This window comes from Undibacterium sp. GW821-FHT11B02, from assembly GCF_058808955.1.
The window spans coordinates 57,672-115,342 of sequence record NZ_JBXASD010000007.1 but is presented as its reverse complement, the minus strand read 5'-3'; the positions used below and the strand labels follow the sequence as shown (position 1 = coordinate 115,342).

Annotated in this window: 55 protein-coding genes and 3 tRNA genes (2 of these 58 cut by a window edge); 31 read left to right on the top strand and 27 right to left on the bottom strand. The window is 49.8% G+C overall.

Features of this window, described 5'->3' with window-relative positions:
* On the top strand, positions 1-924 hold the 3' portion of the coding sequence (locus AC1RVX_RS16300) for a GNAT family N-acetyltransferase (RefSeq protein WP_493217654.1). It extends 258 nt beyond the left edge of the window; 924 of the gene's 1,182 nt are visible here — the last part of the coding sequence; its start codon lies beyond the left edge, outside the window; the stop codon is at positions 922-924.
* A gap of 31 nt (positions 925-955) precedes the next feature.
* On the top strand, positions 956-2,011 hold the full coding sequence (locus tag AC1RVX_RS16295) for a serine/threonine protein kinase (RefSeq protein ID WP_493217653.1): 1,056 nt from the start codon (positions 956-958) through the stop codon (positions 2,009-2,011).
* A 232-nt stretch (positions 2,012-2,243) separates the two neighbouring features.
* On the opposite strand, the gene ppa is transcribed toward AC1RVX_RS16295, so the two are convergent.
* From ppa to hemC, 5 genes are all read right to left on the bottom strand, one after another.
* On the bottom strand, positions 2,244-2,780 hold the full coding sequence (gene ppa, locus AC1RVX_RS16290; protein WP_493217652.1) for an inorganic diphosphatase: 537 nt from the start codon (positions 2,778-2,780) through the stop codon (positions 2,244-2,246).
* A gap of 96 nt (positions 2,781-2,876) precedes the next feature.
* Positions 2,877-4,073: a heme biosynthesis HemY N-terminal domain-containing protein gene (locus AC1RVX_RS16285; protein WP_493217651.1), complete on the bottom strand. Its 1,197-nt coding sequence runs from the start codon at positions 4,071-4,073 to the stop codon at positions 2,877-2,879.
* A gap of 4 nt (positions 4,074-4,077) precedes the next feature.
* Positions 4,078-5,145, bottom strand: coding sequence for a uroporphyrinogen-III C-methyltransferase (locus tag AC1RVX_RS16280; RefSeq protein WP_493217944.1), 1,068 nt, complete (start codon positions 5,143-5,145; stop codon positions 4,078-4,080).
* Positions 5,146-5,246: 101 nt separating this feature from the next.
* Positions 5,247-6,050 (bottom strand): uroporphyrinogen-III synthase, encoded by an 804-nt coding sequence (locus tag AC1RVX_RS16275; protein ID WP_493217650.1) that lies wholly within the window; start codon positions 6,048-6,050, stop codon positions 5,247-5,249.
* A gap of 9 nt (positions 6,051-6,059) precedes the next feature.
* Positions 6,060-7,007, bottom strand: coding sequence for a hydroxymethylbilane synthase (gene hemC / locus AC1RVX_RS16270; RefSeq protein WP_493217649.1), 948 nt, complete (start codon positions 7,005-7,007; stop codon positions 6,060-6,062).
* A 299-nt stretch (positions 7,008-7,306) separates the two neighbouring features.
* Here hemC and trpS point away from each other — a divergent pair, with 299 nt between their 5' ends.
* The 9 genes from trpS to AC1RVX_RS16225 all read left to right on the top strand — a co-directional run bounded on the left by trpS (position 7,307) and on the right by AC1RVX_RS16225 (position 16,194).
* Positions 7,307-8,326, top strand: a complete 1,020-nt coding sequence (gene trpS / locus AC1RVX_RS16265; protein ID WP_493217648.1) for a tryptophan--tRNA ligase — start codon at positions 7,307-7,309, stop codon at positions 8,324-8,326.
* Positions 8,327-8,390: 64 nt separating this feature from the next.
* Positions 8,391-9,617, top strand: coding sequence for a winged helix-turn-helix domain-containing protein (locus AC1RVX_RS16260; protein WP_493217647.1), 1,227 nt, complete (start codon positions 8,391-8,393; stop codon positions 9,615-9,617).
* A 200-nt stretch (positions 9,618-9,817) separates the two neighbouring features.
* Positions 9,818-10,273, top strand: a complete 456-nt coding sequence (locus AC1RVX_RS16255) for a universal stress protein (protein ID WP_493217646.1) — start codon at positions 9,818-9,820, stop codon at positions 10,271-10,273.
* Between the two features lie 96 nt (positions 10,274-10,369).
* Positions 10,370-11,011, top strand: a complete 642-nt coding sequence (locus AC1RVX_RS16250) for a response regulator (protein WP_493217645.1) — start codon at positions 10,370-10,372, stop codon at positions 11,009-11,011.
* A 244-nt stretch (positions 11,012-11,255) separates the two neighbouring features.
* Positions 11,256-11,639: a response regulator gene (locus AC1RVX_RS16245; RefSeq protein ID WP_493217644.1), complete on the top strand. Its 384-nt coding sequence runs from the start codon at positions 11,256-11,258 to the stop codon at positions 11,637-11,639.
* 25 nt (positions 11,640-11,664) lie between these two features.
* Positions 11,665-12,564, top strand: a complete 900-nt coding sequence (locus AC1RVX_RS16240; RefSeq protein ID WP_493217643.1) for a helix-turn-helix domain-containing protein — start codon at positions 11,665-11,667, stop codon at positions 12,562-12,564.
* A gap of 257 nt (positions 12,565-12,821) precedes the next feature.
* Positions 12,822-13,661 (top strand): universal stress protein, encoded by an 840-nt coding sequence (locus AC1RVX_RS16235; protein ID WP_493217642.1) that lies wholly within the window; start codon positions 12,822-12,824, stop codon positions 13,659-13,661.
* A gap of 187 nt (positions 13,662-13,848) precedes the next feature.
* Entirely contained in the window at positions 13,849-15,795 is a 1,947-nt protein-coding gene (locus AC1RVX_RS16230) for an MASE3 domain-containing protein (protein ID WP_493217641.1), read from the top strand.
* A gap of 75 nt (positions 15,796-15,870) precedes the next feature.
* The gene (locus AC1RVX_RS16225) at positions 15,871-16,194 is read left to right on the top strand and encodes a flagellar basal body rod C-terminal domain-containing protein (RefSeq protein WP_493217640.1); all 324 of its coding nucleotides are present in this window, start codon (positions 15,871-15,873) and stop codon (positions 16,192-16,194) included.
* Positions 16,195-16,227: 33 nt separating this feature from the next.
* Here AC1RVX_RS16225 and AC1RVX_RS16220 read toward each other — a convergent pair whose 3' ends face one another.
* The 13 genes from AC1RVX_RS16220 to AC1RVX_RS16160 form a co-directional block, all read right to left on the bottom strand.
* Positions 16,228-17,013, bottom strand: coding sequence for a sulfite exporter TauE/SafE family protein (locus AC1RVX_RS16220; protein ID WP_493217639.1), 786 nt, complete (start codon positions 17,011-17,013; stop codon positions 16,228-16,230).
* 1 nt (position 17,014) lies between these two features.
* The gene (gene hemN, locus AC1RVX_RS16215; protein ID WP_493217638.1) at positions 17,015-18,418 is read right to left on the bottom strand and encodes an oxygen-independent coproporphyrinogen III oxidase; all 1,404 of its coding nucleotides are present in this window, start codon (positions 18,416-18,418) and stop codon (positions 17,015-17,017) included.
* An 11-nt stretch (positions 18,419-18,429) separates the two neighbouring features.
* Positions 18,430-18,687, bottom strand: a complete 258-nt coding sequence (locus AC1RVX_RS16210) for a hypothetical protein (RefSeq protein WP_493217637.1) — start codon at positions 18,685-18,687, stop codon at positions 18,430-18,432.
* A 59-nt stretch (positions 18,688-18,746) separates the two neighbouring features.
* Entirely contained in the window at positions 18,747-19,292 is a 546-nt protein-coding gene (locus tag AC1RVX_RS16205; protein ID WP_493217636.1) for a FixH family protein, read from the bottom strand.
* Between the two features lie 9 nt (positions 19,293-19,301).
* Positions 19,302-20,714 carry a cytochrome c oxidase accessory protein CcoG gene (gene ccoG, locus AC1RVX_RS16200; RefSeq protein ID WP_493217635.1) on the bottom strand — a complete coding sequence of 471 codons (1,413 nt, stop codon included), beginning with the start codon at positions 20,712-20,714 and terminating at the stop codon, positions 19,302-19,304.
* Between the two features lie 33 nt (positions 20,715-20,747).
* Positions 20,748-21,776, bottom strand: coding sequence for a cytochrome-c oxidase, cbb3-type subunit III (ccoP, locus tag AC1RVX_RS16195; protein ID WP_493217634.1), 1,029 nt, complete (start codon positions 21,774-21,776; stop codon positions 20,748-20,750).
* Between the two features lie 2 nt (positions 21,777-21,778).
* Positions 21,779-21,925 (bottom strand): cbb3-type cytochrome oxidase subunit 3, encoded by a 147-nt coding sequence (locus AC1RVX_RS16190; protein ID WP_493217633.1) that lies wholly within the window; start codon positions 21,923-21,925, stop codon positions 21,779-21,781.
* 49 nt (positions 21,926-21,974) lie between these two features.
* Positions 21,975-22,592 carry a cytochrome-c oxidase, cbb3-type subunit II gene (ccoO, locus tag AC1RVX_RS16185; protein ID WP_493217632.1) on the bottom strand — a complete coding sequence of 206 codons (618 nt, stop codon included), beginning with the start codon at positions 22,590-22,592 and terminating at the stop codon, positions 21,975-21,977.
* 26 nt (positions 22,593-22,618) lie between these two features.
* A complete protein-coding gene (ccoN, locus tag AC1RVX_RS16180; protein WP_493217631.1) occupies positions 22,619-24,058 on the bottom strand; it encodes a cytochrome-c oxidase, cbb3-type subunit I in 1,440 nt (479 codons plus the stop codon).
* A 219-nt stretch (positions 24,059-24,277) separates the two neighbouring features.
* The gene (locus tag AC1RVX_RS16175; RefSeq protein ID WP_493217630.1) at positions 24,278-26,197 is read right to left on the bottom strand and encodes a SurA N-terminal domain-containing protein; all 1,920 of its coding nucleotides are present in this window, start codon (positions 26,195-26,197) and stop codon (positions 24,278-24,280) included.
* An 83-nt stretch (positions 26,198-26,280) separates the two neighbouring features.
* Positions 26,281-26,357 (bottom strand) — tRNA-Asp (locus tag AC1RVX_RS16170).
* A 27-nt stretch (positions 26,358-26,384) separates the two neighbouring features.
* A tRNA-Val gene (locus AC1RVX_RS16165) sits at positions 26,385-26,460 on the bottom strand.
* Positions 26,461-26,511: 51 nt separating this feature from the next.
* Complete coding sequence (locus AC1RVX_RS16160; protein WP_186946728.1) at positions 26,512-26,784, bottom strand: HU family DNA-binding protein; 273 nt, start codon at positions 26,782-26,784, stop codon at positions 26,512-26,514.
* Between the two features lie 505 nt (positions 26,785-27,289).
* On the opposite strand from AC1RVX_RS16160, the gene nadB reads away from it, so the two are divergent.
* From nadB to AC1RVX_RS16130, 6 genes are all read left to right on the top strand, one after another.
* Positions 27,290-28,897: an L-aspartate oxidase gene (gene nadB / locus AC1RVX_RS16155; RefSeq protein WP_493217629.1), complete on the top strand. Its 1,608-nt coding sequence runs from the start codon at positions 27,290-27,292 to the stop codon at positions 28,895-28,897.
* A 229-nt stretch (positions 28,898-29,126) separates the two neighbouring features.
* Positions 29,127-29,798 carry an ABC transporter ATP-binding protein gene (locus AC1RVX_RS16150; RefSeq protein WP_493217628.1) on the top strand — a complete coding sequence of 224 codons (672 nt, stop codon included), beginning with the start codon at positions 29,127-29,129 and terminating at the stop codon, positions 29,796-29,798.
* On the top strand, positions 29,795-31,855 hold the full coding sequence (locus AC1RVX_RS16145; protein WP_493217627.1) for an HlyD family secretion protein: 2,061 nt from the start codon (positions 29,795-29,797) through the stop codon (positions 31,853-31,855). The genes AC1RVX_RS16150 and AC1RVX_RS16145 overlap by 4 nt, the downstream gene beginning before the upstream one ends.
* On the top strand, positions 31,852-33,081 hold the full coding sequence (locus AC1RVX_RS16140) for an efflux RND transporter periplasmic adaptor subunit (protein WP_493217626.1): 1,230 nt from the start codon (positions 31,852-31,854) through the stop codon (positions 33,079-33,081). Before AC1RVX_RS16145 ends, AC1RVX_RS16140 begins: the two co-directional genes overlap by 4 nt.
* Positions 33,078-34,313: an ABC transporter permease gene (locus AC1RVX_RS16135; RefSeq protein ID WP_493217625.1), complete on the top strand. Its 1,236-nt coding sequence runs from the start codon at positions 33,078-33,080 to the stop codon at positions 34,311-34,313. The genes AC1RVX_RS16140 and AC1RVX_RS16135 overlap by 4 nt, the downstream gene beginning before the upstream one ends.
* 91 nt (positions 34,314-34,404) lie before the next feature.
* Entirely contained in the window at positions 34,405-34,764 is a 360-nt protein-coding gene (locus tag AC1RVX_RS16130) for a hypothetical protein (protein WP_493217624.1), read from the top strand.
* A gap of 92 nt (positions 34,765-34,856) precedes the next feature.
* Here the strand turns inward: AC1RVX_RS16130 and nadC are convergent, their stop codons facing one another.
* The 4 genes from nadC to AC1RVX_RS16110 form a co-directional block, all read right to left on the bottom strand.
* On the bottom strand, positions 34,857-35,723 hold the full coding sequence (gene nadC, locus AC1RVX_RS16125; protein ID WP_493217623.1) for a carboxylating nicotinate-nucleotide diphosphorylase: 867 nt from the start codon (positions 35,721-35,723) through the stop codon (positions 34,857-34,859).
* A 42-nt stretch (positions 35,724-35,765) separates the two neighbouring features.
* The gene (gene nadA / locus AC1RVX_RS16120; RefSeq protein ID WP_493217622.1) at positions 35,766-36,896 is read right to left on the bottom strand and encodes a quinolinate synthase NadA; all 1,131 of its coding nucleotides are present in this window, start codon (positions 36,894-36,896) and stop codon (positions 35,766-35,768) included.
* Positions 36,897-37,036: 140 nt separating this feature from the next.
* The gene (locus AC1RVX_RS16115; protein WP_493217621.1) at positions 37,037-39,088 is read right to left on the bottom strand and encodes a M13 family metallopeptidase; all 2,052 of its coding nucleotides are present in this window, start codon (positions 39,086-39,088) and stop codon (positions 37,037-37,039) included.
* 37 nt (positions 39,089-39,125) lie between these two features.
* Positions 39,126-41,075 (bottom strand): CocE/NonD family hydrolase, encoded by a 1,950-nt coding sequence (locus AC1RVX_RS16110; protein ID WP_493217620.1) that lies wholly within the window; start codon positions 41,073-41,075, stop codon positions 39,126-39,128.
* A 200-nt stretch (positions 41,076-41,275) separates the two neighbouring features.
* On the opposite strand from AC1RVX_RS16110, the gene AC1RVX_RS16105 reads away from it, so the two are divergent.
* Positions 41,276-41,701 carry a hypothetical protein gene (locus AC1RVX_RS16105; RefSeq protein ID WP_493217619.1) on the top strand — a complete coding sequence of 142 codons (426 nt, stop codon included), beginning with the start codon at positions 41,276-41,278 and terminating at the stop codon, positions 41,699-41,701.
* Positions 41,702-41,810: 109 nt separating this feature from the next.
* Here the strand turns inward: AC1RVX_RS16105 and AC1RVX_RS16100 are convergent, their stop codons facing one another.
* Both AC1RVX_RS16100 and ppnN read right to left on the bottom strand, forming a co-directional pair.
* A complete protein-coding gene (locus tag AC1RVX_RS16100) occupies positions 41,811-42,767 on the bottom strand; it encodes a chemotaxis protein (protein WP_493217618.1) in 957 nt (318 codons plus the stop codon).
* Positions 42,768-42,829: 62 nt separating this feature from the next.
* Positions 42,830-44,200: a nucleotide 5'-monophosphate nucleosidase PpnN gene (gene ppnN, locus AC1RVX_RS16095; RefSeq protein ID WP_493217617.1), complete on the bottom strand. Its 1,371-nt coding sequence runs from the start codon at positions 44,198-44,200 to the stop codon at positions 42,830-42,832.
* Positions 44,201-44,440: 240 nt separating this feature from the next.
* On the opposite strand from ppnN, the gene AC1RVX_RS16090 reads away from it, so the two are divergent.
* Together AC1RVX_RS16090 and AC1RVX_RS16085 are read left to right on the top strand one after the other, a co-directional pair.
* Positions 44,441-44,517: transfer RNA gene (locus AC1RVX_RS16090), tRNA-Met, on the top strand.
* A 130-nt stretch (positions 44,518-44,647) separates the two neighbouring features.
* On the top strand, positions 44,648-44,875 hold the full coding sequence (locus AC1RVX_RS16085) for a hypothetical protein (RefSeq protein WP_493217616.1): 228 nt from the start codon (positions 44,648-44,650) through the stop codon (positions 44,873-44,875).
* 54 nt (positions 44,876-44,929) lie between these two features.
* Here the strand turns inward: AC1RVX_RS16085 and AC1RVX_RS16080 are convergent, their stop codons facing one another.
* Positions 44,930-45,730, bottom strand: a complete 801-nt coding sequence (locus tag AC1RVX_RS16080; protein ID WP_493217615.1) for a LytR/AlgR family response regulator transcription factor — start codon at positions 45,728-45,730, stop codon at positions 44,930-44,932.
* The gene (locus tag AC1RVX_RS16075; protein WP_493217614.1) at positions 45,727-46,764 is read right to left on the bottom strand and encodes a sensor histidine kinase; all 1,038 of its coding nucleotides are present in this window, start codon (positions 46,762-46,764) and stop codon (positions 45,727-45,729) included. The genes AC1RVX_RS16080 and AC1RVX_RS16075 overlap by 4 nt, the downstream gene beginning before the upstream one ends.
* 212 nt (positions 46,765-46,976) lie before the next feature.
* Here AC1RVX_RS16075 and argH point away from each other — a divergent pair, with 212 nt between their 5' ends.
* The 6 genes from argH to AC1RVX_RS16045 all read left to right on the top strand — a co-directional run bounded on the left by argH (position 46,977) and on the right by AC1RVX_RS16045 (position 53,259).
* A complete protein-coding gene (gene argH, locus AC1RVX_RS16070) occupies positions 46,977-48,371 on the top strand; it encodes an argininosuccinate lyase (RefSeq protein ID WP_493217613.1) in 1,395 nt (464 codons plus the stop codon).
* A 356-nt stretch (positions 48,372-48,727) separates the two neighbouring features.
* On the top strand, positions 48,728-49,876 hold the full coding sequence (locus tag AC1RVX_RS16065; protein WP_493217612.1) for an ABC transporter substrate-binding protein: 1,149 nt from the start codon (positions 48,728-48,730) through the stop codon (positions 49,874-49,876).
* A 146-nt stretch (positions 49,877-50,022) separates the two neighbouring features.
* Positions 50,023-50,904: a branched-chain amino acid ABC transporter permease gene (locus AC1RVX_RS16060; RefSeq protein WP_493217611.1), complete on the top strand. Its 882-nt coding sequence runs from the start codon at positions 50,023-50,025 to the stop codon at positions 50,902-50,904.
* Between the two features lie 4 nt (positions 50,905-50,908).
* The gene (locus AC1RVX_RS16055) at positions 50,909-51,787 is read left to right on the top strand and encodes a branched-chain amino acid ABC transporter permease (protein ID WP_493217610.1); all 879 of its coding nucleotides are present in this window, start codon (positions 50,909-50,911) and stop codon (positions 51,785-51,787) included.
* Positions 51,788-52,549 (top strand): ABC transporter ATP-binding protein, encoded by a 762-nt coding sequence (locus AC1RVX_RS16050; protein WP_493217609.1) that lies wholly within the window; start codon positions 51,788-51,790, stop codon positions 52,547-52,549.
* Complete coding sequence (locus tag AC1RVX_RS16045; RefSeq protein ID WP_493217608.1) at positions 52,546-53,259, top strand: ABC transporter ATP-binding protein; 714 nt, start codon at positions 52,546-52,548, stop codon at positions 53,257-53,259. Before AC1RVX_RS16050 ends, AC1RVX_RS16045 begins: the two co-directional genes overlap by 4 nt.
* A 74-nt stretch (positions 53,260-53,333) precedes the next feature.
* On the opposite strand, the gene pmbA is transcribed toward AC1RVX_RS16045, so the two are convergent.
* On the bottom strand, positions 53,334-54,686 hold the full coding sequence (gene pmbA / locus AC1RVX_RS16040) for a metalloprotease PmbA (protein ID WP_493217607.1): 1,353 nt from the start codon (positions 54,684-54,686) through the stop codon (positions 53,334-53,336).
* Positions 54,687-54,857: 171 nt separating this feature from the next.
* Between pmbA and yjgA the strand changes: the two genes are divergently transcribed.
* The 5 genes in view from yjgA to AC1RVX_RS16015 are tightly spaced (at most 29 nt apart) and all read left to right on the top strand, a layout consistent with a single transcriptional unit that may run on beyond the window.
* Entirely contained in the window at positions 54,858-55,469 is a 612-nt protein-coding gene (gene yjgA / locus AC1RVX_RS16035; RefSeq protein ID WP_493217606.1) for a ribosome biogenesis factor YjgA, read from the top strand.
* The gene (gene mog / locus AC1RVX_RS16030) at positions 55,459-56,091 is read left to right on the top strand and encodes a molybdopterin adenylyltransferase (protein WP_493217605.1); all 633 of its coding nucleotides are present in this window, start codon (positions 55,459-55,461) and stop codon (positions 56,089-56,091) included. The genes yjgA and mog overlap by 11 nt, the downstream gene beginning before the upstream one ends.
* A gap of 29 nt (positions 56,092-56,120) precedes the next feature.
* Positions 56,121-56,663 (top strand): metal-dependent hydrolase, encoded by a 543-nt coding sequence (locus AC1RVX_RS16025; protein ID WP_493217604.1) that lies wholly within the window; start codon positions 56,121-56,123, stop codon positions 56,661-56,663.
* Positions 56,660-57,334 carry an alpha/beta hydrolase gene (locus AC1RVX_RS16020; RefSeq protein WP_493217603.1) on the top strand — a complete coding sequence of 225 codons (675 nt, stop codon included), beginning with the start codon at positions 56,660-56,662 and terminating at the stop codon, positions 57,332-57,334. Before AC1RVX_RS16025 ends, AC1RVX_RS16020 begins: the two co-directional genes overlap by 4 nt.
* Before the next feature lie 12 nt (positions 57,335-57,346).
* Positions 57,347-57,671: the 5' end (the start) of a phytanoyl-CoA dioxygenase family protein gene (locus AC1RVX_RS16015; RefSeq protein WP_493217602.1), read on the top strand. 401 nt of this gene lie beyond the right edge of the window; 325 of the gene's 726 nt are visible here — the first part of the coding sequence; it begins with the start codon at positions 57,347-57,349; its stop codon lies off the right edge, out of view.

The following is a 57,671-nucleotide window of genomic DNA, read 5'->3' as shown; positions in this document are numbered from 1 at the left end:
GGTGAATACGTTTTCGACTGGGCCTGGGCTGAAGCATATCAGCGTTATGGATTCGCCTATTATCCCAAATTGCTGTCGGCAATACCATTTACGCCGGTTACCGGCAATCGACTGCTGGCTACTACGCCGCAAGCGCAGGATGCCTTGGTAACAGCCCTGCAAGAGCTGCAAAAAGCCGGTGAATTCTCATCCAGCCACTTGCTGTTCCTGCCGGAAGACCAGGCGCAGCGGCTGGGCCAGGCGGGTTATCTGTTACGCATGAGCGTGCAGTTTCATTGGGAAAATCGCGACTATCGCTGCTTTGAAGATTTCCTGGATGGCCTGGACAAGAAGAAGCGCAAAAATATCCGTGCCGAACGCCGCAAGGTCAGCGACGCCGATATACAGTTTCTGCATATCAAGGGCAGCGATATGCTGGAAGAAGACTGGTTATTCTTCAAACACTGCTATGACCATACTTACAGGGAACACCACTCTACACCCTACCTGAATCTGGATTTTTTCTTGCGTATAGGAAAAACCATGCCTGAACATATCCATTTGATTTTTGCATTGCGCTCAGGCAAGAGAATTGCTGCATCGCTGCTGATTCATGACCATGATACGGTATATGGCAGATATTGGGGTTGCCTGGAGCACCACCCTTGCCTGCATTTTGAAACTGCCTATTACCAGGCCATAGAATTTTGCATACAGGAAAAAATTCGCATCTTTGAAGGTGGAGCCCAAGGAGAGCACAAAATGGCACGAGGCTTTTTACCTACCAGGACCTGGTCTGCCCATCATTTAAGCCATCAGGATTTTGCGAATGCAGTGTCAGATTTTCTTAGACGAGAAACTGGCGGGGTCGAACTGTATTTCAACGAACTCAACGAACATTCACCTTACAAATCTTCACAGTTTGATATTACCCCCCCTACTTGAAATTTTACCTAGATCAGGGCATCCTGTGGCCATGCAAAATAATTTCATTCCCACACCGAACCTGCCCCCTGCTCCATTACCAACCAAGCGTGTTGGCCGCTTTTATCTAAGCGAAAGAATAGGTATGGGATCGAATGGTGCTGTCTACCGTGGACACGATCCTGTCATCGACCGTGATGTTGCGATCAAAATATTTAGCGCAGGCAATAATGCAGCTGACAAGAAGCAGCGTGAACAACAGTTCATCAATGAAGCTCGCGCTGCCGGTCGCCTGTCTCATCCCAATATAGTGACGATTTTTGATGCTTCCAGTGAAGGTGGAAGCACTTTTATTGCGATGGAATTTCTGCAAGGCAAAGATTTGCGACATTTATTGGCTGATGGCAAGCAGTTTGACATCATAGAAACTGCCAATATCATACAAAAAATAGCTGACGCGTTGGAATACGCCCATGGCAACGGTGTGATACACCGTGATATCAAGCCTGCCAACATCTTTGTTCTGCCAAGCCAGCAACCTAAAGTCGTCGATTTTGGTATTGCCCGCGCACCCAACCGTGTACTTGATGAAACCAGGGAACAGGCACACACCCTGTTCAACAACAACATCATGGGAACACCTAACTACATGTCACCGGAACAGGCCAATGGCAAACAAGTCACGGCATTGACAGATGTGTACTCATTGGGTGCCGTTATGTATGAAATGCTGACCGGACAAAAGCCTTTTCAGTCACAAGATGTGGACAAATTATTGCAACAAATTGTAAGTAAGCCACCTAAAAATCCATCAGAAATCAGCGCCAGTATTCCAGAATCGCTGTCCAGAATCGTCATGAAAGCCATGCAAAAAGATCCTGCTGCACGTTATGAAAGTGCCGCCGAGATGTCATTGGCGCTGGAAAAATTTCTTGATCGCGATAGAAAACTGAAGCGTAAACGCATGAAACAGGGAAGCAACAACGAAATTGATAAAGATATGGCAGAAACCGGCCATTCAAATTCCTGGCTGAGTTGGGTTGCAGTTGTCCTTGCCGTTCTGGCAGTGGCGGGCTATTTCCTGAATAAATCACAGATATTGCAGTAAGCAGAATTCTTTGAGCAAAAAAATGGGGCGATATGATATCGCCCCATTTTTTCCATGAACCTGTTTACGATCTGTAGCGAGCGTGCGCCAGCGGGGTCAGGGTAACTAAGCGCAGCGCAAAAAGCGGAATGTACTCTGGTACATGAGCATTTTGAGCAGCAAATGAGCCCCGCATGGACTCCGGCTGCGCACGCGCAGTAAGATCGGAAACAGGTTCTAAGCAACAAGCAAATTATGCATGCGCCTTGTTGTAGTTTTCAACGCCAGCCATGATCTCGGCTTTGGCTTCCTCTGGGCCGCCCCAGCCTTCAATTTTCACCCATTTGCCTGGTTCCAGGTCTTTGTAATGTTCAAAGAAATGCTGGATTTGACGCAAGCGCAGATCATTCAGATCTTCTGGTTGTTGCCAGTGTGTGTAGATAGGCAAAATCTTGTCTACCGGAACTGCCAGCACTTTGGCATCATCGCCGCCCTCATCCTTCATTTTAAGGACGCCAATCGCACGGCAACGCACCACCACGCCAGGAATCAGCGGGAAAGGAGTAATCACCAGTACGTCTACCGGATCACCGTCACCAGCGATAGTACGTGGTACATAACCATAGTTGCACGGATAATGCATGGCTGTTCCCATGAAACGATCAACGAAGATCGCTCCACTTTCCTTATCCACTTCATACTTGACCGGATCACCGTTCATGGGGATTTCGATAATGACGTTGAAATCATTCGGCAGATCACGACCTGCAGGGACTTTATTCAAGCTCATGTTGCACTTTCTGTATAAGTATCAATAGAAGAAATCAATCTGGGTGGGATTATATCGGCTTTCAACACACAATTGTGCGTCGCAGCAGGCGTCTGCTTATAACATGGTCGCCATTGCACATTGACGGTAATGGCTGGCGGCCTCTTCTGCCTGACCAAGTGCTTCATGCAACTGGGCCAGTTTCAGATTGGCTTCGCGAACGGTTCGCGGATCAACCGCATCCGACAGCGCCTGCTCCATGTGTCTTTGCGCCTTACCCCACAATTTTTGTCTCAGACACAGTGTACCAAGTGTCAATGCCAGTTCAGGATCAGTAGGATGCTGCTCTGACCATTTTTCACAATGTTCAATTTGTGACAACAATGCTGCAGAACCTTCTGAAGCAGCGGCGTCACGATAGGTACGCATCAGGCGTTCATCCCAGTCTTCACTCAAGGCTTTTTCCACAATGCCACGTGCATCGTCAAACAGGCCATGGGAATTGAAGGCGCTGGCAGCAACGAAAGCAACAAAAGCCAATTTGCGATCAGATTGCGGGATTTCATACCAAACCAGGCGTATTGATTCAGCATCATGCCCCTGATTTGTCAGAAGATCTTCATAGGCCAGTTCACGCAGACGTTGCGACAAAGCGGGATGCAGCGCACGATGCTTGTCCAGAGTACGAACCAGCTTCAGCACCTCTTGCCATTTTTGCGCCTGCTGATTGGCTTTCAGCGCCCAGCGCAATACCTGGATATGCCGTACACCACTTGAATTCAATTCACGTACTGCTTCCAATGCCTTACCGGACTGATGCTGATCTACCAGCAGCTCTGTCATACTGACCAGACGTGCCACTTTAAAATTGTTGTCGGTTTCAATACCGGAAAACCAGGAGTCACGACGTTCAAACTGGCTCATGTGATGCGCAGCGCGGGCACCGATCAGCGATGCCACGCTGGCATTTTCAGGTAAATCAGTGGCGCGCATTGCGGCTTTTTCAGCATGCCCAAAACGCCCTTCAAACAATGCCTTCAGCGCTTCACGCAAAGCCTTATTGCTATCTTTTTCACGCTTGCTCTGGCGATACAGGGCAACCTTGCGCGGTAATTTCCGGGTGGTGACAATAGCTCGTATGACCAGATATAGCGCTACAAACAGTACCAGCACCAGAAACAGAAAAAAATTCAATGACAGGTCTATCCGGTAAGGCGGATAAAACAAAACCACATTACCGGGGTTGTAACGCGCGCCTACGGCAAGACCTACGGCAAGCGCAAACAAAATCAGAAGCCGGATAAAAATTCGCATACTGTTAAGGCTTCACTTTATAGTTACGTACTGCATTCAGACTCTCGGCCAGGGTCGGCATTTCTATTGACAGGTTACTGCCCTGTACCTGACGCAACAGTGCCTGTACGGTCTGTGTCTGCTTGGCTCTGGTATCAAAGTATTTGGCAATGGCATCCTGGGCAGCGATCATGTCGCTCCTGAAAATACTTTCATTCCGTGACAGTAAGGCCAGGCGTGCATTGAGTAGTCTCAACTTCAGATTTTCACGTGCAAAATATGATTGTGATGGCGTCAGCAGCAGTACGTCTGGCGTCTCAACATTACGTACACGTATCAGTTGTCGTACCTCATTCCACATTTCACTGGAAAAACTTTGCCAGGTATCTTGCAGGCGCATGCTCCATGTATTTTCCTCTATCTCCGCTACCGGTTGCTGCACTGTTTTTGTACCAGGCAGCGATTTTGGCAACGATTTTGGCAAGACGCGCAAGGGCGCTTTAGGTGGTGTTGCAGAGATGACGGACTTTTCATCTGCCCACAAAGGGATATGGTCTATCTGCGCAATCACGCTATCCAGACGCAGAGCGACGCCTGGCAAATCCAGCGCTGGCAGAGACTTCAGTCTTTCTATGTCCTTTGCGATTGCGCGGCGTATGGAAATGAATTGCGGCTTTTCCGATTTGGCCAGGCGACCATCTGCGTTTTGCAAAGCAATCAGCGCACCTTGCACATTTCCTGCCAGCTGTAACTGCTGGCTGGCAGTGGCCAATACCTGCTCGATTTCAGCCAGCGCCCAGTCATCACGGTTCCTGGACAAGTCCTGATACAACTGTTCGAGCGCCAGTTGCTGACTTTGCGCCTCGGATTGCTTGCCTTCCAGCAAAATCACCTTGGATTGAACTTCCTTGGTGGTTTCCTGCACATTGCGCGCCAATACCTTGGTTTCACTGCTATTGGTATCGGCACTGAGCAGACGGCGTGCGACCTCTTCACGCAGGCTGGTGATCTGGTTTTGCGACGACCACCAGTTTACCGCCAGTAGCACGGCCAGAATACCGGAAGCCAGATAGGCCGGATTCCCCCATGCCATTGACTTATCGTTTTCCTGCGGCACAGAATTGACCGACTGTCGAGCCGCTGGCTCAACAGGATTTGCCGTCATTGCGGCTTCAGAATTTGGTTGCTGTTCACTCATAGCCGAGATTGTAACGCGACAAGCAGTTGTTCGTCGCCAGAAGCTGTTAAGGTAATAGATTGAAATCCCAGGGATTTCGCGGTTTCTTCAATACGAATGTGTGGAACCAAGAGTTGCTGCCGTTGCATTTTTGCCACGCCGTCAGGTAAACCCAGCTTGTCGACATCATGCATCAGATTGCGCAATGCTTCCGAACTGGTGACAACCCACTGGTTTTCCTGCTCCAGCAAAAGATGCAATTGCTGCGCCCTGACTTCATTCAACTGCGGCGCCACACGACGATAAGCCGCCAACTGAGTGACTGTTATACCACGTGCCCGCAATGCATCAGCCAAAAGTTCGCGTCCACTTTCACCACGTACGATCAAGACTTTTTTTCCGTGCAAGGCAGCACAGTCGAGTTCATCCAGCAAGGTTTCAGAATCAGTCTTGAAACGGTTGCGTGGCCGGATGATGTCGGTATTCTGGTCATTCAAACCAAATTCGGCCAAGCGTAAGCGGCTACCTTCACCCATCACCGCAACCGGGATTTCTTTCGGATAGTTGGTGACATGGCGAAAGAAGGCATCAATCGCATTCGGACTGACAAAGGCCAGCAAGGCATAGTCCTGCAAGTGGGCGATTTCGGCGATCAATTGACTTTCATCCGCCAATGGCTGGATTTCCAGCAACGGGAAAAGCACCCAGTGCCGCCCCATTGCCTGCAGTCTGCGCGCAAAGTCTTCTGCCTGTGCGACAGGCCGGGTAATGACCACCGCCCCACCGCCGGCACTACCGTCAACGCGTTTCGTGTCACCCATGAAGAGGAATTACTCCGTAACCTGGGCTTTGCACACGGCCAGGATGCCTTCTGCATCCTGCGCTGACAATGCCTGTGCCAGTTGCTGCCCCAGAGCAAGGGCCTGAGTAGCGTCGCCGGAAACTTCAGCCCGTGCGATACGGCTACCATCTGGCGTTGCCACCATGGCACGTATATACATCTTGCCCTGATTAACTGTCGCAAATGCTGCCAGCGGAATTTGGCAGCTGCCACCAAACGCCTTGGATACGGTACGTTCTGCAGTCACTGCCTGGGCCGTTTCAGTATGGTTCAAAGCTGCCAGCATGGCTTGCAACTCTGGGTGATTGTCCGGTATTTCTATCGCCATGGCCCCCTGACCCGCTGCTGGCAGACTTTGTTCTGGCTCCAGGCAGGCGCGTATTCTTTCTGGCAATCCCAGACGCTTAAGACCGGCTGCAGCCAGGATGATGGCTGCATATTCGCCACTATCAAGCTTGCGCAAACGGGTATCAAGGTTGCCACGCAAAGGGCGAATAACCAGATGCGGGAAACGTGCAGCAATCAGTGCCTGGCGTCGCAAGCTGCTGGTACCCACCACGGCACCAGCAGGCAGACTGTCGAGACCAGCATAATCATTCGAAACAAATGCATCACGCGGGTCTTCGCGTTCAAGAATGGCGGCCAGGGCAAAGCCTTCTGGCAAATCCATGGGCACGTCCTTGAGCGAATGCACGGCCAGGTCAGCGCGCCCCTCAGCCATGGCGACTTCCAGTTCCTTCACAAACAAGCCTTTTCCACCAACTTTTGACAACGCCTTATCAAGAATCTGGTCACCACGTGTGGTCATCCCCAGTATCTCTATCTGCCAATCAGGGTACAGCGCTGCCAGACGGTCGCGCACATGTTCGGCCTGCCACATTGCCAAACGACTCTCGCGTGAGGCAATAATCAATTTTTTAGGGCTTGAGCTTGTCAAAATAAGGCTACTTTCAACTATGTAAAAATGAACCGCGATTTTATCATTTTGGGAAATGACTTTATAAGTAATTCAGATGACAAGATGATAGTTTTAAGTAAATTAAGTCAAAATCTAGTGTAGATCAAGGATAAAAAGCTTGTGAATCTGGTCAAACTTGACACATCCAGTCTGAAAACGGCATCATAGCTACAGAACACGCCTTGATATACGCCATGCCGCCGGGACCTTCGCGGCATTTTTTACGTATACTTCAGGTTCTGTCAGCACTTTCACCGCATTACCCAACTGGATTTAGCATGCTCCCTGGTACCGAAGACAAAAAACACTTGATACTGACTGGCGATCGCCCGACTGGCCCCCTGCACCTTGGCCATTTTGTAGGTAGCCTGCGCAACCGCGTTAAATTTCAGCATCAGTATGAACAATACATCATGCTGGCCGATGCCCAGGCATTGACCGACAATATGGAAAACCCTGCCAAAGTCCATGACAATGTCATGGAAGTGGCACTCGATTATCTGGCAGTCGGCATAGACCCCGCCAAATCAACGATATTTATCCAGTCACAAATTCCTGAACTGACGGAATTAACTTTCTACTACCTGAACCTGGTAACGGTAGCACGCCTGGAACGTAACCCCACTATCAAGCAAGAAATAGTCTTGCGCAATTTTGAGCGTGACATCCCTGCTGGTTTCCTGACTTATCCAGTCAGCCAGGCTGCCGATATCACTGCCTTCAAGGCCAGCCTGGTACCAGTCGGTGAAGATCAGATACCAATGATAGAGCAGACCAATGAAATCGTGCGCCGCTTCAATCGTCTGGCCAATAAAGAGATTCTGGTGGAATGCCAGGCGTTGGTTCCAGAAATTGGTCGCTTGCCAGGCGTTGATGGCAAAGCCAAGATGAGTAAATCACTGGGCAATGTCATCAATCTCGGTTTTACGCCTGCTGAAATCAAGGCAGCCGTGCGCAATGTCTACACTGACCCCTTGCATCTGCGTGTCGCCGATCCCGGGCACCTGGAAGGTAATGTCGCCTTTATCTATCTGGATGCATTCGACGAAGATAAAACCGGCCTGCAAGAAATGAAAGACCATTACGTGCGTGGTGGTCTGGGGGACAGCATCGTCAAAGCCAGACTGGAAGGCATCTTGCAAGATATGCTGAAGCCAATTCGTGAACGTCGCGAAGAATACGCAAAAGACCGTGGCCAGGTTTTGCAGATGCTCAAGGAGGGCACACGCAAAGCGCGCGAAATCGCTGCGCAAACAACTGATGAAGTCAGGACAGCAATTGGATTGAAGCACTTTTAATCTACCGGGGGATGCTATCCCCCGCCGCCCCTCCTCTCCCGCCCCATTTTCGGACGATAACTTGATGAGCACAACTGATTTTCATCTGACGCTCAGTTCTGCTCGCGCACTGCATCTGGCAGCACAAGGTTTGTTGAATCCCTCGCCGCGAAAAGCCAGCAAACAAGATGTGCTGGCCTGCATACGTAATATGTCGGCGCTGCAGATTGACACCATCAGCGTGGTTGCGCGCAGCCCTTATCTGGTACTGTGGAGCCGGCTGGGCAATTACCCGCATGAATGGCTGCATGAATTACTGGAAGAAGGCCTGCTGTTTGAATACTGGTCGCACGAAGCCTGCTTTTTACCGATAGAAGATTATGGCCTGTATCGCCACCAAATGGTGTCACCACAGGGAATGGGCTGGAAATACAATCATAAGTGGCTGAAAGAACATGCCACTCAGGTTGAAAGCATCCGTCAGCATATTCGCGAAAATGGAGCCAGTCGTTCAGCAGATTTTGAACGTACCGATGGCAAAAGTGGAGGCTGGTGGGAATGGAAACCAGAAAAACGCTCACTTGAAGTCCTGTTCACTACTGGTGAGTTGATGGTCGCCAAACGCCATAATTTCCAGCGCATTTATGACTTGCGTGAACGCGTGCATCCCAAATGGAATGATAAAAAACATCTGAAACCCATCCTGCATTGCGAGCGTACGCAAATCTTGCAATCAGTCCGTGCCCAGGGTATTTGCAAGGCGAACTGGATCAGCGATTATTTCCGCATGGGCAAACCCGACATCAGCAACCAGCCAGCACAACTGGTCAAGGAAGGTTTACTGATACCAGTCACGGTAGATCAGCACGATGCCCTGTTTTATGTGCATCCGGATCGCCGGGATCTACTGGGACGGGCGAGCGAGAATCAGTTGAAAGCTACTGCGACCCGTATTCTTTCACCTTTCGACCCTGTGGTCTGGGACAGAAAACGTGCAATAGACCTGTTTGACTTTGACTATAAACTCGAATGCTATACACCGGCACCAAAACGACGTTACGGTTATTTCACATTACCCATCTTGCGTCGGGGTGCCCTGATCGGGCGCATGGATGCCAAAGCCCATCGCAAGGAAGGCATGCTGGAAATAAAAGCTTTGCATCTGGAACCAGGTACGCGTATATCACATAGCCTGGCAAAGGATCTCGCAAAAACCTTGAGTGAATTTGCCTACTGGCATGAATGTAATGACATCCAGCTGAAACACAATCATTCACCAGAGCTCATTTCGCTTTTGCAAGCACTAATATAACTTTGCAACCCGGATTCAGCTGACTAAACTGTAGTCAGACGATCAAGCTGCTCAAGAATTTCCTATATGGAAATACGGCTCATTCCCGTGCGGCAATGCGCTGCTTAATAAATCATCAAGTCCCTTGTTTGAAATCAAAGCAAGTGTAACAATCCAGATGCAGACTAGTCAGAACTCATCAACGATGAAAGGCACAGGATATGTACTCCAAAATCTTGTTACCAACCGATGGCTCGGAACTATCCCACGCTTGTGTCACCGCAGGCCTGGAATTTGCGCAACAATTAAAAGCGGGAGTAGTTGCCGTATTTGTTGCCAGTAATTATCAGTATCCACTTTATGTAGATATCGTGCCACCCAATGGTCCAACTGAGGATGAATACAAGGCAGCGATGCGGACCATGGCTGAAGGTTATCTGCAACCGATCAGGGAAGTCGCCGCTGTGGCGGGATTACCCTATCAGGAAGTCATACAGTTCAATGACTCTACTGCCAAGGAAATTGTACATACTGCACAGGAATATGGATGTGACCTGATTTTCATGGGCTCGCATGGCAGAAGCGGCCTGGGTCAATTCTTGTTGGGCAGCGTGACTACCAAAGTATTGTCCTTGTGCCAGATTCCTGTATTAGTGCACCGTATCAAACATCACTGAACACACACGGTCAGCCCTTACAGTACAATAGCGTTTTACCTTGTCTGGCCAAACACCAGACAAGACTAACCATGTTTAACGCTGTGTACACTGACGATGACTCGCATACTGATTGCTGACGACCATACCATCATGCGTGAGGGTTTGAAACGCATCCTGGACGGCATAGAAGATATTCAGGTCATCGGTGAAGCCATTGACGGCTTTGATACACTGGAAAAAGTCCGCAGCCTGAAATTTGATGTCTTGCTAATGGATTTGTCCATGCCAGGTCGTAGCGGTGTAGACCTGATACGTCAGATCAAGGACGAATATCCAAAACTTCCGATATTGATACTGACCATGCATGAGGAAGAACAATATGCGGTAAGAGCTATCCGTGCAGGAGCCCGTGGTTACCTCACCAAGGAAAGTGCAGGTACACAGCTGGTCACGGCCCTGCGCAAAGTGGCATCGGGTCGTCCATATATCAGTATAGAAGTGGCCGAACAACTGGCCATGAATGCCATGCCTGCCGACGATAGCCTCCCGCACACCAGCCTGTCTGATCGCGAATTTGAAGTATTCAGCCATCTGGTCAAAGGCAAAACCATAACCGAAATTGGCGACCTCCTGCATTTGAGCGTCAAAACCGTCAGTACCCACAAGACCAGAATCATGCAAAAAATGAACATGAATAATCTGTCTGACCTTGTGCAATATGCAGTAGCCCATCATTTACTGCAGCCTCAAGCCTGAACTACCGGGCGCAGCACCGACTGCGTCCTTTCCTGCCCCCCCCTCACCATCCAGCCCTCCCTCACTTGCAGCTCGCTAGAACTCATTTCATCAATAGGGGTGAGATGAGTTCTAGGAATATTCCTACGCGTTGGTCTGTAAATCTGACACTTTGAATCAGCCGATGCTGATTTAAATCAAGGTTCATGTTCACGATAATAGAGTCTAAGCAAACACAGCAGCACTGACCACTTAACTCAAAACCATGAACCTGTATATCGTAGAAGATTCAACTCTGATTCAACAGCGCCTGATCCAATTCATAGAAGAAGTACCGGGCATGCATGTGGTTGGGGTTGCAAGCGATATCAGTCACGCCATGCAAGGTATTCTGGATAAACACGCTGACGCCATGATTCTCGATATTCAGTTACCAGATGGGAATGGCTTGCAATTGCTGAAGAACATCAAGCAAAGCAAACCAGAAATCAAAGTGGTGGTCCTGACCAACCATGCAACAGAAGACAACCGCTTGCATGCAATGCGCGCTGGTGCAGACGGCTTTCTCGATAAATCTACCGATTTTGGCCTGCTTCAAGACTTTCTGCTGCGCTTGCAGCAACCAGATTCAAATACTCAAATCAATTAACGTCGTTTACCTTAAGGGGATCACCATGACTACAGCATCGTTCACTATCGGCAAAACCAGCCTGTCTTCTACCGCTGTCAAAGGAGCATTTCCATCCGCTGCGAGCGAAGCTGGCTGGCGTTGTCATGGCAACCTGTGGTCGAATCTGCGTGAAGTCTGTGATCTCTTGCACATCCCCGCACCGGCAGCATCTGCCGACGAAGAACAATTGTTCCAGCATGTACGCTTCAAGGCAGGTCAAAGAGTACATACAATAGGTCAGGATTTTGAAACCCTGTACATCGTCAATTCCGGCTTCCTGAAAACCGTACTCATTGATGAGTACGGCAATGAGCAGGTATTGAGCTTCCCTATGAAAGGTGACTTGTTAGGCATAGATGGCATCCATAACCAGCATCACGCTTCTGAAGCAGTAGCGCTGTCCGACTGCGACATTATTTTGCTGCCGTACAAAACCTTTTCTGCTCTTGGTCGTAACTATGCTGAACTGGAACAAGCCATGTTCAGCGTCATGAGCCGGGAACTGGTACGCGAGCAACTGATGATAGGTATGCTTAGCGCCCTCAGCGCCGAAGCCAAGGTTGCCCGTTTCCTCACCAATCTGGGTGAGCGCTTCAGTCAGCTCGGTTATTCCGGCAAATCTTTCAATCTGCGCATGACCAGACACGAAATTGGAAGTTACCTGGGTCTGACGCTGGAAACCGTCAGCCGCACCCTGTCTGCCTTTAACGAACTTGGCCTGATCAGTGTTGAACAACGCCAGATCGCCCTGCTGGACATCCATGCACTGAAAACTTTGCGTCGTCTGCCACCAGCCAAAACACGTATCAAAGTAAGTGAAAAAGTCAGTGAAAAAGTTTCGGCGCTGGTTGGCAAAAATTTATTACCTCAATGGAACAAAGAGATTGCCGTTGCCTTAAATTAGTATAAGCTTGAATTGTGTATATGATATGTTTGTCAGTATATGTATTTAGGACTTACGCAAAATTGTCCCAGCAAGGCGTCAGCGACGAAGACAGTACTTTAGTACGCGGCTCCTAGGAGAGGAGCTGCAACGCAGCTGGGGCGGTTTTGCGTAAATCCTAATATTGTCTGACTTACCTGTTTTTGGCTGGCATATTGCCAACCAACATGATGATAGCTTGGTGTTTTTCCACGATAACTCAATCAAGGAGCGAAAACATGGCGTATAAAACCATATTGGTTCATGTAGACGAATCAGAAAGATCAAATTTTCGGGTGCAACTGGCTGCCGAAATCGCCAAAAGTGATGCGGCCCATCTGATAGGCACAGCTGTCACGGGAGTGTCCCGTTTCATCTATCAGGATGGCAACATCAGCGCAAATGATCCGAATCTGACCATACACCTCAAATACCTGCGTGAAAGGGCTGAAAAAGCTATCGACAACTTCAACAAGCAAGTCGAATCATCAGGTGTTAACTCCTATGAAAGCATGATCGCCAATGATGAGGCTGGTGGTGGTATAGGCTTGCAGGCACGCTACAGTGACCTGGTGATCATAGGCCAGACTAATCGCGACGAGCCATCACCGTCTGTCCTGCCAGATTTTCCTGAATATCTGATCATGAATTCCGGCAGACCAGTATTGATTATTCCGTATGTTGGTGATTTCACCTCCGTTGCCAAGCGCCCATTGATCGCGTGGGACGCCAGTCGCGAAGCTACGCGCGCCATCACTGATGCTATCCCCCTGTTGAAACGAGCAGACCTGGTTCAGGTCGCCATCTTCAATTCCAAATCAGTACCAGATACACATGGCGAACAGCCAGGTGGTGATATTGCACTGTACCTGGCAAGGCATGGCATCAAGGTGGAAGTATCTGTCCACAAAACCAATACTGATATTGGTAATGCCCTGTTGTCCCTGGCGCACGATGTTGACAGTGACATGCTGGTCATGGGTGGCTATGGTCACTCCCGTTTCCGTGAAATGATCATGGGCGGCGTCACCAGAACCATACTGGAAAGCATGACTGTACCAGTATTAATGTCGCACTAAATTCAGACTCGGTGGCAAGCTATGCTTGCCACCGTACGACCATAAGCTTGATCAAACCACCCGCATGGCTGCCGCTAATTCCTCAGTTTCACACATCTCTTGTAAATAAATCAGGCCACAGATCACTTGAGCCCGAATTCGCTTTAAAATAGTTGTCTTTCACTCACCCGTTGTGACATCCCTTTCCATGGCAACTGATTACATCAGGCTGTTTCGCGCACGCTGGCTAGCTGGCCTGCTTTTACTTGTTTCTCTGCTATTGTGGGTATGGCATGGCAGCCTGGCACATATCAGGGTAGCAGCACCATTACCAGTGCATACCCTGCTGGAAACCGTCACGATTGTGATATTTACATCAGTCTTCATCGTATGCTGGAATGCGTTCGGCGGCACTCGCAAGAAAAGCAGTGTAATCCTGGCGGTAGCCTTTCTTTGTACAGCCATACTAGGCTGTATGCATGCCCTTTCTTTTCAAGGTATGCCAGGTTTTCCAGATGCCGAAGACATGCACAAATCTCTGTTATTCTGGATCTTGTCACGATCATTCATTGCCACTACCTTACTGGGGCTGGCCCTGTCTCCAGAAGATTCGGATGTCAGTCCGACGCAGGCATACCTGGTACTAATCACCGGTTTGCTGGCGACGGCGGGTTGGACTTACACCGTATTTGCCTTTTCATACTTGTTACCATTGACCTATATTGAAACAGTAGGTCAGACGTCATTCAAAATCGCCTGTGAAGTGGGGCTGATAGGTATCAATCTAACGACCGCGTACCTATTGAATCGTGGCGTCAAAAAGGAGCAAGATGTCAAAGAAAATATCCACCACTTGCAGATAGACCGTGCATCCTTGTTCCTGGCCGCGATGCTATTGGCCATTTCGGAAGTGTATTTCGCTTTATATACTGACAGCAGCGACTTGTTTGTGGTCATCGGTCACGTGTTTCAACTTTTTGCGGCGATTGCGATTTACCGTGGCATGGTCGCGGTGAATATTCACACCCCGTATACCAACCTGACAGAAACCAGCCAGGATCTCGCACGATTTGCGGAAGAACTAAGCTTAGAGCGCGAGCGCCTGAGCCGATTGATTGACACCGCCATAGACGGCATCATCACCATCGACGATACCCAAACCATCATCCTGGCCAATCCATCTGCAGCAACTCTGTTCGGTTATGAAGTCAACGATTTGCTAGGTATATCACTCAATACTGTGCTACCAGAAAGACATCGTAAAGTGCATGGTGATCATGTCAGGAAATTTGGTGAAACCGGTGCCACTCGCCGCAGAATGGGCGGCAGTTTCGAAGATTTCTATGTTACCGGTGTCAAAGCCAATGGTGATGAATTTCCAATAGAAGCATCAATCTCCAGTCAATTGGAAAATGGCAAACGCTACTACACAGTTATCTTCCGCGATATTACCGAACGCAAGGTCGCCAAAGAAAAAATGGCCCTGTACCATGATGAATTGACTCAGCTTTCTGCCACCTTGCAAAGTATACGTGAAGAAGAACGCAAGCACATCGCCCGCGAATTACATGATGACCTTGGTCAACTGCTGGCCGCACTGCGCATGGACTTATCGCTGCTCCAAAGAGACAACGCATTGACCGGAAAATCACAACTAACCGCCACCAGTATGGATCAGTTGATCCTGACTGCAATCACCACCTTGCGTCGCATTGCAACCGATCTTCGCCCCCGCGCACTGGATGAAGGTGGTCTGTATTTTGCGCTTCAAACCCTGCAAAAAGACTTTTCTGCTCGCCATGGCATCCATTGTGAACTGTCCGCCAATGAAGAACAATTGGCACTCGATGACGCACGCAGCACCGCCATTTTCCGCATCATTCAAGAATCGTTGACGAATGTGATAAGACATGCCGATGCAACAGAAGTGGATATTACCTTTGAAAGAAATGAACATTTTATACGTTTCACTATCTGCGACAACGGCAAGGGAATTGATGCAGACGATATGCGCAAAGCACGTTCGTTTGGTCTGGTCGGCATGCGCGAAAGAGTCAAAGCCATGCACGGTGAATTTATGGTTGAAAGTCAGCCAGGTGAAGGAGCTTGCCTGAAAATTCAACTCCCCCTGCCTGCACCATCTGGCAATTTATAACAGTTTACCAGGAGCTACATCAATCGGGGTTCCAGTATAATCAGCGGCATCAAGCTTGATCTTCTGGGAAATATTATGTCAGTTTCAGCACTCAATAGCGGCCTGTCCGGGCTCAAGGCGTATGCCAGTGCGCTCGACAGTTCTGACCATAATGTGGCGAACGCCAGTACAACCAACTTTGTACCGCAGCAAGTCAGCTTTCAGGAACAGCCAGCAGGCGGCGTCACTACTACCATCAGCAAAGAAGGTGCCAGCCTGGCATCGCAAGATAGTAGCGGCACTGATCTGGCATCAGAGATTGTGCAATCCTTACAATTTAAAACAGGATTTGATCTTTCTGCCAAGATTATCAAAACGACAGATCAAATGCTTGGTACGCTGATAGATATCCAGGCCTGAATGTAACTGAGTATCAGAAGCGTATATAAAGATTCAAGCCGCCGGCACCACACATAAAAAGGCTGGCATATTTTTCATATCAAAATACCACAAGCCCAGCAAGCCAACAGCAATCAGAAAACATGCACCAGCCATTCTGAATGCACGCACTGTGGCCATCTTACTGGCCCGGTGAAACACAGTCTGGGTCAACAGCAAGTGCGGCAAAGCACTAAGACCAAATAGCACCATCAGCGCAGCACCCGACCAGGCGTCGCCCGACAGCAAAGAAAACGGTGCCACGCCATATAGCAAACCACAGGGCAAACAACCCCAACCCATGCCCATTAAAAACGGATAATCTGCTGCCTTGTTTAAAGGTGCAGTAAACTTGGCCAGCATACGCTGCCAGACTCCCATCAGTTGCTGCATGAATTGCAGATGTGGCATAAGGCCCAGCAGGCGCGCACCAAGAATAATTAACGCCAGATTAGCAATCACAAACATGACTTGTTGGACAGGAAAAACAGGTTTGAATGCCAAACCAGCTGCACCTATCCCACCTAGTACGGCACCTGCCAGCCCATAAGTAAAAATGCGCCCGCCATGCAGCAAGAATTGATATTGCAAATTAGCCAGGCTGGAGCCAGACACGGCAGCAGGCTTAACTTCTGCATTGGCTACCATGGCAATCGGAATGATTTTATTTACAGCCCCCCTGCTCCGCTTCTGCCCAGCCTGAGTCAGCAGCATGGAAATGCCGCCGCACATGCCAGCACAATGGATACCGCCCAATGCTCCGGCAGTCAACGCGGCAACAACCAGTGGCAGTGTCAGCATATCAAATCAGTTTAGAATAATTGGCCGTTGTCGGACGCGACAGAAAATGATCAAATTCCATGCCAATGGCACGCACAAACAGCCTCCCTCTGGCCTCAACCGTAATGGCATCGGCATGAAGGCTGATCATGTTTTCCTGTCCATAGTCAGCCAGACGCATCAGTTCGTCTGCGAAATAGTCCCTGAAAGAAATACCGTATTGCTGTTCCAGCGCTGTAAAATCTACGGTACTGCTACACATCAGACTCATGATAATTTGACGACGTAACAAATCATCTACGCTCAAATCAATCCCTTTTTCTACTGGCAGCTCACCTTTGTCAAGACAGGCATAATATTCATCCAGAGTACGCAGATTTTGTGCATAGGATGCACCGATTTTACCTATCGAAGACAAGCCCAGTCCGATCAGGTCGCAATCAGAACGTGTGGTATAGCCCTGGAAATTTCTATGCAGACTGCCATCCAGCATGGCCCTGGCCAGACTATCATCCGGTTTGGCAAAATGGTCGAGTCCAATATACACATAGCCCTCTGCCTGCAAGCGACGCAAGGACATCAGGAAAATTTGCAAACGTTGTTCAGCCGAAGGCAGATCTGCTTCAGCAATGCGGCGCTGTGGTTTAAAGCGGGTAGGAAGATGCGCGTAGTTATAGAGCGCGATGCGATCCGGCGACAATTGTATAACCTGATCCAGAGTCTCTGAAAAGCTTTCCAGATTTTGTTTGGGCAAACCATAAATCAAGTCAAAATTAATCGACTGGAAACCAGCATCTCTGCTGGCTCTCACCGTGCTTTCAACTAGTTCAAATGTTTGTAGACGGTGTATCGCCTGTTGCACTTCAGGATTAAAATCCTGCACACCCAGGCTAGTACGATTGAAGCCCAGTTCCGCCAGTAATTGCAGGGTTTGGGCATTGACCGTACGTGGATCAATTTCTATGGAAATTTCGGCATCATCCGAAAAATCAAAATATTGGCGCAACATCTGCATCAATTGACGCATTTCATTATGACTAAGGAAAGTCGGTGTACCGCCCCCCAAATGCAACTGACTCAACACTTCGCGCTCATGCAAGTGTGTCGTCACCAGCTTTAGTTCTTTTTCCAGATATTCCAGGTATTTTGCCGACCGTCCGTGATCTTTGGTAATTACCTTATTGCATGCACAGTAATAGCAAAGTGAGGCACAAAATGGGATATGGATATACAGTGACAGTGGCGGTTTGGTTACCAGGCGACTGCGTTCTTTCAAATACTTGATATAGGACTCCGCATTGAAACCAGTATTAAATCGGTCTGCGGTTGGGTAAGATGTATACCGTGGTCCCAGTTTATCAAAGCGGCGAATCAGTTCTTCATGGATCTCTGGCAAAGAAAACCCCGCCGGCTCGTTCATTTTCATGATTATCTCGATCAATGTGCTTTCTGCACAAGTAAAGCAGTCAAACCACTAGACAGAATTCCGAGCAACCAGAAGGCAAAAAAACCTACGGTATATACCCCTGTAGCATGCATTTGCAAACGCTGATCCAAGACAATCAGTTCCATAGGATCAACCAAGCTAAAAAACAATCCCGTTGCCACACAAGCCATCAAGAATGCAGGCCACAACACAATCATCAACATTGGTCGCAATAGTGGCTTACCGTGCATCTTATTGTCATGTTCCAATTCTGTCCCCTTCTAGTGATTATTCAGCTTAACGTCAATAAAGCTTTAGGGAAGCAGCTTTATTTTGCCGCATATAATTGCGCAGATTTTTGTTCTGGGTCAAACCAGTCACCAGTCATACGCCAGTCGCTGGTTTCCAGTTTGAGATGGAATAATTTAACAGAACCGGCGGTAAAATTCGACAAGGCTTTCATATCGCCTTCATAGTTACCCGGACTGGTTTGCTTCAAGGGCAAACGACGTATCACTTCGGTGACAGTATTGCCTCCTGATGCTGCATTGGCCAGGCTCAGTTGTATGGTGTCTGGCAGCGTACCTTTACCACTCAGTTGCAACTGCATTTTGCCATTTAAAAAATCAGCTTTGATACTGGCTTCCAGATGCAATTCTCTGGCTTTGGCATCACGTTGTATGTCTTTATTGATCATCAGACCTTGCTTGTAATAATCTTCAGCAACGACCTTGTCAGCGCCATGCATGGCGATATATCCAGTAATCAAACTGGCGCAAACCACAATGGCAGGTCCGCCAGCCACCAGCAATAACCATGGTTCTTTGTACCAGGCATCGCGCTGGATTTTCGCAGGCATTAAAGCAGCGTCCATAATTTTCTCCTATCGTGGAACAATAAAGACAGCTTTTTCAGTAACATTGATTTCCGGCGCATCCAGGTCTTTCACTACAAAGCGAATGCGGTTAGAGCCGGTTTCCAGGACCTTGGCAGGGACACGAACCCTGATCGGGAAAGCCTTGGTGGTTGCGGCACCAATGTCAATATCAGCATTATTCAAGATGACCGCACCTGCGGCACCCTTCACTTCTATACTATAACGGCGCGGTGATTCCTGAGTATTCATCACTTGCAAACGATACACATTTTCTATCGCGCCGGTTTCGGTTATTTTTGGCATGCCACGATCCCGCAACACGTCCACTTTCAACGGCATATGTAATGCGAGAGAAATACCCGCCAGCAAAATGATCAAACCAAGTATGCTGCCGTAAATCAGGGTGCGCAAGCGGAATACCCTTTTCCACATTGCCTTGTCACTGAGTTTTTCAGTCAAGGCGTGGTCGGTGGTATAGCGTATGAGCCCGCGCGCATAGCCCATTTTATCCATGACCTGATCGCAGCCATCAATACAGGCACCACAGGCTATACATTCGTATTGCAAACCATTACGGATATCAATGCCAGTTGGACAAACCTGTACACAAATACCGCAATCAACACAATCACCTAAGCCCGCAGCCTTGTAATCGACCTTCTTGTTCCTTGATCCACGAGGGTCGCCGCGATCAGTGTCGTAGGTAACAATCAGCGTATCTTTGTCAAACATGGCACTCTGAAAGCGCGCATAAGGACACATGTATTTGCAGACTTGTTCACGCATCCAGCCCGCATTACCATAAGTGGCAAAACCGTAAAACAGGAACCAGAAAGTTTCCCAAGGACCCAAGGTAAAATTGCCGACCTCAATCGCCAGGTCGCGTATCGGTGTGAAGTAGCCAACAAAGGTAAAGCCGGTCCACAATGCCAGAGTGATCCACAGAAAATGCTTGACGAACTTCAGTGAAAACTTGCGCGTCGACATGGGCGAAGCATCCAGTTTTATCCTGGCATTACGTTCCCCCTCCACTTTAGCTTCTATCCACAGGAAAATTTCGGTATACACCGTCTGAGGACAAGCATAACCACAGAACAGGCGCCCTGCCACAGCGGTAAACAGGAACAGGCTAAGCGCCGAAATAACCAGCAAAATAGCCAGATAAATAAAATCCTGTGGCCACAAAACCAAACCAAAAATATAAAACTTACGTGCTACCAGATCAAACAGTACAGCCTGCCTGTCATTCCAATTTAGCCAGGCCGTACCGTAAAACAGCATCTGGGTAAAAAATACCAACACCCAGCGCCAGGAAGAAAACCAGCCTTTCTGTGCACGCGGATAAATTTTCCGACGTTCTTCAAATAAAGCTAACTCAGCTTCTTCTATTGGTACCGGGATGATGGGTATGTGCTTCATTGTGATTCTGTTTTATCCAATTTTTTGCATGACTTATTTGCCTGACGATGCTACTTCAGACGCAACTGCAGCATTAGCACTTACGGGTGCGTCAGCAATTTGCTTGATCGCCCCAGCATCCGAGCTACTGACCTGAGCCGGTGCACCGTTATTTGACAAGCCCCACACATAAGCTGCCAGCAAATACGTCTTGCCATCGCTCAACAAGGTTTTATGCGCTGGCATCTGATTGTTACGACCTTTGTTGATAGTTTCCATGATCGTATCAATACCACCGCCATACAGCCAGACTTTATCTGTCAGGTTTGGCGAACCCAATGCCTGATTACCTTTACCGTCAGCACCATGGCAGGCTGCACAGGCAGCAAACTTGGCTTTGCCGATCGCTGCTTTGATCGGGTCATGGGCAGATTCTGACAAGCTCAATACATAATTGGCGACATTACGCACATCATCATCCGTACCCAACGCAGCTCCCATAGGGGGCATCTGGCCATGGCGACCTTCACGTATAGTAGTCAGGATAGTCTTTGGATCGCCACCATACAACCAGTCTGTGTCAGTCAGATTAGGATAACCTTTACCGCCTTGAGCATCCGAGCCATGGCATTGCGCGCAGGTATTCAGGAACAGACGTTGCCCAATTTCCCTTGCCTGAGGATCTTTGGCCACATCCTTGAGATCCATCGCCAGGTATTTATTGAAAATAGGACCATACTGCGCCTCACCATCCTTCATTTCCTTTTCATAGGCGCCAACTTGACTCCAGCCAAATGTCCCTTGCCATTTACCAAAACCAGGGTACACCACCAAATAGCCAGCGCTGTAAATAACGGTCAGGTAAAACAACCACATCCACCATTTTGGCAGAGGGTTATTTTGTTCCATCAAGTTGCCATCCCATACGTGGCCAGTCGTTTCTGCAGGCAAGGGCTTGCCATCACTGCCGATTTTCACCTTGACCTTGGACTGCGACCACAACAGCAAGAGGCAGGCCAGCATGGACAAAGCAGTGATTATGGCAATCCCTATACCCCACCATTCATTAAAAAAGTCTGACATGGCTAATTTCCATTCTCATTATCAATTGGCAAGCGTGCCAGTTTTTCAAATTTTTCCTTGTTACTGGCACTAAATGCCCAGTACAGAATACCCAGGAAAACGATGAGGCTAATGACCGTCACGACACTGCTCAGTATTGTGAAATTCATGTTATTTCTCCCTGAATAGCTGAACCGCCATGGGTTCAGCATTTCTATATCAATTCTTGTTCTTGATGGCTGTACCCAGTACTTGCAAATAGGCGATCAATGCGTCCAGTTCGGTTTTATTGACCAACTCATCAGGGCCTGCCTTGATCTGCTCTTCCGTATAAGGAACACCCAAAGTTTTCATCGCCCGCAGTTTTGGCGTAATGGAACTTGGATCAAGCTGAGTCTTGCCCAGCCATGAATAGGCAGGCATATTGGACTCCACCACCACAGAACGCGGATCGGTCAAATGATCCCTGTGCCAGTTGTCGCTATAACGACCACCAACACGAGCCAGGTCAGGACCAGTACGCTTACTACCCCATTGGAATGGGTGGTCATAGACTGACTCACCGGCTACAGAATAGTGACCATAACGTTCAGTTTCAGCACGGAACGGGCGTATCATTTGTGAGTGGCAACCGTAGCAACCTTCACGCAAATAAATATCGCGGCCAGCCAGTTGCAGCGGTGTGTATGGCTGCATTCCCTGCACTGCTTCGGTAGTGGATTTTTGGAAGAACAGTGGAACGATTTCAACCAGGCCACCAAAACTGATGGTCAGGATCACCAGTACCAGCAACAAACCCACGTTTCGCTCAATCAGATCATGAGTAAAATTACGCATCAAATTTCTCCTTTGATTTCTCTGATTTATGCATGCGCTGCGGCAGCAGGCAATGCAGGAATCGCGTTGTTGACAGGCTTGGCAGCCATGATGGTTTTAGCGACGTTATATGCCATGAGCAGCATGCCACTCAGGTACAACACACCACCACTCAAACGAATCACATAGTATGGATAGGTCGCTTTCACTGTTTCAACAAAGGAATAAGTCAAGGTACCGTCTTCATTGACCGCACGCCACATCAAGCCCTGCATCACACCCGCAATCCACATGGAAGCGATATACAGAACCACACCAATAGTCGCCACCCAGAAATGCACTTCAATCAGGCGCTTGCTATACATCTGTGTCTGACCGAACAAGCGCGGAACCAGGTAATACAAACTACCAATCGTGATGAAACCCACCCAGCCCAACGCACCCGAATGCACGTGACCAATAGTCCAGTCAGTGTAGTGCGACAGGGCGTTCACGGTTTTGATCGCCATCATAGGGCCTTCAAACGTAGACATGCCGTAGAAGGACAAAGACACGATCAGGAAACGCAGGATAGGATCAGAGCGCAGCTTGCTCCAGGCACCAGACAAGGTCATGATGCCGTTGACCATGCCACCCCAGGATGGAGCCAACAAAATCAACGAGAACAGCATGCCTATCGATTGCGCCCAGTCTGGCAAGGCTGTGTAATGCAAGTGATGCGGACCCGCCCACATGTAGGTGAAAATCAAAGCCCAGAAGTGAACGATGGACAAACGGTAGGAATAAATAGGACGCTCAATCTGCTTAGGTACGAAGTAATACATCATGCCCAGAAAACCCGCTGTCAGGAAGAAGCCTACTGCGTTATGCCCGTACCACCATTGCACCATTGCATCCTGCACACCTGAGTACGCAGAATAGGATTTCATGAAGGACACAGGAATAGCCGCACTATTGACGATATGCAGCACTGCAACAGCAATGATGAACGCACCATAAAACCAGTTGGCCACGTAAATATGTTCAACCTTGCGCTTGACCAGCGTACCAAAGAAGACCACGGCAAAGGCTACCCAAACCACTGCAATCAGTATATCGATAGGCCATTCCAGTTCGGCATATTCTTTACCCTGGGTATAACCCAGCGGCAAGCTGATTGCTGCAGCAACGATCACCAGTTGCCAGCCCCAGAAAGTAAATTCAGCCAAACCATCAGAAAACAGGCGCACATTCGAAGTACGCTGAACAACATAATATGAGGTGGCAAACAAGGCACAACCACCAAAGGCAAAAATCACCGCATTGGTATGGAGGGGTCGCAAGCGCCCATAACTAAGCCACGGTATCCCCCCGAGAAATTCCGGCCAGGCAAGTTGGGTTGCAATCACCACGCCCACGAGCATGCCGACTATTCCCCACACCACTGCCATGACTGAAAATTGCCTTACAACCCGATAGTTGTATGTGTTTTCTTTAGTTATCGTCATGATCTCACTCTGTTGTAAAAATACACTGCAAGAATAACAATCGGACCGTACCGCTACATTGATTCAAATCAAAAGTTACCGGATTCAAAGTCGATTACAGGCGAAAGACAACACAAGCAAGCATAGAGAAAAATTATATAAAACACAAAAAAAAGACACCCTAAGGTGTCTTTTTTTACAACAGATGAAAAATCCTGCAAACTAAATTAGTTCATGCTGTTATTGGGTAGCAGTAGCAGGAGCCACCAAGGCAGTTTTATTCACTGTCACCTTGGCTTTTTGCTTCAGGACATCAATGTAGGAATACAGATTTTGTTGTGCCAATACATTCGCCTGCTGCTGTGCTTCAGCAGTACGACGCGCCTGGTCTGGTGTACCAGCACTGACTTTGGAAATACGGAACAAGATATAACCCGCATCACCCAGGCTGGTACCTACAAAAGCCGGCAGCTTACTGGTATCGGCACGCATCAAATCGACGAAGGCAATATCTGGAATATCCTGATTTTTCAGGCGTGACACCACTTTGGATTCAGTAAATCCAGCAGTGGAATCAGCAGCCTTCAGGGCAGCCAGTTTTGCAACGCCTTCTTTTTCAGCCAATGCAGCAGCTTCTTTGTGGGTTACCTGCGCGACGATGGATGCCTTGACTTCTTCAAACGGACGCTTTGAAGCAGCCTTGTAATCCACGATGCGACCAGCTATCAAGGTATTTGGTGCCACTTCCACTGCTTCCGTATTGTGTTTTTTCTTCACTACGTCATCAGCAAAAATTGCTTTCAAAAACTTGGCATTATTGGTTTCAACAGTTGCGGGAACACCAGGTTTGCTCTGACGTGTCAGTCCGCTTGCGGTTTCTATCTTCAGTTTCAGTTTTTCTGCCACAGGTTTCAAGCTGTCTGGTTGTTCATAGACCAGATTACCAAAAGTTTCAGCAGCTTCTGCATAGGCCTTGACTGCCTTCTGTTTTTTGATGTCGGCCGTAATTTGTGGTTTGACTTCATCCAGGCTCTTGATGGCCGCTGGCTTGATACCAGTCACCATAATGATGTGGTAGCCAAAATCGGTCAGCACAGGCTCACTGATTTCGCCTTGTTTCAGTTTGAATGCAACTTCATCAAACTGCTTGACCATCGCGCCATGCCCAAAAAAGTCCAGATCACCGCCCTTTTCGGCAGAACCAGGATCCTGGGAATTTTCTTTGGCCAGCTTGGCAAAATCTTCAGGCTTCTTACGCAACTGCGCCAGAATGCCATCGGCTTTTTCTTTCGCCTTGGCTTTTTCGGCGCTGCTGCTGTCCTTGCCAGCAGTGATCAGAATATGGCTGGCACGACGCTGTTCGTCGGTACCGTACAGCTTCTTGTTTTGCTCATAGTAAGATTGAACATCAGCATCAGATACAGTCACCTGCGCTGCCAGTGCCTCGCTGTTCAGAATCACGTACTCGGCATTGATTTGCTCAGGAACTTCGTACTGAGCAGAATTTTTGTCATAGTAGGCCTTCAACATTTCATCTGTCACTTTGACGCGGGACGCAAAGTCATCGCTTTTCAGCATCATGGCCTGCACTTCACGTTCCTGCTCATTAATCGCAGACAAGCGAGCGGTTACAGTTTTAGGCACAAAAGCACTACCCTGAACTGCGCTCAGCAATTGCTGCAAGGTCATGTCCTGACGCAGGCGCTGTTCATATCCAGCAGGGCTCATGCCTTGCGCTGCAAGCAAGCTTTTATAGCGTTCAGTATCAAAGGTACCATCGGCCTTGGTCAGGCCAGATTCCTTCAGAATAGTCTGCTGCAGAGTCGCATCTGAAATCATGAGCTTCTTGCGGGCCACTTCGGCAGCCATTGACTTACGTGCAATCAATTCATCCAGAATGTTTTGCCTGGCTTCCTGGGTACTCAGCAACTTGGAATCAAACTGCGGACCATACATCTGACGCAAACGGTCCAATTGATCACGTGTAGCCTGCTCCAGCTCAATTTGAGTAATGGACGTGCCAGCCACCGTAGCAATTGCAGTATCTGCCCCACGCGAACGGGTATAACTTTCTATGCCAAAAAATGCAAAGGAAGGAAAAATGATCAGCAGCAAAAGAAATTGCATCAACCGCTGATGGGTACGAATATATTCAAACATGTTCAACCGATCACATGACTAAGTATGACAAAACACTCACGAATACAAAAAAAGGCGAACTTTCGTTCGCCTTTTCAATTTTCTGGCGGAGCGGACGGGGCTCGAACCCGCGACCCCCGGCGTGACAGGCCGGTATTCTAACCAACTGAACTACCACTCCTTTTTTTACTGCTTTATGTCTGTTATGTGGTGGGCGCTGAGAGGCTCGAACTCCCGACCTAAGCCTTGTAAGGGCTCCGCTCTACCAACTGAGCTAAGCGCCCCACTCGAACATACAAACACCGTGGCGCTAGTCACCGCACCACGAAAGAGCATTAGTTTACAGCATCTTTCAATGCTTTGCCAGGTTTAAATTTAGGGACCTTGGCAGATTTGATCTTGATGGCTTCGCCAGTACGTGGGTTACGGCCAGTTCTGGCAGCACGTTTACCGACAGAAAAAGTACCAAAACCAACCAGCGTCACTGTACCGTTTTTCTTCAAGGTCGATTTTACTGCACCAATCAGGGCATCCAGCGCACGCGACGAAGCCGCTTTAGAAATATCCGCTGTTTTCGCAATATGATCGATCAACTCAGTCTTGTTCACTTATAGCCCCCTCACAAAAATTTGAATTTCGCAATGATGTATTCGATTATTTTATTGGTCGTGTATCCATCACCGCCAGCAGGAAATCTGCATCCGGTATTAGAGCAAGCCGCAAAGCCCTGTGTCAAGCGGTTTGCAAGCTTTCTGACCAAGTTTGATGAAATGTGATTTACTTATTCAGTTTTTCTGCTTGCTGACAGTAAAGTTACTGTGCAAAAAATCAGGTAGCTGAGTGTTTTGCCTTGCAGAAAAGCCGCCCTCCGCGTCATCCTGATTTAGAATGTCATAACCCAGTTTAAAAAATTCCCAAATTAAAGAGACCCAGAAGCGCATCTGACGCATACATGTCATGGTCAATAGCGAGCTGCAACAGTATTCCTTCTTTGACATATGGTATTTCCTTAGGTTATAGGCAAACACAGATTCAGATCATGCTGTGCAGGCAAACACACAAACATTGAAGTACCATGATCACCAATACACTCATATATATTCACATCAGACAATGAAGAATTTTGACGTAGCAATTGTTGGTAGCGGACTTGCCGGTCTGTCTGTTGCCCTGCATCTGGCGCAGACACGTAAAGTCGCTATCATTTCCAAACGCGAATTACTTGACGGTGCCAGTAACTGGGCACAGGGCGGCATCGCAGCTGTACTGGACTCCCATGACAGCCATGAACAGCATATTTCCGACACGCTCATTGCCGGTGGCGGGCTATGTGACGAAGGTGCCACCCGGTATATTATCGAACATGGCCGCGAAGCCATAGACTGGCTGATAGAACAAGGTGTTCCCTTCACACGTGATGAAGAAGCAGAACTTGGTTTTCACCTGACACGTGAAGGCGGACACAGCCAGCGTCGCATCATACATGCAGCGGACGCCACTGGTCATGCAGTCCAGGTTACGCTGGAACAGAAGGTACGCAATCACCCCAACATCAGCCTGTTTGAACATCATTACGCAATCGACGTTATCACTTCTACCAAGCTGGGTGATACCTCACCGACACCACATTGCCTTGGCCTGTATGTGCAAGATGTCAAAACCGGTGAAGTACACACCTTTGCTGCCCAACACACAGTGATGGCAACCGGCGGTGCCGGTAAGGTATACCTTTACACCACCAACCCCGATACAGCTACCGGCGACGGTATCGCCATGGCCTGGCGTGCGGGATGCCGGGTGGGCAATATGGAATTTATACAATTCCACCCTACTTGCCTCTATCACCCTTTCGCCAAATCATTTTTGATTACTGAAGCGGTGCGGGGCGAAGGTGGCATATTGAAATTACCAGCCGAAGCCGGCACTGCCGCTGGCAAACGTTTCATGACCAATCACGATGAGCGCATGGAGCTGGCACCACGTGATGTAGTCGCCCGAGCCATCGACTTTGAAATGAAAAAACGCGGACTTGATTATGTAGAACTTGATATCAGTCACCAGCCACCTGAATTTTTGAAAGAACATTTCCCTACCATCTATGCGCGCTGCATGGAACTGGGCATAGACATTACCAGGCAGGCCATACCGGTCGTACCAGCTGTACATTTCACTTGCGGCGGCGTGGTCACCGATACCGATGGCCGCACCGATTTGCCAGGCTTGTATGCCGTAGGTGAAACCGCCTATACCGGCCTGCACGGGGCAAATCGTCTTGCCAGCAATTCTTTGCTGGAATGCCTGGTGGTTGGCCGGGCCGCTGCCAAGCACATAGAGTCACAAGAACGTGCCAGCGTGATTGCCTTACCCGACTGGGATGAAAGCCGCGTATCCGATGCCGATGAAGAAGTTGTCATTGCCAATAACTGGGATGAATTGCGCCGCTTCATGTGGAATTATGTTGGCATCGTCCGCACCACCAAACGTCTGGAACGTGCCAAACACCGCATACGTTTATTGAAGGAAGAGATAGACGAATATTATGCCAACTTCCGCATCTCAAATAATTTGCTGGAACTGCGCAATCTGGTCGAAGTTGCCTCCCTGATCGTCAATAGCGCCCTGTCACGTCGTGAAAGCCGTGGCCTGCATTTCAGTCGCGATTACCCTGACACCTTACCGAAGGCCTTGCCTACGGTACTGTCGCCCAAGCGTAAAAAATAAATCCTCAATTTTTGCCATCAAGTTGCCTGCATCTGCATCTTGATGGCTCTCCCTTCTGCAATTAATCCCCTCTCAGTTTTCTGATTTTTTTCTGTACGATCCGATAGCCGTTTGACAAATATATTTATCGCAGTGATACTGCCCGACGCCGCCTTTATTTCATGTACAGCATGCTAAAAAAATGAAGTGTTGTGGCCAGACGATCCTTCACGCACAGACAAAAATTCGAATGATAAAACTGAGTCAGGTACGTAAAACCTATAAACAGGGTGGCAATGAAATCCGGGCACTGGATGGTATAGACCTGCATATCGCCACTGGGGAATTTGTTGCCATCATGGGGCCTTCCGGCTCGGGAAAATCCACACTGCTGAACGTGCTCGGCGCGCTGGATAAGCCCGACCATGGCAGCTACCTGTTGAATCAGGATGAAATCAGTGCCATGGATGACGATGCTGCCTCAGAAGTACGGAACCGCAACATAGGTTTTGTGTTTCAGTCTTTTCATTTACTGCCACGCCTGACCGTACTGGAAAATGTATTGCTGCCACAACGGTATAGCAAGTCACCCGATGCGCAGGCCGAATCCCGGGCGCGCCAGTTACTCGAGCGCATAGGCCTGGGGCAACGCATGGACCACAGACCCGGCGAATTATCTGGCGGGCAGTTGCAACGTGCGGCAATTGCTCGCGCACTGCTGAACCAGCCAGCATTGCTGCTGGCAGATGAACCTACCGGCAACCTGGATTCAAAAAGCGCCGCCGATGTATTGAGCCTGCTGGGTGAACTTCACACAGGCGGCCAAACCCTTGTGCTGGTCACCCATGATCCGGTTGTGGCGGCAAAAGCGCAAAGAACCATCCACCTTGCCGATGGCCGTGTTGCAGAGGTGATTGCATGAAGAAAATGTCCCCCACCCCTATTCATGCCCTGACCACGTGGTGCCTGTCTGTAGCGATACTGATCACCTGTCCCTTGTTAGCAGATTCATCGCTGGCACAGACCAAAGCACCGTCTCCAGTCGCAGCGAAATCCCGACCAGTACTGCTGACTGGTGAAGTCATCGCCAAAGATTCGCAAGCCATTTTTGTGCCGCCATCCAACTCTTCCCCTGTTGTCTTGCGCAATTTCGTGGCGGAAGGCAGCAAAGTCAAAAAGGGAGATTTGTTGCTACGCATAGAAACGCCCAATAGTTCGAATATCGAACAACTGATCATAGGCATAGACCAGACCCGCGCAAAAACCGAAGCTGAAGTCGCCAAACTGGAAGTAAGTGCGCTTGAAGCCGAAAAAAACCTGGTCACCGCGAAAGCCGCAATGGCCAAGGCCCTGGTGGACGCAGCATTACCAAAATCACAGATTTCAGCACTGGATTTCGATAAATACCAGGCAGAAAAAGAACGTGCAGAACGCGATCTGAAAGTCAAGCAACTGGCCTTTGATGATGGGACGGCCTCTGTCGACAGAAGAAAATCTGATGGTGATCTGGAACTGCAGAAACAACAGGTCAACGTAGCGTATCTCAAAGCACAACTGGCAAGTTCGGAAGTGCTGGCCAGTCAGGATGGTATCGTCGTACACGGTTACAGCATGTGGCGTGGTGAAAGACTGGAAGAAGGTTCCAGTGCTTACCCAGGCAACATTGCGGGTCAAGTCATGGGATCCGGGCATATGGAAGTCAAGGCCTGGGCATTGGAAGCCGACAGAATCTACCTGGCCGAAGGCCAGCCTGTTCAACTGACATTTGATGCCCTGCCAGGCGTGGCAATACAGACGACCATTGCCACGATCTCACATGCGCCTGAAGAACATACACGTTGGGGTTACGGACGGTATTTTCGGGTAGATATCAAATTGCCCGGGCAACTGGAGAATTATGCACTAACGCCTGGTATGAGCGTTCTGGTCGAGCCATTGCCGACGGCAAAAAAATCTGCGACTACACTACTGCCAGTAGCCAGGACTGTGAAAAACGAAACAGCCAGTGAAATCACCATAGAAGGTGACATCCAGTCACGCGTGGTCACACCCATCACACCACCTTCGATTCCCTATATCTGGCAATACACCCTGGCGCAAATGGCAGCAGAAGGCAGTCTTGTCAAAGCAGGTGATGTGCTGGTGATGTTCCAGGCATCCGAGGTACCAACCCAACTGGCTAACCAGAAAAGTCAGTTAAATGAAAAACAGCGGGCCATGGAAAAACTCAAGCTGGAACATGCAGAAGCAGAAAAAGCTGCCGACCTGGCCGTCGCCGAAGCACAAAGCAATGCCGAAAAAGCAGCCAGAAAAGCCACCATGCCAAAAGAACTGATACGTCGTGTTGACTATGACAAACTGGTGATAGAAAAATCCCTGAACGCTGACCTGGCGACCTTGTCAATCAAATTGCGCGCTACCCAGATTCGCGCCCGCAAGGCGGAGAAAATCGGATTGGAAACAGAAATCGCTCAATTGCAAGGCAAGATAGATGTGCTGGCGAAGGGGCAAAAAGATCTCACCGTGGTCGCCCGAAAGCCCGGCATGATGATTTACAAAACCAATTTCAGCGATGACAAATTCGCCGTTGGCAGCCAGGTCTGGATGGGTATATCGGTAGCCAGCATTGCTGATCCGGACAAATTATTCGTTTCAGCCAAAGTGCCGGAAGCACAGTCCAACGCGATACGGGTAGGTCAAACGGCACGCATCAATATTCCCGGTGCAAATTTGACCATACCTGCCCGGGTGACCGGTTTAAGCACGGTATTTCACAGCAAATCCACGACCCAACCCATTATCGTACGCGATGTAGAACTGGAGTTTGAACAACCGCCAAAGGGCTTAAAACCGGGGGCCGCTGTGCAGGCGATTCTATCGACTGCTGACTCAAATGCGAGCACAAGCACAGGCGCAACCACAGGCATAACTGCTGGCACCAGCCCCACCGTCAAACCTGTTGTGGGGAAAAAATCATGAGTGCAAAAATAATTTCTTGCATGGTGTTCACCCTGATGGCCTGTGCAGCCTGCAGCAACGAGCCAGAATCGGCACAAGTGGCCACTGAAAATTTTGCCCCACGCAACTGGAAAGAAAGCATTGTCGTCGATGGCGAAATCATCGCTGCCAACAAGACACCGCTGACTGTACCAGGCGAAGGCTGGGATAGCCGGACGCTGATAGAAATGCTGCCCGAGGGTAGCCTGGTAAAAAAAGGCGAAGTCATCGCCCGCTTTGATGCTCCCAGATCCCGCATGGAACTGTCGCAGGCCGAACTGGAGTTATTACGCAAGGTACTGGTCGAAGAAAGTATACAGGCCAACGATGCCAGCAGCCGCTCCAGCCTGCTGGCCGACAGTGCCAAGGTACAAACAGATCTGCGTTTGAGTGAGCGTTATGCGAATGCCGACCTGGCGATTTTTTCCCGCAACAAAATACTGGATGAACTGCAAGACGCAGGTTTTCTGAAAACCAAACGTGGCTACCTGAACTGGAAAACCAGCCAGGTGCAAGCGCGTAGTACAGCAGAACAGGCTGTATTAAGTTCACAAAAAGAAAGTGTCACTCTGAATGCCAACCAACATCGCAAGAACCTGAGTGCGCTGGATTTGCTGGCACCCCATGATGGTGTGTTTTTATTGCTGGCTGGCTGGGACGGTAGCAAACCGCAGATCGGTGCCAGCAAGCGCCCAAGAGAAGAGTTTGGCTCCCTGCCCGACCTGGAACAACTGGTCGCCAATTTCAACATCGAAGAAGGCCGCACTTTTGGCCTGAAACTTGGCCTGCCTGTCAAAGTACGTCTGGCCGGCAGCGGGAAGGAAATTGAACTCAACATCACCAAGGTGGGCAATAGTGCCAGCGTCATGTCGCGTGAATCACCAGTGAAATTCATCAACTTTGAAGCTGCCTTTAAAAAAGAACAGGCACAGGCACTGAGTTTAAAACCTGGACAGGCACTGATAGGTACCGTCAGCCTGATCAACCAGGACAATGCCATGACCTTGCCAAATATTGCGCTGATCCAGGATGGCCCCAATTTTTCCGCCTATATCAAGGAAGGTGATCAGGTCAAAAAACAGTCCGTGACACTGGGGCTGCGTGGCCCGGCTCGCAGCGAAATCAAGACTGGCATCAGCAACGGCGCACAAGTGGTTTTGCTGCCAGAGACGAAGACAAAAGAAAAAACCAAGGAAAAGAATTCATGAACCGCGCGCTGATCCTTGAAGCAGTCAACGAACTGCAAAGACGCAAATTACGCACAGGCCTGACCCTGCTGGGCATGATATTCGGCGTCGCCGCTATTGTTGCCATGCTGGCAGTGGGTGAAGGTAGCCGGCGCGAAGCCTTGCGCCTGGTTGCTGAACTGGGGTTGGACAATGTCATCATCGAAAGCAAACTTATCGACGATAAACGCCTGAAAGAAATTCGTACCCGTTCACTGGGTCTGTCCGCCGCCGACGCTGATGCAGCCCTGTCCGTCGTGCCCGGGGCCAAAGCGGTGGCACTTAAGAAAGAAATCAAGGTGGATCAGCTTGCCAGCGGCCGCCTGGTTGTTACGGCACGTGCTTTCGCGGTATCCAACAGCTATGCCGAACTGGGTGGATTGCAAGTCGGTCAGGGCCGTTGGCTGAATGAAGATGACGATGCCAGCCTGGCACCGGTTTGTGTACTGGGCCCACGTCTGGCACATAAATTATTTGGTGACAACAACCCCATAGGCGAACGCATCAAACTCAATCATGCCTGGCTGGAAGTGGTAGGCGTGCTGGCAGACCGTGCACTCAGCAAAACCGAATTTGAAGGCGTGAAACTGGGTCTGGATGATGAGCGCCTGTTCGTGCCGTGGCAAACTGGACGCGCCCGCTTCCACTTCACCATGCTGGAAAATGAAGTTGATGGCATCAGCCTGCGACTGGATGGTAAAACACCGCCCGATATCGCCGCCCGCGTCCTGCAAAACCTGATCGAACAAAGACATGCGGGTACCGATGACACCAACCTCATCGTCCCCATGGGACTGTATCGCCAAAACCAGCAAACACAGCGTATCTTCACCATCGTCATGAGCTCCATCGCAGCCGTTTCCCTGCTGGTAGGCGGCATAGGCATCATGAACATCATGCTGGCGAATGTACTGGAACGCCGCCGCGAAATCGGCCTGAAACGCGCTCTCGGTGCGCGCCGACGCGACGTCATAGAGCAGTTTCTGGCAGAAGCCCTTGTGATTGCTTTTAGCGGTGCTATCCTGGGCGTGGTACTGGGTGCCATTACCGCCTACAGCATTGCTGCATTAGCCGGCTGGTCCGTCGCCTGGTCACCTGTCAGTCTGATCGTTGCAGTCAGTCTGTGCGTTGCAGTGGGGTTGGGATTTGGTGTATTCCCGGCACGGCAGGCTGCTGCGCTGGACCCGATTGCAGCTTTACGTACTGATGGTTGATGCGGGATAATCAGGTACTGACTGATAGCTTAATTGTTCAGTTCTGATTACTTCTACAATATCTACTTCAACTTTTTTCGTACACGTTATCATGGCAAGAACCATCAATGGCATAGGCACGACTTTCTACGGAAAATGCAAATTTAACGCAGATCAATCCTTCATCACCACCAAGTGGGTGGTGATGGTCTATATTCCAATTGTTCCATTGGCTAGCTATCGCTTCATTGAAGAAAGCAGTTCCAGTTTCGAAGTAGTCGAAGCAGATATTCCTTTGGAGATCATGCAAGTATTACGAACCTGGCTCTTTATCGCTATCTTGGGCTACGCAATTAATCTGAGTGACAAGCACAAATTGAGCGGCACCGGTATGTTTTTACTATTCGGTATGATCTGCCTCATCCCTTTTCTCATGCGCTGGTTTGCAAAGCGCAGTGCCGGCATTTCATGAGGCGGTTGTATTGGGAGCAGTAACAACTGCTCTCACCAGAACCGCAGGTTTTTGCGATATTGAGTTAACGTCGGCTTCTCAATAAATGTTCATTAAATTATTCTTAAAGAATAATCCGTCGCCTTAATATCCTTGGTCAGACTACCGATAGATATGCGATCCACGCCGGTTTCGGCTATTGCCCTGACTGACGCATGATCTATCCCGCCAGACGCTTCCAGCAAGGCACGGCCAGCAGTGATGGCTACTGCTTCACGCATCATGGTGGTGTTGAAGTTGTCGAGCAAGATGGAGGTGGCACCAGCGGTCAATGCGGTCTGCAATTGTTCCAGGGTTTCCACTTCTATCTGCATGCTGACACCAGCGTTCAGGCTCAGGGCTTTTTGCATGGCTTCGGCTACACCACCGGCAGCGGCGATATGATTTTCCTTGATCAGGATGCCATCGTATAAAGCCAGGCGCTGGTTCTGGCCACCACCTACGCGTACAGCATATTTCTGTGCCAGACGCAGACCGGGCAAAGTCTTGCGGGTATCCAGTATTGCTGCTTTTGTGCCAGCGATAATGGCGACATATTTGCTGGTGGCTGTTGCCACTGCAGACAATAATTGCAGGAAATTTAAAGCAGAACGTTCGGCTGTCAGCAAGGCCCTGGCAGGTGCCTTGATTTTGCAAACGACGGTATTCGCCTTCATCCGCTCGCCTTCGGCGTATTGCCAATCGACCTCTATGCTTACATCCAGTGTCGTCATGACGGCACCAAACCAAGGCGCTCCACACAAGATGGCATCTTCGCGCACAATGACTTGCGCCTGCACCACTTCGTCGGCTGGCACCAATAAACCGGTCAGATCAGCGGCACCGACGTCTTCGGCCAGCGCATCGCTTATATTACGTTCAAATGCTATTTGCAAATCCGTGTCAAAGGGAAAATGCGTATTCTTTAAATTACCAGGCATCGTTAACTAACCTCAGTTTTTGTTATTTGGTGTATGCAGTACTCAGGCCGGACCTATGCCTGAAAACAATTTGGCTTCTTTAGCCAGATCACCGGAGGGGCGCACATTGGCTTTTTTGGCTGCAGCAAAATCCAGCATACGGTCTATGCAGACCTTTGCTTTTTGCCCCACCGCAGGGTCAACATGGATTTCATTGTTGCCGTTTTCCAGCACCTGCACCAGATTACGCAGACCATTCATGGCCATCCACGGGCAATGCGCGCAGCTCTTGCACGTCGCGCTGTTGCCAGCGGTAGGGGCAACGATAAAGCGTTTGGTCGGTGCAGCCATCTGCATCTTGTGCAGGATGCCGTTATCGGTGGCAACAATGAATTCAGCCGCATCCAGGGTCTGTGCCGCATGGATCATTTGTGAGGTTGATCCAACCACGTCAGCCAATGCCACAACCGCAGCCGGGGATTCAGGATGAACCAGAATTTTGGCATTCGGGTGCTCTGCCTTCAGCAAATCAAGCTCTATACCCTTGAATTCATCATGCACCAAACAGGAACCCTGCCACAGTAACATGTCGGCACCTGTCTGTTTCTGGATATAGCTGCCCAGATGTTTGTCTGGCGCCCAGAGGATTTTTTTACCCTGTGCATGTAAGTGTGCAACGATGTCGAGACCGATGCTGGATGTCACCATCCAGTCGGCGCGGGCCTTGACTGCAGCACTGGTATTGGCATACACAACCACGGTACGGTCAGGATGGGCATCGCAAAAGGCAGCAAATTCATCTGCCGGGCAACCCAGATCCAGCGAACAGGTTGCATCCAGATCTGGCATCAAAATGGTTTTTTCAGGGCTGAGTATTTTTGCAGTCTCACCCATGAACTTGACACCAGCCACGACCAGGGTTTTGGCCGGATGATCACGACCAAACCGCGCCATTTCCAGAGAATCGGAAACGCAACCACCAGTTTCTTCTGCCAGATCCTGCAATTCGGCATCGACATAATAATGCGCAACCAGGACGGCCTGCTTTTCTTTCAATAACTGACGCGCCCTGGCTTTCAATTCCAGCTTTTCGATAGCCGACGGCATATCAGGTACGCGCGCCCAAGCATTGGCGGTACAGCTACCGCCCACATCCATTTGTGGACGTTCAAATTCGACAACTTTGGTTTCCATATGGTCCATAAAGCCCTACATATCTGGAGTGCATGGCTGACATGCACTCTGATGACAAGAAATATTTGGCAGGCTGGCGCAACTGAACTTGCGTTCAATACAATCCCCCCAACCTGCATTCCAGGCAATAGTATACGCTCTTACCAAATATTTACCCGGGTCGCCGTTGGACGCAGAGGAGAATGATCCCCTTTACATTGGAAAGCCTCAGCAAATTCCGGCATATTTGCCAATGGTGCAATGACGCGGTATTTGTCCGGGGAATGCGGATCGGTTGCCAGTTTCATACGTAACATTTCATCACGTATCAGGCTGCGGAAGCTTTGTGCGTTAGCAACAAAGAAACGTTGATCCACCGTCAAACCATCTATCTCTTTGGCCTGCGGCTTGTGCTCCAAAGACTTGTGCAGTGCTTGCAGGGCAATTTTCATCCCGCCCAGGTCAGCGATATTTTCACCGGCAGTCAACTTGCCATTGATATGCAATTTATCGATAGGATTAAATTCATCAAATTGCTTTTCTATGGCGTTGACGCGGGTCAGGAATTTTTTCTCATCCTGTTTGGTCCACCAACTTTTCAGATTGCCATCAGCATCATATTGACGCCCTTCATCATCAAAGGCGTGCGTCAGTTCGTGGCCGATGGTAGCACCAGTATTACCGTAGTTGGCCGCGGCGTCAGCATTCACATGATATAAAGGGGGCTGCAGGATACCTGCCGGAAATACCATTTCATTCATGGTCGGGTTGTAATAAGCATTCACGGTCTGCGGTGTCATGCCCCATTCATTCCTGTCTATAGGCTTGCCCAGCTTGGCCAGGTTACGTTTGAATTCAAATTCTGCCGCCCGCGCCATATTGGCTGCATAAGAACCTGTGTCGATCTGCAACTTGCTGTAATCACGCCAGACGTCGGGATAACCGATTTTGACGATCAAGGTATCAAGTTTTTTGTAGGCTTGTTGCTTGGTGGTGTCCGACATCCATTCCAGCTTGCTTATACTTTCGCGCATGGCCAGTTTGATATTGCCGACCATTTCAAGCACACCAGCCTTGGCTTCTGGACCAAAGAATTTCGCCACATACAATTCCCCCATGGCTTCACCCGCCATGGCATCAATCGCACTCAAGACCCGCTTCCAGCGCGGCCGCAATTCCTTGGTGCCAGCCAGTGTCTTACCATAGAAATCAAAGTTGGCATTGACGAAGTCTGAACTCAAGTCGCGGGCACTGGCATTGACCAGTTGCCAACGCAAATAGATTTTCCATTGATCGAGGCTGACCGTATTCATCATGCGCCCTGCTTCGGCGATGAATTTGGGATGTGCCAGATTGAACTGCCCAGGCTGCGCCAGACCCAGCGCATTAAAATAGGCCGTCCAGCCTGTTTTTTTATCCTTCTTTTGCAAGGCATTCAAATCGGTCAGGTGATAACTGGCTTGTGGATCGCGCAGCTCCACCTTGGTCAGCGAAGCCTTGGCCAGACGGGTTTCCAGCGCCATGACCACAGCAGCATTACGCGCGGCCTGATCTGGCGTATTGCCCAGCAAGCTAAAAATTTGAGACACATAAGCCTGGTACTTGGTTCGTATATCTTTGGTTTTGGCATCGTTTTTCAGGTAATAATCCCTATCCGGCAAACCCAGGCCACCTTGCATGATTTCCGGGATATAGCGCGTTGTATTTTTTGCGTCCTGATCAACAGCAAAACTGAACAATGGCATCACACCCTGTTTGTGCAAACCGGCAATCACAGTTAGCAATTCTTGGCTGTCCTTGATAGCATTGATTTTTGCAAGCTGTGGCTCCAGCGGTTTTGCACCTTCCTTTTCTATCTGGGCTTCATTCATGCCGCTGGCATAAAAAGCACCTACCAATTGCGCTGCACGGCTCTTGTCTTCGCCCTTGGCTGCAGCCTCGGCAATCTGTTTCAGCGCTGCCAGATTTCTTTCCGTGACTTCATCGTAGGCACTGTAACGTGCACGGTCAGCAGGTATAGGGTTGGCTTTCAGCCATTCACCGTTTGAATATTGGAAAAAATCCGTGCAAGGATCAGCCTTTGCATCCATGGTCATGGATTCCAGCACCAGTTGATTTGAGGTGGCAGTTTGCGCCATTGCCACATTACCTGTGCATGCGAGGCCTACCAAACTGACCAGCAAACTACGTTTGAAAATATTTTTTGTTTTCATTTTTCATTTCCCTCTTTTTTCTTTTAATTTGCAGCTCTTATTGCGGCAATACCTGAACGACTATCCCTGAATACTGTCCGGGTGAACGATACACTCTCTGCGTCGCCTTTTGGAAATCTTCAGGATTGGCCTTGGGAATATCCATGAATTTTTGCGGATTCAAATCTACCAGCGGGAACCAGGTGCTTTGCACCTGCACCATAATGCGGTGCCCACGACGGAAGGTGTGCTGAATATCCGGCATGTTATAGCTGATGGCCGCCACCTTGCCCGGAACAAAAGGCTCGGGCTTTTCAAAACTGTTACGGAACTTACCGCGCAAAGGCTCCCCTCTCACCAGTTGCTGGTAACCCGCCATGGAGACAGATGGTGGCGGCACGTCGTTCGCCCGGTCGTGCACAACCTGCCGGTCTGGATAGGTCGACGGATACACATCGATCAGTTTCACTATCCAGTCAGCATCCGTGCCGGACGTTGATACAAACAATTTCGGATTGACCGGTCCAACCAGAGTCACATCGTCTTCCAGTGGCGCCGTCTGGTACACCAGCACATCTGGCCGGCTGGAAGCAAAACGCTGGTCAGACACCACATATTCACGCGGCGCACCGGTTGCCGCATAAGAAATGAAAGGCACAGGCTTTTTAGGGTCACTGACATATTCATCAAACGTGTTGAATTCTGTCTGTGGTTCTTTCCAGTTCAGACTGCCATCATTGCCAAAATACAGGGTGCGTTTTTGTGCCTGCTGCGGTGGCCAGCTGGCATATTCACGCCAGACATTTGTGCCGGTTTCAAACACAGTCACTTCTGGCAATGCCTTGCCAGTGGCGCCTTTCAAATACTGCTCAAAGAAAGGGAAGACGATATTCTTGCGGTAATACTCGCCTGTCTTGGTCTCAAAATTCACATTCCCCAGTGATTTACCATCAGCTCCGCCCCAGGCACCATGGGACCATGGCCCCATGACCAAGCCATTGTAATAACCCTTGTTATTATTTTTGATACTGTGATACGTCGTCAACGGGCCTTGCGGGTCTTCGGCGTCATACCAGCCACCGACAGTCAGCACGGCAGCTTTGATGTTTTTCAGATGGGTGGCAATATTCCTGCTTTTCCAGAAATCGTCATAGCTCGTATGTTCTATCGTCGGTATCAGCAACTCGCGCTGTTTGTCTGTCAGTTGCGCCGTGATGTTTTTCAGACTCATGTGTTTAAGGAAAAACTCATAGCCGTCCGATGTGCCGAAATCAAATGATTCCCAGCGCTTGGGCAAGGTTGTAGGATTTTTTTCTATGGTGAAACTGGCATAAAAACCAAAATTGGCCGCCAGCATTAAGGCACCACCGTGATAAGAATCGTCGCCCATAAACAAGTCCGTGACTGGCGCCTGTGGCGATGCTGCCTTGATCGCCGGATGTGAATCGATAATACTGGCCGAGGTATAAAAGCCTGGATATGAAATACCCCAGATACCAACTTTACCGTTATTACCTTTGACGTTTTTCAACAGCCATTCAACGGTGTCATACATGTCCTGACTTTCCACACCCTCGCCAGCCTGTCTGCTGGTTTTGACGTGTGGCGTCATTTCTTGCCAGACACCTTCTGACATAAAACGACCACGCACATCCTGCTTCACGAAGATATATCCGCTTTGATCAAATTCTTTCGACGGTCCCAGTGACTGAGGATAAAAATCCACACCATAATGTGACTGATCACCCTCATGCACACCGCTGCCATAAGGCGAACGGTTGATCAGGAAAGGATAGGTCTTGCTACCATCTTTGGGTACATACACGACGGTGAATAAACGCACGCCATCACGCATGGGGATTTGGTATTCGTACTTGGTGTATAGCTCGCGTATGGCTGGTTTGGCAGTTTCGGGGGTATCAGCCATGACTGATTCGGCAAAAGCCGGAAAGCTGGCAAACAAGGCAAACGCGCACAGCGCTGCACATTTTTTTATCAGAAATCGCATAATATCCTGTATAAACGGAGGTCTGGTTTGCGAGTTGTCTCAGCGCTTCATGACGGGTATTGTCGCCGCATCATCGCCATGCTGTCTTTGTCAAGGAAGCTCAAGAATAGTAACTGAGTGTAATTCCTGCAATAAGTTTCCAGTTTTCGTTCTAAGCTATAGAATCACCCTGAAATTTATTATTACATTGCCATAATGCCATGAATACCTTAAAAAGAATTCTTCTGGTCTGCAGTTTGCTGGCTGTTACCTTCCCGGCAATGGCACACTCTGGCCACTTCCGTACACGCGTCAGTCTGGGAATTTCCATCAACCCATTCCCGATTTATTACGGCGCACGTTATTCCTACGGCCCGCGCTACTATCCGTATGACTATGCGTGGCCGTATTACGGCAGCGTAGTGATTGCCCCTTCTGTCAGCTACGTGGCACCTGTCACCCGTTACACAGAGGTGATTGAGCAGCCTTACAGCAATGAAAGCAATGTCATCAGCCAGCCGGATATCAGTCCGCAAAACAATTCGGGCAAAGACTGGCTGTATTGCCACCAGCCTGACGGTTTTTACCCTGCCATCAAAACCTGCCCCGGTGGCTGGCAACGTGTGCCAGCAGCACCTTCCAGATAATGGACAACGCCTGGAGACCAGGGTGAAAGAATGAAAAAAAGGGTGCAATGATTAATTGCACCCTTTTTACTTTTCAGCATCTGCAAACTGTCTGCAGTTTCACTAATTTTTATTTCGCCAATACAGTGCGTATGGTCGCTGCCAATTCTTCTGCAACGAATTTGGCAACATAGGCATCTGCTCCCACAGTCTTGATATGGTCTTCATTGGTGGCACCAGACAATGAAGAATGGATCACCACCGGCAAGAATTTGAAGCGGTCATCCTGCTTGATTTTACGTGTCAGGGTAAATCCATCCATCTCTGGCATTTCCAGATCAGTCAATACCATGCACACTTTGTCGCGCACGCCCTTGCCTTCTGCCTGTGCTGCTGCAGCCAGGGACTGCAATTTTTCCCAGGCTTCCTTGCCTGTCTTGGTCATGATGAACTGAGCACCCATGGCCGTCAGCGCCTGTTCGATCAAACCGCGGGCGACCGCAGAATCATCAGCCGCCAAAATGGCAGAGCCCGGGATCATCTGCAGCTTGGCGCCGATGGTTTCAGGATCAACATCCTTGGTATCAGACGGTGTGATCTGGCGCAATATCTGCTCTACGTCCAGCACTTGGGCAAGACGCGTATTTTCCGTATCGCCATCAAGACGGGCAATACTGGTCACCATACCGCCTGCTGCACTGCTTTCTGCCGATAAAACCTGACTCCATTCCAGACGCACGATTTCTTCCACCGACTCTACTGCAAAACCTTGAGTGGTACGCGCATACTCAGTCACCAGCATTATATTCAAACCAGTCTTGGGCTTCAGGCCGACCACTGCCGGCAAGTCAATCACCGGTATGATTTGACCCCGCAAATTCACCACCCCCAACATATGCGGCATCGCCCCTGCCATACCAGTGATGGTAGGCATGGCAACTATTTCGCGTACCTTGAAAACATTGATGCCAAACAACTCTGACCGCTCGCTGCTGCCATCCGTACCCAGACGAAACAGCAAAAGTTCAAATTTATTAGACGCTGTGAGGTTGGTACGTTCGTCAACTTCCTGCTGTACGGAACTCATGTCTGTTTTCCTCAAAAGTGATAGGACCAAGCCTATTATCCTACGGTTATATTGCCACGCAATTACTTTATAACACGGTAACAAGGGGTATACGCCTTGCCCGGCAACTTCATGCGACTTTGCGCAACAAAAGACGCCAGCAGGGTATCCATTGATGCCATTATTTCACTATCGCCGCGAATTTCAAAATGTCCATGCTTTTCAATTGCCCGTATTCCCTGGTTTTTGACATTGCCCGCCACCACGCCAGAGAATGCCCGGCGTAAATTGGCAGCCAGCAAATGCGTTTCCTGGTTTTTGTGCAAAGCCAGATTACGCATATTTTCATGCGTGGGTTCAAATGGCTTCTGGAATTCGGCATCAATTTTCAATAACCAGTTGAAATAATAGGCATCTCCCTTAGCCTTGCGGAATTCGCGTACTTTCTTGATGCCGGAGTGCACTTCTTTTGCCACACCTGCCGGATCATTCACAATGATCTTGTAACTCTTCTGTGCTTCTGTCCCCAAGGTTGCTGCAATGAACTGGTCAATCTGGCGGAAATAGTCTGCCGCGCTTTCTGGCCCGGTAAAGATCAACGGGAAAGGTAACTCGGCATTGTCAGGGTGCAGCAAAATACCCAGCAAATACAAAATCTCTTCCGCAGTACCAGCACCACCAGGAAATACTATGACGGCATGCCCAATACGCACGAAAGCCTCCAGTCGCTTTTCTATGTCCGGCAGTATCACCAGATCATTGACTATAGGATTTGGAGCTTCAGCCGCAATGATGCCGGGCTCGGTTATCCCCAGATAACGGCCAGTCGTCACCCTTTGTTTGGCATGACCTATGGTCGCGCCTTTCATCGGGCCCTTCATCGCACCCGGCCCGCAGCCAGTGCAGATATCCATACCACGCAAGCCGAGCTGGTAACCTACTTGCTTGGTGTAATCATATTCCGCTCCCGAAATCGAATGTCCACCCCAGCACACCACCATGTTCGGATTCACTTGCGGACGCAACAGATTGGCATTGCGCAAAACATGGAATACTGCATCACTGATACCTTCAGTCGTACCCAGATCAAACTTCCTGTCATCGCCGATTTCTGCCTCGATGAACAGAATATCGCGCAATACTGCAAACAAGTGTTCCTGTATACCCTTGACCATAACACCGTCGACAAAAGCACTGGCAGGCGCACCCTTGACATCAAGTTTGATGCCGCGTTCGCGCTGTATGATGCTGATATCAAAGCTTTTATAGCGTTCCAGCAATTCCTTGCCGTCATCGAGGCCACTGCCACAGTTCAGTACGGCCAACGCACAACTGCGGAACACCTGATACAAACCACCGTGACTATTGTCCAGCAATTGTGCCACTTCGGCCTTGGATAGCACTTCCATCCGGCCTTCCGGGGAAATCTGTGTGTCGATTACTTCAAATTCCATGACTACTTTTTCACTCCTGAAAATAGCGCACAGGCTTGCTGCGCATGACTATACTGCCAACCATACCGTACTTCCATTATGCATGGATTTCGATCCAACTTCTGCAATAGCGATGTTTTTTTTATGCAAGAATTTGCGAACAATTGTTGCGCAATTGTTGCGATATAAAATCGTATAAAAATATTTACACATATAGATTGTAAGCCGCGCCAATGCCATGTACAATTCGCATCCTTCAGACGCGGGGTGGAGCAGTCTGGCAGCTCGTCGGGCTCATAACCCGAAGGTCGTAGGTTCAAATCCTGCCCCCGCAACCAAGATTTTCACTGTGCAACCGCACACCATCAGCAATCTCTATCCCGGCTTTGGTCAGTTACCAAAGTGGTTTTCTATTATTGCAGACATTAGCAACAACTGACGCTTGCCAACATCACTCATTTTAGCCTGATGAAAGACAACAAAGATAACGCCACCCAGGAATTGCCGGGCTTTGGTGAGCCAGCGCCAGTAGTGGCCGAACCAAGAAAAGCGACCAAGCTAGTACAGCGCCAGCAAGGTAAGAAGCAAGAGCAGTTGGAATTGCTGGAAGTACTGGGGCCGACGGATTGCAGTGGCTTGCCAGCATGGGTATTCGATGAAAATACGGATCTGACTGGTTTGCCAGTGTGGCGCTAATCTGGTGCTAATCTGGCGTTATTCCTACATCAAGTCACCAGCATAACTACCAAACTACATACGCACCAACGCCTTGATGACCGGCCATTGCCGGCGTGAGATAGGCAGGCGTTCGGCAGCGCCGGACACAATCACCTGCCAGGACTCGCTTACTTTTTCCTGACCAGCTTCTGCATCAACCACATGCGCAGCCCGTTCGACACCACTGATTGCAGCGCGCGCCACCAGGGCATTGCGATGCACCCTGACCAGCAAATCACCAAGTTCAGTTTCGATGGATGTCAGCGATTCTTCTATCAAATATTCACGCCGGCCAGTATGCAGGGTGACATATTTTTGTTCGGCCTTAAGAAATAACACCTCGGCTACCGGCACCAGCAAGATGCGCCCTCTTTCCAGCACGGAAAAATGCTTGCGCCTGGGAATGGCTTTGTCGCCCACCGCTGGCAGTGTCACAGGGCGACCATCGCGGATCTGTTCTGCAACGCGCCGGATGGCATCTTGCAAACGACTGGCGCGCACTGGCTTCATCAAATAATCCAGCGCATGCACTTCAAATGCCTTGACGGCAAATTCGTCATACGCCGTCACGAATATGATGGAAGGCTGGCGGAAACCAGCCTGATGTTGCCCCAGGTGCTGCGCCAGTTCTATGCCGCTCATACCAGGCATTTGCACATCCAGCAATAAGATATCGGGTTGCAGCCTGGTCAGTTGATCCAATGCAGAGATGGCGTTTTCTGCTTCTCCCAACACCGCCGTCGGACAATCTGCCTGTATGTCAGACAGCAAGGTCATCAACCTTTGCCTGGCGGGCGCTTCGTCGTCAACGATTAATATCTTGGGAATCATCATCTCTTGGCTGGAAAATGCAGTCTTATTTCAAATTGCTCACCCTTCACTCCATACTGAAGTTGCGCTTCGATATCATAGAGCAAACTTAATCGCTGCCTGATGTTTTCCAGCGCCATTTGGTTACCAGATGTTAAATTGGCGTCAGCGTGATAAGGGTTGGTAACAATTATTTCTACCTTGTCCAGCAAGCGCCCCATCTCTACCCTGATCAGGGCAGGAGTGACGGAAGGCTCAACGCCATAATGCACGGCATTTTCCAGCAGCGGCTGCAACAGCAGTGAGGGTATGTCGATTTCCCGTTTCTCCTGTTCACTTAGTCTGTCACTTACCCACTCTATCTGCAGGCGATCACCAAGCCGGATTTTTTCGATTGCCATATATTGCTCGCACAAACGCACCTCGTCGTACAAGCTGGTCATAATGCGGTTGTCACGCATCAGTACCCGAAACAGGTCAGCCAGATCTTCCAGCATCAGTTCCGCTCTGCGCGGCTCGGTACGGATCAGGGCCAGTGCCGTGTTGAGGCTATTGAACAGAAAATGCGGTCTGATACGTGCCTGCAAAGCCTGTAGCCTGGCTTCACCCAGCGCGGGTGAAAATGCACGGGCGCGCAATTCAAAATACTGCTGAAACGCCAGCCCCAGCAAGAAGCAACTGAACATCGCGAAATTGATATCGAAATGTGGAAAACTGTATTCAAACCATTCCATGTTTTTCAGATACTGCAAGTACAGGCCAGCAATCGCGGCTGGCAACAAACCACATAACAAGCGCTGCAACCAGGACTGAAAGGGATAGCGCATGGCCAGCCTGCGCAGATTACACAGCAATAGCAGAGATATCAGGCTGATGGTTTCCAGCAGGATAGAGCACTCCAGGAAATTCTGCAGCATGAGATACCAGCTATCGCCACGTGCCCACAACACCAGCATGGCCAATATATTGACAGCCACCAGCACACGGGATATCACGCCGACATTGCAACAATCGGGGATCAAAGGTTCATCTTGTGGTAAGGCGTTTTTTTTTGTCATTCTTGTTTCATTTATGTGGGCCGCATGAGATGCCGGGAATTGACCTGTATCTGTGCAATATCATAAAAAAACTGGAAAACCTGCCATTTTGTACGGGGATTATTAGCATTTTGCTCAAGTCAGCCCCCAAGTCACGGGGTATTGCAGGCCAAAATCTGGGATAATCTGCACCAATCTTTAAGCAAACGCAGCCAAATTGGCAAACTATTACTATGACATCACAATTCAATAAAAAAAGCGAGGCATGGTCTGCCCGCTTCTCGGAACCTGTCTCAGATCTGGTGAAACGCTATACCGCGTCAGTGTTTTTTGACAACCGCATGGCTGCTTTTGACATCCAGGGTTCGCTGGCACATGCAGAAATGCTGCAGGCACAAAACATCATCAGCGCCCAGGACTATGCCGATATACAGCGTGGCCTGACACAGATACAAGCAGAAATCGACAGCGGCAAGTTTGAATGGCTGCTGGACCTGGAAGATGTCCACCTGAACATAGAAAAGCGCCTGACCGAAATGGTAGGCGATGCCGGCAAACGCTTGCACACTGGCCGTTCACGCAATGACCAGGTCGCTACCGATATCCGCCTGTACATGCGCAGTGCCATCGACAATATCGTGGTATTGCTGGCGGATTTCCGCAGCGCCTTGCTGGATCTGGCAGAAAAAAATGCCGATACCATCCTGCCAGGCTTTACCCATATGCAAGTGGCCCAACCAATCACCTTTGGTCATCACATACTTGCCTATGTTGAAATGTTTGGCCGTGACAGTGAACGCATGCTCGATTGCAGAAAACGTGTGAACCGCCTGCCCCTGGGCGCAGCTGCCCTGGCTGGCACGACATTTCCTATCGACCGTGAACGCGTAGCCAAAACACTGGGCTTTGATGAAGTCTGCTACAACTCGCTGGATGCGGTATCTGACCGCGACTTCGCCATTGAATTTTGCGCTGCCGCTGCCCTGATCATGACCCACATCTCCCGCATGTCAGAAGAACTGGTGATCTGGATGAGCCCGCGCGTCGGCTTCATCGATATCGCAGATCGTTTCTGCACCGGCTCATCCATCATGCCGCAAAAGAAAAACCCTGACGTGCCTGAACTCGCACGTGGCAAAACGGGGCGCGTCAATGGGCACCTGATTGCCCTGCTGACTCTGATGAAAGGCCAGCCACTGGCCTACAACAAGGACAACCAGGAAGACAAGGAACCGCTGTTTGATACAGTTGATACCGTCATCGACACCCTGCGCATCTTCGCCGACATGGCTGGCGGCATCAGTGTCAAGCCGGAAGCCATGCGCGCCGCCGCGCTGCAAGGCTATGCGACCGCGACCGACCTGGCTGATTACCTGGTCAAGAAAGGCCTGCCTTTCCGCGATGCCCATGAAGCCGTGGCATTGGCGGTACGCACCTGCGTCGACAAGGGCTGTGATCTTAGTGATATGTCACTGGAAGAGTTACGTGCCTTTTCCAGTCTGATCAATGAAGACGTATTTGAAGTACTGACACTGGAAGGCTCGGTTGCTGCCCGTAACCATATCGGTGGCACTGCACCAAACCAGGTAAAAGCAGCGATTGCCCGCGTGCGCAAGCAACTGGCATAAGCTCGCCAATAGGCTGAACAAACAACAATCCCAACACATGCCAGCTTGCCTGCTCACACAGGCTCTGGCATGTTCTGCCATTCTCCAGTACGGCATTTTCAGGCTAAAAAACTAACCTCATCAGTAGTACTACTTAAGTAATGGATATTGCATCGCAGCATGGCGTTTTATTGCTGCTAAGGTTGCCAGCCCATACAATCCTCCGTGACAATAAACAACTAATAAGTTTAGCGATCTCGCCATTTCCATTTCTGGGCAGATAAATTTGTTCTGAAAATCAACAAATTTAAAAACATAGTCCGTCTGTCCCGCGTCGCGAATCGCATGAGTCACAATAATTTTTCAGGAGATCAACCATGTCATACCGTCTTAAATTGCTAGCTGCCGCCACTCTCTTGGCCTATTCCACATTGAACCAGGCTGCCGATATCAAAATCGGCGTTGCCGAAGCGCTGACCGGCCCAGCTGCGAAATACGGTGTTGCCATTAAAAATGGTTTCACGCTGGCAGCAGACCAGATTAATGCCAAGGGCGGTGTAAACGGCAACAAGATACAGTTGGTTGCAGAAGACGAACAGGGCAAAAAAGAAGAAGCGATCAATGTCTTCAAAAAATTGCTGTTCCAGGAAAAAGTATTGATGATTTTTGGCCCTACCCTGTCAAATTCTGCCTTTGCCGCTGATCCGATTGCCAACGCCACCAAAACTGTTGTATTTGGCACCAGTAACACTGCTGATGGCATCACCAATATGGGCCCATTCACCTTCCGCAATTCCGTCATGGAAGCGGACGTATTGCCAGTCACTACGCGCGCAGCGGTCAAGCAATTCAATATCAAGAAAGTCGCCATCCTGTACGGCAACGATGATGCGTTTACCAAGAGCGGTTACGATGTTTTCAAAAATGCCCTGACTGAACAAAAAGTCCCCGTCACAGATACAGAAACCTATGCCAAGGGTGATGTGGATTTCAAGGCGCAGTTGACCAAGATCAAGGCCTCCAATCCTGACGCTATTGTCTGTTCCTGCCTGGCAGAAGAGGCAGCGAATATCATCCTGCAAACCCGCTCGCTGGGTATGAAGCAGCCATTCATAGGTGGCAATGGATTCAATTCACCAAAACTGTTTGAAATCGCCAAAGACGCTGCCGACAATACCTTGATGGGCAGCCCATGGTCTGCTGAAAACCCATCCGCTGCCAATAAGAGCTTCATGGCTGACTACAAGGCAAAATTTGGCTCAGACCCGGACCAATTTGCAGCACAGGCATTTGACGCCATGCACATCGTTGCGGAAGCACTGAAAAAAGTCAGCCTGAGCGGTAGCCTGGAAAAAGATCGCCTGGCGTTGCGTGATGCCTTGCCGGCTGTAAAAATTGAAGGCGCAACCGGCAAATTTGCATTCCGCCGCGCCGCCCCCAAAGATGGCAAGGAAGCTGGCTATGATGCCCAGCAAGACGCCATCGTCAATATTGCTAAAGGTGGCAAATTTGTATTGTTAAAATAAGTGGATACCCTGCCTCTGACCTCCCGGTCCAGGGGCAGATGTTTCATGACTTTCTTGCCGGGGTGACTTTCATCCCATTGCCGTGTGCTGGTGACTACTCTACATCCGCACCTGCAAACGAAACAATCCTAATCATCTGGATATCCATGCTGGCACAACAACTCATTAACGCTCTGACTCTGGGCAGCGTCTATGCACTTTTCGCCCTGGGATTCACGCTGGTGTTCGGCGTCCTTGGCGTCATCAATTTATCGCACGGCGCGATTTTCATGCTGGGTAGCTATATTGCCCTGCTGCTGGTCAGTTCCTTCCAGATGTCATTATGGATGGCCATGCTACTGGCGATGTTGGTTTGTGGGCTGCTGGGCGTCGTCGTGGATTTTCTGGTCTTGCGACCATTGCGAAAACGCAATGCCCCACATCTGGCCCCGATGATTGCCACAATAGGCGTAGCCATCATGATCACCAATATATCCCAAGGGATTTTTGGTGCAGAAAACAAACGTTTTCCATTTGGCACCATACCCGAAGAAAGCTTCAGCCTTGGCAACCTGCACCTGACTGCAGTTCAGCTCGCCATTGTCATCATTGCCTTCGTTCTGATGCTGGTGCTATTGCAAGTCATGCGCCGCACCCAAATTGGCCGCGCCCTGCGCGCCATTGCCGAATCGCCCAAGGCTGCATACCTGCTGGGTATCAATGTTGAAGGTCTGTTTTTCCTGACTTCATTTGCCGCTGCGGCGCTGGGTGGCGCTGCTGGTGTGCTGGTCGGCCTGTCGTTCAATGCCATCTCTCCATTCATGGGGCAACCGATGCTGCATAAAGGCATTGCCGTCATCATTCTTGGTGGTATGGGCGATATACGCGGTGCCATGATAGGCGGCTTGTTCCTGGGCTTTGCTGAAGTGATGAGTGTCGCTTATCTGTCGAGCGATTTCCGAGATGCGGTGGCTTTTGGTCTGTTATTTATCATCTTGCTGGTACGCCCTTCCGGTATGTTCGGCAGAGTACTGGAAAGAAAGGCGTAACGCTATGCTTGAATGGTGGGATAGTTTTTGGGCTATTTATAGCACAGTCATTTTTGGCATAGGCATCAATGCCATGCTGGCTCTTTCGATTTACCTGACCTTGTCTTGCGGTTTGCTGTCACTGGCCAATGCGGCATTCATGGGCATCGGTGCCTACACCGCGTCCATGATCAGCATGCAAACGGGCATGCCATTCCCGCTAGCCTTGCTGGCTGGTGCCATCATGCCGGCCGTCGTCGCGCTGATCATAGGCATACCGACGTTGCGACTGTCCGGTGTTTACCTGGCCATGGCGACGCTGGGCTTTGGTGAAGTCGTACGTGTCATTGTCTTGAATATGGAAATCACCGGCGGCCCCATGGGCTTGAACGGCATTCCACAAAAAACGGAATGGTGGCACATTGTGATCTTGCTGGCAGTCATCCTGTTTGTACTGGCCAGGATGCGGCGCTCAAAGATAGGTCGCGCCTTTGAGGCGATCAAGGAAGATGAGATTGCAGCCCGACTTATGGGTGTGAATGTCAGTGGTTACAAGCTGCTGGCATTTGTCATGGGCGCATCCATCGCGGGTATTGCTGGCGGTTTGAATGCACATTACACCTTCACGATAGGACCAGGCAATTACGCATTTGAAAATGCAGTGGACATCCTGACCATGGCAGTGTTCGGCGGCACCAGCAACCTGATTGGCCCGCTGATAGGCAGCACCAGCCTGACTCTGTTACCAGAATTCATGCATTCTTTAAAAGATTTCCGCCTGGCTGCCAACGGCTTGATACTGATACTGGTCATCCTGTATTTACCCAAAGGTATCTGGGATCCGGCAAGAATCAGAAACTTTCGCAAGAAGTTAACATCGTCACGCTCCGGAAAGGTTAGCTAAATGCTGGAATTACGTTCTGTCAGTAAAAATTTTGGCGGCTTGCGGGTATTGCAGGATGTCAGCTTTACCATGCCACAAGGCAGTATTTATGGCTTGATCGGCCCCAATGGTGCTGGAAAAACCACCATCGTCAATCTGATTACCGGTCTGCTGCGCCCCAGCAGTGGCGAATTGCGCTTCAACAACCAGGATCTGACCACAGTCGCCAGTCACAAAATCACGCAACTGGGTGTTGCCCGCACCTTCCAGAACATCCGTATTTTCAAGGAAATGAGTCTGCTGGAAAACGTCGTGGTAGGCATGCATGATCATCTCGACTATGGCGTAGCCAGCATGCTGTTCAATCTGGGTGCCTACAAAGACGCAGAAAAAAAAGCCAAAGAACGTGCACATGAATTGCTGTCGTGGGTCAGACTGGATCATAAAGCCCATATGCTGGCAGACAACTTGTCATACGGTGAGCAACGCAAGCTGGAATTTGCCCGCGCCCTGGCCACCCAGCCCAAGCTGCTCTTGCTGGATGAGCCGGTCGCTGGCATGAACCCGGCTGAAAAGACTGAACTGATGGCAGAAATCGTCAATATACGTAACCGTGGTTTTTCGATTTTCATGATAGAACACGACATGCGCTTTGTGATGGAATTATGCGACCGCATAGCTGTACTTAACTTTGGCAAAATCATCGCCGAAGGCACGCCGGAAGAAGTGCGCAACAATCCAGACGTGATTGAAGCTTACCTGGGCAAGGAGGATGCAGAATGAGCCAAATTTTGCGCGTCCAGGACCTGCATGTCATGTATGGCCACATTGCTGCCGTCAAAGGCATCAGCCTTGCCATTAATACTGGCGAAATCACGGCCCTCGTCGGCGCCAACGGTGCAGGTAAAAGCACGACCCTGCTAGCCATTTCCGGCTTACTGAAATCAGCATCGGGGCAAATCTTTCTGGAAGATGAAAACATCAGCCAGCAATCACCGCACCATATCGTGCAAAAAGGTGTGGTGCAGGTCGCCGAGGGCCGCGCCATTCTGACGACGCTTACTGTCAGGGAAAATCTTGAGCTGGGTGCCTACACCCGCAAGGATAAGACGCAAATCGGCAAGGATATGGAATGGGTCTTTACTCTCTTCCCTGTCCTTAAAAACCGGGCAACTGGTCTGGCTGGCAATTTATCCGGTGGTGAACAGCAAATGCTGGCCATAGGCCGTGCGCTGATGGCAAAACCCAAAGTGCTGCTGCTGGATGAACCTTCAATGGGGCTGGCCCCGCTGGTGGTGCAAGAGATTTTCCGCATCCTGAAGGAAATCAATCAAACCGGTCTCAGTATCCTGCTGGTAGAACAAAACGTCAGGCAGGCACTGAAAATCGCCAAACATGGCTATGTGCTGGAAAATGGCAACATCGTTCTCAGTGACACGGGTGCTAACCTGCTTAGCAATCCCAAGGTCATCGAAGCGTATCTGGGGGCATGAACAAGTCACGCACCAACAAAAAAAAGACCGTCTGAATCAGATGGTCTTTTTTTCTGCAAGCCAAACAATGATAATCAGCTACCGGCAACCGTCATGTTTTCGATCAGGATAGAACCAGTCTGCTTGGTGCCTCTGATCAGGGTATCGCTGCCGATGGCGACAATCTGTTTGAACATGTCGCGCATATTGCCAGCGATCGTGATTTCTTCGACGGCGTATTGAATCACGCCGTTTTCCACCCAGTAGCCAGAAGCGCCGCGCGAATAATCGCCTGTCACATAATTCACGCCCTGCCCCATCAACTCAGTCACCAGCAAGCCGCGCCCCATCTTTTTCAGCATGCCGACAAAATTATCCGAGCGCTTGGTCAGCGATGATGTCATTGACAGATTATGCGAGCCGCCTGCATTACCAGTGGTTTGCATGCCCAGCTTGCGGGCTGAATAGGTGGACAGGAAATAGCCTTGCAACACGCCATTGCTGACGACATTGCGCTTCTGTGTTTTCACGCCTTCGTCATCAAACGGTGAAGAACCAACTGCACCGATGACATGTGGATCTTCCAACACCTGAATGTGATCAGGGAAAATCTGGGTGCCTAGAGAATCCAGCAAGAAAGTGGATTTGCGATACAAAGCACCACCCGAGGTAGCCTGTACCAGTGAACCCAGCAAGCCTGCCGCCAGCGGTGCCTCAAACAAGACTGGGCATTTGCGGGTATCGAGCTTGCGTGCATTCAGCCTGGCCAGTGCGCGTTCAGCCGCATAACGGCCTATGGATTCAGGGTCGGCCAGCTTTTTGGCATTGCGCTGAGATGAATACCAGTCATCCCTTTGCATTTTTGCACCCTTGCCAGCAATCGGTGCAACAGAAATGGTGTGACGTGAGATCGGGTAACCACCCATGAAGCCACGAGAATTGGCTGCCACAAAATGCGATTGCTGGGCATGCACGCTGGCACCCTCGCTATTCGTGATACGTTTATCAACAGCAAATGCTGCTGCTTCCGTGCGTTTTGCCAATTCTATGGCTTCTTCGGCACTGATCAGCCATGGGTGGCACAGTTTCAAGTCTTTCGGTGCCATTTCCAGCAACTCTGGCTCAGGCAAACCGGCGCAATCATCTTCTGCAGTAAAGCGGGCGATATTGTAGGCTGCATCAACCGAATCACGCAGGGCCTGCTCAGAAAAGTCCGAAGTACTGGCATTGCCGCGTCTTTGGCCGATATACACAGTAATACCGATACCCTTGTCACGGTTTTGCTCTATGGTTTCCACCTTGCCCTTGCGGACACTGATGGACAGGCCACCACCTTCACTGATCTCTACTGCAGCGTCAGATGCTCCTTTTTCGCGGGCGAAACGCAACATATCCTGCGCGATTTGCTTTAACTGGTCTTGGGTATGGGTAAAAACTGGTTTGCTCATAGATGGAGTTTCTGTGGGAAGCTAAACAAAAATATTTGCCATGGAATTATCGCAATCATACCCCCTTGCCAACGCAAAGCTTGCCCTGACGTGGGTGTTTTTGGGTATTTCCTAGCTAAAAGGGGTATCATAGCAGCCGTTTCATTAAGTTAATAGTAAAGGCGCAGAATTATGCCAAATCCAAATCGTGGCTCATGTGGCTACCAATCCAATGAGTTCGAGCAAGAATACGATCGTCCATCCAAGTCACAATTAAAGCGCGAAATGACCGCTCTGCAAAAATTGGGGCAAGAACTGGTCGAACAACCGCGTGAACGCGTCAAACGTGTCCCCATGCCGGAAGATGTGCGTGATGCCATCCTCGAATGCCAGCAAATCAAGGATCATGAAGGCCGCCGCCGTCAAATGCAGTACGTGGGCAAGAAAATGCGTACCCTGGATGAAGAAGAAGTCGCCCTCATCCAGAAAACCATAGACAGCTGGAAAGGCGCTTCCAAATCGGAAACTGCCGCCATGCATGCACTTGAGCGCCAGCGCGAAAAACTGCTGGCTGACGACAATGTATTGACCGAATTGCTGGCGGAAAATCCACAATTGGATGTACAGCAACTACGCACCCTGATACGTAATGCCCGCAAGGAACAGGCAGAAAACAAGCCGCCCAAGGCATATCGCGAGATTTTCCAGATTTTGAAAGATCTGCAAAAATCGAAGACCAGTGCCAAGGCGGATGACGCTGATGATATAAACGAAGAAGATGACGACGAGTACGATGACAGATAATTCTGCCGGGTGTGCAATTGAGGAAAGGCTGAAAATCGGTCTGGTCTCCATTTCAGATCGCGCTTCCGCCGGCATTTATCAGGATCAGGGCTTGCCAGCCTTGCAGGAATGGTTTGGCAAGGCACTGACCACCCCCTGGGAAATGGTCACCCGCCTGATCCCTGACGAGCGAACAGCGATAGAACAAGCCCTGATTGCCCTGGTTGACGAAGAACAATGCCATCTGGTCATCACGACAGGTGGTACCGGCCCGTCCAGGCGCGATGTCACGCCCGAAGCTACATTGGCGGTTGCGACAAAGGAAATGCCAGGCTTTGGTGAACAGATGCGTCAGATCAGCCTGCAATTCGTACCGACCGCGATCTTGTCACGCCAGGTTGCGGTGATACGTGAAACGACTGAACATGCTGCATTGATACTGAACTTGCCGGGCCAGCCAAAATCCATCAAGGAAACGCTGGAAGGCCTGAAAGATGCCGATGGCAAGCAGCAGGTCGCCGGTATTTTTGCCGCCGTCCCGTATTGCATCGATTTGATCGGTGGCCCGTATATCGAAACCGCTGATGCGGTCTGCAAGGCGTTTCGTCCAAAGAACGCCATACGACCTAAAAATCCGGCCTGATGTCTGGCAACAACTGATTATCCGTCGCCATGGCAACGATACTGACCCACCCTATCATTCCGCTGACTTGCGGCCTGTTGCTTGGTCGCCAGCGTATTTCATGGCAATTGCTCATCCTGGGCATGTTATGCGCCATCTTGCCGGATCTGGATGTCATCAGCTTCAAGCTGGGCATCGCTTACGAATCACCGTTTGGACATAGGGGCTTCAGTCATTCTCTGCTGATGGCCGTCCTGATGGCAACTGTAGCCTGCATTTTTCATACGCGCCTGGCAGCCAGTCGCGTGGTGGTCTGGCTGTTTATCGCCTTTTCTACTGCGTCACATGGCATGCTGGATGCCCTGACCACTGGCGGGCTGGGTGTAGAATTTTTCTGGCCGCTTACCGAAGAACGCTATTTCTTTCCCTGGCAATTCATCAAGGTATCGCCGATAGGCGTGAACCGCTTCCTGACCACGCGTGGTTGGCAAGTCTTGCAGTCAGAGCTGCTGACCGTATGGTTACCCTGCATGCTCTTGCTGCTCGCAGTAAAATTGCTCACTTATTTTAATTCTTTCAGAAAATCATCATGACACAAAACATCCTGGACACGGTAGAAATCGAAAGCAGCCCCAACCCGACGGTCGCCGTCATCTGGATGCATGGCCTGGGAGCCGATGCCAATGATTTTGTGCCCATCGTCAGAGAACTGGATTTGAGCGGCAATCCCGGCATACGCTTTGTATTCCCGAATGCGCCGACCATGCCAGTGACCATCAATGGTGGTTATGTGATGCGTTCCTGGTATGACATCCTGGGTACTGACATCGCCAGGCGTGAAGATGAAAAAGGTCTGCGCGTATCACAAAAACGCATAGAACAATTGATTGCTCGGGAAAATGCACGTGGTATTCCATCTGAACGCATTCTGCTGGCTGGCTTCTCACAAGGTTGTGCAATGACCTTACAAACCGGCTTGCGTTATCCTGAAAAGCTGGGTGGCCTGTTGTGTCTTTCCGGTTATGTTCCTTTGCGTGACCTGATTGCCACCGAACGCCATGCGGCCAATCAGGACACACCCATCTTCCTGGCCCATGGTCGCTCTGATCCTGTGATCCAGATACAACGTGCCGAAGAATCACGCGATCTGCTGAAGCAATTAGGATACAAGCTTGAATGGCATGAATACATGATGCCGCATTCAGTCTGTCCTGAAGAAGTGGACGATATCAGTACGTGGCTGAAAAAGGTTTTGCAAGGATGATCTGATAGTCTGATGTCAACAACATCAAACAGTTATCCGGACCTCGCTGAAAACTTGGGCAAGCAGGGCTTTGCCCTGTTGCCCGGCTTTCTCAACCAAACCGAATTGTCGGAACTGGAACAGGCCTGCCAGCCCATATCCGGTGACTACGGCGTCCGGCTAGTCTTGCAAACCTACCCGGCCATTGCGCTAGCCCTGCCCTGGCAGAAAATATACGCGGCGTTGCAGGCGGCAGACATGCCGGATGCAAAACCTGTGCGCAGTATCTTCTTCAACAAAAATGCTGAACACAACTGGCTGGTAGCCTGGCACCAGGACATGACTATCTGCGTGGATC

What these genes read in the sequence shown, in the direction of transcription:
- AC1RVX_RS16080 (WP_493217615.1), bottom strand. Translation starts at nt 45,730, where the DNA reads ATGATGATTCCCAAGATATTAATCGTTGACGACGAAGCGCCCGCCAGG.
- AC1RVX_RS16255 (WP_493217646.1), top strand. Translation starts at nt 9,818, where the DNA reads ATGTACTCCAAAATCTTGTTACCAACCGATGGCTCGGAACTATCCCAC.
- trpS (WP_493217648.1), top strand. Translation starts at nt 7,307, where the DNA reads ATGCTCCCTGGTACCGAAGACAAAAAACACTTGATACTGACTGGCGAT.
- AC1RVX_RS16230 (WP_493217641.1), top strand. Translation starts at nt 13,849, where the DNA reads ATGGCAACTGATTACATCAGGCTGTTTCGCGCACGCTGGCTAGCTGGC.
- AC1RVX_RS16260 (WP_493217647.1), top strand. Translation starts at nt 8,391, where the DNA reads ATGAGCACAACTGATTTTCATCTGACGCTCAGTTCTGCTCGCGCACTG.
- AC1RVX_RS16175 (WP_493217630.1), bottom strand. Translation starts at nt 26,197, where the DNA reads ATGTTTGAATATATTCGTACCCATCAGCGGTTGATGCAATTTCTTTTG.
- AC1RVX_RS16050 (WP_493217609.1), top strand. Translation starts at nt 51,788, where the DNA reads ATGCTGGAATTACGTTCTGTCAGTAAAAATTTTGGCGGCTTGCGGGTA.
- AC1RVX_RS16150 (WP_493217628.1), top strand. Translation starts at nt 29,127, where the DNA reads ATGATAAAACTGAGTCAGGTACGTAAAACCTATAAACAGGGTGGCAAT.
- AC1RVX_RS16115 (WP_493217621.1), bottom strand. Translation starts at nt 39,088, where the DNA reads ATGAAAACAAAAAATATTTTCAAACGTAGTTTGCTGGTCAGTTTGGTA.
- AC1RVX_RS16130 (WP_493217624.1), top strand. Translation starts at nt 34,405, where the DNA reads ATGGCAAGAACCATCAATGGCATAGGCACGACTTTCTACGGAAAATGC.
- AC1RVX_RS16100 (WP_493217618.1), bottom strand. Translation starts at nt 42,767, where the DNA reads ATGAGTTCCGTACAGCAGGAAGTTGACGAACGTACCAACCTCACAGCG.
- AC1RVX_RS16110 (WP_493217620.1), bottom strand. Translation starts at nt 41,075, where the DNA reads ATGCGATTTCTGATAAAAAAATGTGCAGCGCTGTGCGCGTTTGCCTTG.
- AC1RVX_RS16240 (WP_493217643.1), top strand. Translation starts at nt 11,665, where the DNA reads ATGACTACAGCATCGTTCACTATCGGCAAAACCAGCCTGTCTTCTACC.
- AC1RVX_RS16225 (WP_493217640.1), top strand. Translation starts at nt 15,871, where the DNA reads ATGTCAGTTTCAGCACTCAATAGCGGCCTGTCCGGGCTCAAGGCGTAT.
- AC1RVX_RS16135 (WP_493217625.1), top strand. Translation starts at nt 33,078, where the DNA reads ATGAACCGCGCGCTGATCCTTGAAGCAGTCAACGAACTGCAAAGACGC.
- mog (WP_493217605.1), top strand. Translation starts at nt 55,459, where the DNA reads ATGACAGATAATTCTGCCGGGTGTGCAATTGAGGAAAGGCTGAAAATC.
- AC1RVX_RS16250 (WP_493217645.1), top strand. Translation starts at nt 10,370, where the DNA reads ATGACTCGCATACTGATTGCTGACGACCATACCATCATGCGTGAGGGT.
- AC1RVX_RS16245 (WP_493217644.1), top strand. Translation starts at nt 11,256, where the DNA reads ATGAACCTGTATATCGTAGAAGATTCAACTCTGATTCAACAGCGCCTG.
- pmbA (WP_493217607.1), bottom strand. Translation starts at nt 54,686, where the DNA reads ATGAGCAAACCAGTTTTTACCCATACCCAAGACCAGTTAAAGCAAATC.
- hemN (WP_493217638.1), bottom strand. Translation starts at nt 18,418, where the DNA reads ATGAAAATGAACGAGCCGGCGGGGTTTTCTTTGCCAGAGATCCATGAA.
- AC1RVX_RS16045 (WP_493217608.1), top strand. Translation starts at nt 52,546, where the DNA reads ATGAGCCAAATTTTGCGCGTCCAGGACCTGCATGTCATGTATGGCCAC.
- AC1RVX_RS16025 (WP_493217604.1), top strand. Translation starts at nt 56,121, where the DNA reads ATGGCAACGATACTGACCCACCCTATCATTCCGCTGACTTGCGGCCTG.
- AC1RVX_RS16020 (WP_493217603.1), top strand. Translation starts at nt 56,660, where the DNA reads ATGACACAAAACATCCTGGACACGGTAGAAATCGAAAGCAGCCCCAAC.
- ccoO (WP_493217632.1), bottom strand. Translation starts at nt 22,592, where the DNA reads ATGCGTAATTTTACTCATGATCTGATTGAGCGAAACGTGGGTTTGTTG.
- ccoG (WP_493217635.1), bottom strand. Translation starts at nt 20,714, where the DNA reads ATGAAGCACATACCCATCATCCCGGTACCAATAGAAGAAGCTGAGTTA.
- AC1RVX_RS16075 (WP_493217614.1), bottom strand. Translation starts at nt 46,764, where the DNA reads ATGACAAAAAAAAACGCCTTACCACAAGATGAACCTTTGATCCCCGAT.
- AC1RVX_RS16280 (WP_493217944.1), bottom strand. Translation starts at nt 5,145, where the DNA reads ATGGCATGGGGGAATCCGGCCTATCTGGCTTCCGGTATTCTGGCCGTG.
- nadC (WP_493217623.1), bottom strand. Translation starts at nt 35,723, where the DNA reads ATGCCTGGTAATTTAAAGAATACGCATTTTCCCTTTGACACGGATTTG.
- AC1RVX_RS16295 (WP_493217653.1), top strand. Translation starts at nt 956, where the DNA reads ATGCAAAATAATTTCATTCCCACACCGAACCTGCCCCCTGCTCCATTA.
- yjgA (WP_493217606.1), top strand. Translation starts at nt 54,858, where the DNA reads ATGCCAAATCCAAATCGTGGCTCATGTGGCTACCAATCCAATGAGTTC.
- ccoN (WP_493217631.1), bottom strand. Translation starts at nt 24,058, where the DNA reads ATGACGATAACTAAAGAAAACACATACAACTATCGGGTTGTAAGGCAA.
- AC1RVX_RS16145 (WP_493217627.1), top strand. Translation starts at nt 29,795, where the DNA reads ATGAAGAAAATGTCCCCCACCCCTATTCATGCCCTGACCACGTGGTGC.
- ppa (WP_493217652.1), bottom strand. Translation starts at nt 2,780, where the DNA reads ATGAGCTTGAATAAAGTCCCTGCAGGTCGTGATCTGCCGAATGATTTC.
- AC1RVX_RS16065 (WP_493217612.1), top strand. Translation starts at nt 48,728, where the DNA reads ATGTCATACCGTCTTAAATTGCTAGCTGCCGCCACTCTCTTGGCCTAT.
- ccoP (WP_493217634.1), bottom strand. Translation starts at nt 21,776, where the DNA reads ATGTCAGACTTTTTTAATGAATGGTGGGGTATAGGGATTGCCATAATC.
- AC1RVX_RS16105 (WP_493217619.1), top strand. Translation starts at nt 41,276, where the DNA reads ATGAATACCTTAAAAAGAATTCTTCTGGTCTGCAGTTTGCTGGCTGTT.
- AC1RVX_RS16205 (WP_493217636.1), bottom strand. Translation starts at nt 19,292, where the DNA reads ATGGACGCTGCTTTAATGCCTGCGAAAATCCAGCGCGATGCCTGGTAC.
- nadB (WP_493217629.1), top strand. Translation starts at nt 27,290, where the DNA reads ATGAAGAATTTTGACGTAGCAATTGTTGGTAGCGGACTTGCCGGTCTG.
- AC1RVX_RS16190 (WP_493217633.1), bottom strand. Translation starts at nt 21,925, where the DNA reads ATGAATTTCACAATACTGAGCAGTGTCGTGACGGTCATTAGCCTCATC.
- AC1RVX_RS16085 (WP_493217616.1), top strand. Translation starts at nt 44,648, where the DNA reads ATGAAAGACAACAAAGATAACGCCACCCAGGAATTGCCGGGCTTTGGT.
- AC1RVX_RS16220 (WP_493217639.1), bottom strand. Translation starts at nt 17,013, where the DNA reads ATGCTGACACTGCCACTGGTTGTTGCCGCGTTGACTGCCGGAGCATTG.
- AC1RVX_RS16275 (WP_493217650.1), bottom strand. Translation starts at nt 6,050, where the DNA reads ATGGGTGACACGAAACGCGTTGACGGTAGTGCCGGCGGTGGGGCGGTG.
- AC1RVX_RS16055 (WP_493217610.1), top strand. Translation starts at nt 50,909, where the DNA reads ATGCTTGAATGGTGGGATAGTTTTTGGGCTATTTATAGCACAGTCATT.
- AC1RVX_RS16285 (WP_493217651.1), bottom strand. Translation starts at nt 4,073, where the DNA reads ATGCGAATTTTTATCCGGCTTCTGATTTTGTTTGCGCTTGCCGTAGGT.
- AC1RVX_RS16060 (WP_493217611.1), top strand. Translation starts at nt 50,023, where the DNA reads ATGCTGGCACAACAACTCATTAACGCTCTGACTCTGGGCAGCGTCTAT.
- AC1RVX_RS16140 (WP_493217626.1), top strand. Translation starts at nt 31,852, where the DNA reads ATGAGTGCAAAAATAATTTCTTGCATGGTGTTCACCCTGATGGCCTGT.
- nadA (WP_493217622.1), bottom strand. Translation starts at nt 36,896, where the DNA reads ATGGAAACCAAAGTTGTCGAATTTGAACGTCCACAAATGGATGTGGGC.
- argH (WP_493217613.1), top strand. Translation starts at nt 46,977, where the DNA reads ATGACATCACAATTCAATAAAAAAAGCGAGGCATGGTCTGCCCGCTTC.
- ppnN (WP_493217617.1), bottom strand. Translation starts at nt 44,200, where the DNA reads ATGGAATTTGAAGTAATCGACACACAGATTTCCCCGGAAGGCCGGATG.
- AC1RVX_RS16235 (WP_493217642.1), top strand. Translation starts at nt 12,822, where the DNA reads ATGGCGTATAAAACCATATTGGTTCATGTAGACGAATCAGAAAGATCA.